The organism is Pseudomonas antarctica, assembly GCF_001647715.1.
GTDB lineage: Bacteria > Pseudomonadota > Gammaproteobacteria > Pseudomonadales > Pseudomonadaceae > Aquipseudomonas > Aquipseudomonas antarctica_A.
Genome location: NZ_CP015600.1, coordinates 6,258,879 through 6,315,355, shown reverse-complemented (window position 1 = coordinate 6,315,355; position 56,477 = coordinate 6,258,879). Strand labels below are relative to the sequence as shown.

Genomic DNA, 56,477 nt, shown 5'->3' with positions numbered 1-56,477 from the left:
TCACGGCTTTGCTGCTGACTTCGCGCAGGCCTTCGATCTGCAATTGCAGGGCAGCGTCATTGCTATCGCCGTACAGGCGCAGCAGTTCGCGCAAGGCGCCGGCGCCCTGGCCTTGCTCGCTCAGCGACAAGTAATTGAGCGACAACTGGCTGATCAGGCGCCAGGCCTTGGCGTCGTGGGCATGGCTGGCGCGCGGGCGGCTTGGGCCGGCCACACAGCGCACAGACAACACAGGCGCGCTGTCGGCCAAGGTGAAGTCGGTCTTGCCGTTACCCGTACTCATGAACAACGGCAAATCGCGGTTGGTGCACAGTGCGGTCACGCCGAGTTGGCGCAGGTCGTGGCGGTACGGCGCTTGCTGGCTGTCGACCAGGCTGACGAAGGTTTCGCTGCCCACATAGGTGGAGCGCGGGCCGTTGCGGCGTTGGTCGCTGGACAGTACGCGTGGTTCACGGCGTACGGTGTAATACGCTTTGTCGCGACCATAGCGCGATGGGTCGCGCACCGCGTAGAACGGCAGAAACGGCTGCTCCGGCCCGGTGCCGTGCCCAGTGATGCCGCTCAGCGAGTGAATCTCGAAATCCATCGGCCGGGTGCGGTCAGCGATTACATGGTGTTCGTTGACGCGCTCAGACAGATGGATACGGTCCACGCGTTTCGGGAACAGGTTGATCGCCGGCGTGCAGAACGGCATGAACTGCGCCGCGCCGACACTGCCTTCCAGGCTCGGTTCGTGGCGGTCGAACAACACGATCAGTTCCAGCTCCTGGCCGTCGCAGCGTTTGACTGCGCGGCCCAGTTCGGCGAACTCGACGAACAGGAAGCGATGGGGCAGGGCGAAATATTCCTGCAACAACCGGTAGCCCTGAAACGCGCGCGCCACCACCGGCATGGCCGCGTCGGCATCGTCAAAACCCCGTGAACGCAGCGCGTCTTGCGGCAGGCGTTCAACCCAGTCACCGCCGGGCTTGCGTGCAAACACCGCGCAGGCGTTGCCGAGCAATTGTTCGTAGAGGCGAAACGGTTGCTCATCGGCGCCGCTGAGGTACAGCGGCAGGCTGTCGAGGTCGAGGCTGTTGAACGGCAACTCGGCGCCGGTGCGCAGGGTCAGGCGCAAGCCGGCCTTGGCTTTCGGCTCGCTGGCAGCCAGGCGCCCGAGTACGGCGGCGGGGTTGCCGAAGTACTCGGCGCCGCTGACCTGCAACGGCCACAACGTCACCGGGTGTGCGGTGCGGTACTCGCAGCAGGTCTGGGTTTCGCGGCCCAGTGCGGCCCGCAAAACCGTGTCGCGGGGCAGCGGGAAGCCGCTGGCCAGCGAGCCTTCGTCGGGGTCGGTCTGCAATTGCACCACGGTCATCGACGGCGTCGGCGCCAGGTAGTGCGGGTAGGCGATTTCCAGCAGGTTATGGGTGAAGGTCGGGTACTCGGCGTCGAGCTTGAGCTGTACGCGGGCCGTGAGGTAGGCAAAACCCTCGAGCAAGCGTTCGACGTACGGGTCGGCGCAGTCCATACCGGACAGGGTCAGCCGACTGGCGATCTTCGGGTATTCCTTGGCGAACTCGGCGGCGCTTTCGCGCACGTGGTGCAGTTCCTGGTTGTACAGCTCCAGCAGGCGCGGGTTCATGGGCGCCTCCGTTGGTCGGCATTCACCACGCGCACATGGCCGGACTCCAGGTCGAGGTCGGTTTGCAGCAACAGGCGCAACGGCACCGGCTGTGCCCACAGGTCGCCTTCGATCTCGAAACTCAGGGCGTTGTGGTTCATCTCGCCATGGCCGACGCGGGCTTTGACGCGCAGGGTGTGGCGCAGAATACGTGGCTCAAAGGTGGCGATTGCCTGGTAGATCAGGGCTTCCAGGGCTTTAATGTCGACGCTGGAAACGCTGTTGCCCGCCAGTGCCGGCAGGCCGTAATTGACCACCGACGTACCGGCCGGGGTGTGCAGCGTGGCATCGGCATCCAGCAACGACGTGGTGTTGAGCAGCCACGCCAGGTCGCGCAGAACCGAGGCTTTCAATTGGGTCAGGGACAGCACGCGTTTGTCGGCGCTTTCCTTGGGATTGGTTGGGTCGTCGTCGGTCAGCCGGTCCAGCAAGGACGGCTGCAGACGGTCGCGGGAAGCGATTTCAGTTACCACCAAAGCAGCTCCACGGACGGGTTGTGAGAGGGACGTATTTGCAGCGGGGCAGGTGCCAGGGGCCGTAGCGCAGGGCCACGGCCTCCAGGGCTATCAGCGTTTGGTGTTGGAACGGATGTTCCAGCCAAACTTGATCGCGCCGCCGTCTTTGGTGCCGTCGGCTTTCTGCGGCTGGTAGTCGACCATCACTTGGGCGAAGTTGAGGGTGACGTTTTCGGTCAGGCGATCATCAGTGCCCGAGCCGCCGGTGCTCAGGGAAGTGACCAGCACTTCTTCCAGGTTGATCACCATGTACTCGACCTGGCTTTCACCACCGGCCTTGCGCACGGTCAGCTTGACCTTGTCGATGTGCTTGCCGCTGGCGCAGTGCATCATCAGGTTCGGCGACGCCTTGTCGACGTACTTGGTCAGCGACAGGTCCTGGATATTCACCTTGCCTGCGCCGCCGCCACCGCCAACATGCATGTTGCCGGACTGGGCCATGCCCCAGCTCCAGTTCAGCACGTCGATTTCGTCCTTGTGGGCCTTGTCCATGGACTCGCCCTTGATGTCGCCGATCTTGATGAAAATATCAACAGCCATGTTTTCTCCCTGTGTGGCGTGCGCCACTCGATTTGGTTACCGCCAATGGGGCAGTGCTTTTCTGTGGGAGCAGGCTTGCCTGCGATCGCATCAACGCGGTCTGACTGACAGACCGCGTCGCCTGAATCGCGGGCAAGCCCGGCTCCCACAGTAGAGCGAGTTCGCTTTTACTTATGCGCTTTTCGCCGAAGGCAGTTTCGATACCAGGCGCAGCGACACGGTCAGCCCTTCAAGCTGATAGTGCGGGCGCAGGTAGAACTTCGAGTTGTAGTAACCCGGGTTGCCTTCGACGTCTTCCACGATCACTTCGGCAGCTGCCAACGGGTGCTGGGCCTTGGTGGTTTCGGTGGAGTGCGCCGGGTCGCCGTCGACGTAGTTGAGGATCCAGTCCTGCAACCAGCGCTGCATCTCGTCCTTCTCTTTGAAGGAACCGATCTTGTCGCGCACGATGCACTTCAAGTAGTGAGCGAAACGGCAGGTGGCGAACAGGTACGGCAGGCGCGCGGCCAGGTTGGCGTTGGCGGTGGCGTCCGGGTCATCGTATTCGGCCGGTTTCTGCAACGACTGGGCGCCGATGAAGGCAGCGAAGTCGGTGTTTTTCTTGTGCAGCAGCGGCATGAAGCCGTTCTTCGCCAGTTCCGCTTCGCGGCGGTCGCTGATGGCGATTTCGGTCGGGCACTTCATGTCCACGCCGCCGTCATCGGTCGGGAACGTGTGAGCAGGCAGGTTTTCCACTTCACCGCCGGACTCCACGCCACGGATGCGCGAGCACCAGCCGTAGTGTTTGAACGAACGGTTGATGTTCACCGCCATCGCGTACGCGGCGTTGGCCCAGGTGTACTTGGAGCTGTCCGCACCGTCGGTGTTTTCTTCGAAGGCGAAGGCTTCCACCGGGTCGGTCTTGGCGCCATACGGCAGGCGTGCCAGGAAGCGCGGCATGGTCAGGCCGATGTAGCGCGAGTCTTCCGATTCACGCAGCGAGCGCCAGCCGGCGTATTCCGGGGTGGTGAAGATTTTGGTCAGGTCGCGCGGGTTCGACAGTTCCTGCCAGGAGCCCATGCCCATCACGGTCGGCGAAGCCGCAGCGATGAATGGGGCGTGCATGGCGGCGCAGACTTTCGACAGCTCGCCCAGCAGCTCCACGTCGGGTGGCGACTGGTCGAAGTAGTAGTCGCCCACCAGGCAACCGTAGGGTTCGCCGCCGAACTGGCCGTATTCTTCTTCGTACATCTTCTTGAAGATTGGGCTCTGGTCCCACGCAGTGCCCTTGAATTTCTTCAGGGTCTTGTGCAGGTCCGGCTTGGAGATGTTGAGCACGCGGATCTTCAGCTGCTCATCGCTCTCGGTGTTGTTGACCAGGTAGTGCAGGCCACGCCAGGCGCTTTCCAGTTGCTGGAAATCCTGGTGATGGATGATCTGGTTAACCTGGGCGGTCAGCTTGGCGTCGATGGCGGCGATGATCGATTCAATCGACTTGATCGCGTCATTGGACACCAGGTCCGTCTGCGCCAGAGCCTGTTCGGCCAGGGTGCGCACGGCGGTTTCCACGGCTTCGCGGGCACGTTCGGTCTTGGGTTTGAATTCTTGCAGCAGCAGGTTCGCGAACTCGCTGGCTTCTTCGGTAGCGCCCAGGATCTGGGAGCCTTCGCGGACGGTATTCTCGGTCATGATTACTGGTCCCCTGCCGGCTTAGGCGCGCTTGCAAGGGCCTGCAGCAATGCCGGGTCCTTGATCGCTTTCATGATGATTTCTTCAGCGCCGGTCTTGCCGTCCATGTAGGTCAGCAGGTTGGCGAGCTGGGTGCGGGCTTCGAGCAGCTGTTTGAGCGAGTCGACCTTGCGCGCCACGGCGGCCGGGCTGAAGTCGTCCATGCTTTCGAAGGTGATGTCCAGGCTCAGGTTGCCTTCGCCGGTCAACTCGTTCGGTACATGGAACGCCACGCGCGGCTGCATGGCCTTGAGGCGCGAGTCGAAGTTATCGACGTCCACTTCAAGGAACTTGCGGTCGGCCACAGGTGCGAGCGGTTTGGCAGGCTTGCCGGCGAGGTCGGCCATCACGCCCATCACGAAGGGCAGCTGGACCTTTTTCTCGGCGCCGTAAAGCTCGACGTCGTACTCGATCTGCACTCGAGGCGCACGGTTGCGCGCGATGAATTTCTGAGAACTTTGCTTCGCCACGTTGCTGCTCCTGGTCGCTTGAGCGACGGTGTTGTTACTGCACAGTCGAGCGGCTTACTCGCCGTCCGGGCCGCGCAGGTTTTCAAATTGGGACATGCCGTCGGGAATCAGATTGCGCACGATGGCCGCAAAATCGGCATGCACCAGATTTTTCGCCCGGTTCAACAGCACCGGCAGCGGGCTCGAAGGCTCGTGCCGGGTGTAGTACGCAAGGATCTTGTCGAGGCTGCGCAGCACGTCATCGCGGCTGGCGATGTCACCCGTTGGGCGCGGTGCGGCGGGGGCAGCGGCGTATTCAACCGAGGGGGCATTGTCGTCACTGACGGCCTCGGGCTCGCTGCTGGTATCGCTATTCGGTACGAATTGGTTGAGGACTTGCAGCGCCTGCTTGAGCGGTTGCTTCAACAGGCTGAGGTCCACGCCCTGGGCCGAACCGACCTGGTCGCTAACCTGTTGTTCGATGGCTTCGCAGGCGGCACGCGCAGCGCTCAGGGCGTCGTGGGTGGCCTGCAGTTGTTCCGGGTCGCTGTCGAGGAACGCGGCGTTCAGTTGCTGGGCGCCGAGTTGTTCATCGGGGAAACTCATCAGGCCGCTGGCGTTCAGCGCGGCGCGCAGGCTCACCGGCCCGAACGTGCGTGAGCGCGTGAGGATGCTTTCGCGCAGCAGACGAATGGTCGCGTCGCTGGTCAAGCCCGAGAGGGCGTTGATGCGCACGGTGGGGTCGTTATCGTCGTCGGCATCCAGGCGCGGGTGCAGGTCGGCCCAGTATTCGCGCAGCAGCGCGTTGATCAGCGTGAGGACTTCGGCCAGCCCGGCCGGACCCTGCAGGGCGAGGGAGCTTTGCAGCAGAAAATGGGTGATACGCAGGTCTTTGCTGCGCTGCAACAAGTCGAGGCTTTGCTGCTGGATGCTGCGCCAGTCCGGCGGTTCAGCGGGCAGGATGGAGTCGCCCATGCTGCGCTCGGGTTGGCCCTTGGCGGCACGCTCCAGGTGGAGAAAGTCCGCGTCATATTCCATGTCTTCGCCACACGGCGAAGTCGCGGAAACGGCGGCGAGCAGCAACGGCACATCCACTTGATTCGATCTCCCTATCGGCCCGTTAGATATCGGGCAATTCATGCAATAGTTGCGTAATGAACTTTGCATGGGTTCTTGGTCATATATGCAGCGGTGCCACTAATGTGCCACTACCGATGTTCAAGAAGTTGTGCATTTTTGGTGTAGTAGTTACGCCTTGTCAAGGTAAGCTATTCGCCCTCTGTGACAGATGTGCGGTGTTTAACACCCTGCGCGACTGACGGGTCTAACGGCGCCCCAAGGCAGGATTTTTGTCATAGAGGCCGAGTAAGATCAGCGATCATGCTGACAAAAGCAGGTTTTCAAGGTCGTTTGCACGACCTGGCGGTGATCTCTCGGGAAGACGGGTCCCTTTGGGTAGCCCCTGGATAGACCGCGCGCGATGTATCAGCAAGGAGGCAAGATGTCGCTGTGTTTGACTATCACTAGTTATCACAAAATTACCCCTGGGCAATGCCCTGAAAAGTCCATGAATCAGGGCGTGATGGCTATTGGCCGTAGTTCCGATAATGACTGGGTATTGCCCGACCCAGAGCGCCTTGTCTCTTCGCAGCACTGCGTTATTCAATACAAAGATGGCCGTTACTATTTAACCGATAACAGTACAAACGGCGTGGAGCTGGTTAACGCCGGTATTCGCATGCGCCGGGGTAACAGCGAGCCGTTGCAAGATGGTGAGCTGATCCGCATCGGCGATTACGAAATCCAGGCGCGTATCGACTTCAACGTGCAAGCGGTTGATAGCCAGTTGTTTGCTGGCGATTCGCCGAACAGCTTTGAGGCGCTGATGGGGGCGGTGGTGAGCTCGCCAGCGCCTGCGCCGACGCCGGCAATTGCGCCGCAGTTCCAGGGCGCCTCGTCGATGGACACGCTGCCGGATCTGTTCGACTTCCTCACCCCGACCACCGTACCGCCGCCGACTGTGGCGGACCACGTACCCTGCGAGCAACACGACTTCCGTCCACCGACGCCGGTGGCCGTGCCGGTGGTCGAGAAGCCGGTCGTATCCGGTTCAGTCATTCCCGAAGACTGGGACCTGTTTGGCGACACGCCAGCGCCTGTCGTCACAGCCCCCCAGCCTGTTGCGCCGCCCGAACCGCCACCTGCGCCGATCCTCCCGCCAGCCGCCCCGGACACCCAGCAGCCCGACCTGCTGCAAGCCTTCCTGCGCGGCGCCGGCCTTGACCAACTGCGCCTCGACAAAGCCGACGCCTGCGCGCAAATGGAAAGCATCGGCCGCAGCTACCGGCTGATGGTCGAAGGCCTGATCGACGTCTTGCGTGCCCGTGCCAGCCTCAAGGGCGAGTTCCGCATGCAGCAGACGATGATCCGGCCAGCCGAAAACAATCCGTTGAAATTCGCGCCGAATGCCGACGAAGCCTTACTGCTGCTGCTTCGCCACGGTAACCAAGCGTTTATGGCGCCGGACATCGCCGTGCGCGACAGTTTCGACGACTTGCGCGCCCACCAACTGGCAGTAATGGCCGGTGTGGAAGCGGCGATCAAACACCTGCTCACGCGTTTTGAGCCGGCACAGCTGGAAGAGCGCATGGGCAAGCCCGGCGGGCTGTCGAGCCTTTTTAACGGCTCGCGCCAGGCCCAGTACTGGCAGCAGTTCACCGAGCTTTACAGCAATATTTCCCGCGAGGCCCAGGAAGATTTCCAGGACCTGTTCGGCCGCGAATTCAGCCGGGCCTACGAAGAACACAGCGCACGACAGCGACGCTAAATCGCGCCGCAGTAATGGATAAAACGGATAGCTAAGTACGTCATTGAGGACGCAGGATGATTCCCAGGTTTTTACTCGCAGCAGCCACCGCGTTGCTGCTGACGGCGTGTGCCAAGGATGCCGCCAAACCCCAGGCGGTTGCCGAGGCCGAGGCGGACACCGCCGCCGTCGAGTTGCACTTTCACGCGATTACCGGGCTCAACCCCGGCGCCAACGGCCTGGCAGCGCCGGTGCGGGTGCGCATCTTCGAACTGAAAAACGCCGCCACCTTCAGCCGCTCCGACTACTTCGCGCTGGCTGACCGCGCGCAATCCACCCTCGGCCTGGACCTGTTGGACCAGGACGAAGTGATGGTCCAACCCGGCCAGCAATTGAGCATTCAACGCGACCTCGACCCCTCCACACGCCAAATCGGTTTGCTGGTGGGCTATCGCGAGTTGGACCGCGCGCAATGGCGCACGGTGCTCAACGTGCCGGCTCGCCAGTACACCGAATACCAGATCAGCCTCGATGTGCGCGCCGTGCGCGCCGACGTCGTGGTTCCCCCATCCAGCCCTGCCCAATAAGAAGCAATCGGAGCCCCCATGTCCTGGAACAATCGCGTGGTCTGGTCGGAAGGCATGTTCATTGGAACGCAGCACTTCCAGCAACATGACCGTTATCTGGAAAACCTGATCGACGCCCGCAGTCGTCCGTTATCCGCTGGCGCGTGGGGCTTTTCCGAGTTGCTGATCGACCAAGGCCTGCTGGCGCAGGGCAAGCTGGCGATCGTTTCGGCGCGCGGCCTGTTGCCTGATGGCACGCCGTTCAATATCCCCCAGGACGACCTGGCGCCGAGCCCGCTGAACATCGACGATAACCTGCGCGATGGCCTGGTGTACCTGGCCTTGCCGCTCAAGCGCGCGGGTGCCCGTGACACGGTCGACGAGGGCGAAGACCTTGGCGCCGCACGTTATGTGAGCCAGGTGCGTGAAGTGCGTGACGACAACGCGCCGTTCGAAAACCGCGCGCCGGTGGCCGTGGGTTCCCGTGCCCTGCGCTTGCTGACCGCGCAAGATGGCATCAGCGATTACGCTGCCATCGGCGTGGTACGCATCAAGGAAAAACGCGCTGACCGCGCGCTGGTCCTCGATGACACCTACATTCCGCCGGTTCTGGACGTGGCCGCGAGCAAACCGCTGAGCGCCTTTCGCAGCGAATTACTGGGCCTGCTGCACCAGCGTGGCGAAGCCCTGGCTGGCCGTGTCGTCGCCTCGGGCGCCGGTGGCGCGTCGGAGATTGCCGATTTCATGCTGCTGCAATTGGTCAACCGCGCGCAGCCGCTGCTCCAGCATTTCAGCCAGTTGAGCCCGCTGCACCCGGAACGCTTTTTCAGCGAGCTGGTGAGCCTGGCCGGGGAGTTTTCCACCTTCTCCACCTCGGGCCGTCGCCCCCAGGAATACCCGCAATACCAGCACGACGACCTGTCCCTGAGTTTCGTCCCGGTGATGGCGGCCCTGCGTGAAGCGCTGTCGATGCTGATCGACAGCAAGGCCACGCCCATCCCGATTGTGGAGAAAGCCTACGGCATCCACGTGGCGATGCTTGCTGATAAAACCCTGCTCGACAGCGCCAGTTTCATCCTGGTGGTGCGCGCTGACGTGCCTGGCGAAACCCTGCGCGCGCGCTTCGGCCAGCAGAGCAAGGTTGGTTCGGTGGAACACATCCGCGACATGGTCAACCTGCAACTGCCGGGCATTGGCCTGCTGCCATTGCCGGTGGCGCCACGGCAGATCCCGTACCACGCAGGCAGCACCTATTACGAGTTGGACCGGGGCAGCGAGCACTGGCAGCAACTGAACAACTCCGGCGGTTTTGCCTTCCATATCGCCGGGCAGTTCCCGGGTTTGAACCTGGCCTTCTGGGCGATCCGAGGATAATCCGCGATGCATCCCAATGATGATGACCGCACCCAGTTCATGCCGCGTCCGGGTGGCCGCGCGCCGGAACCTGCGCGCGCAGAGCCGGCACCGCTTTCGATGCCGGCCGCGCCGATCCTGACCGGTAAAAGCCAAGGCCTCAACCCGCTGGAAAGCGCTGCTGGCCCGTTGCTTGCGCTGCTGACACGCCTGCGCAACACCATCGCGCACCCGGCGCCGGCCAGCTTGCGTGCGCAGTTACTGGACTACTTGCGCCAGTTCGAAGAACGCGCCGAAGCCGCCGGTGTGGCGCGCAACGAAGTGCTGTTGGCGCGTTACGCGCTGTGCACCGCGCTCGATGAGGCCGTGCTGAGTACGCCATGGGGCAGCACCAGTGACTGGGGCAAACAGAGCTTGTTGATCACCGTGCACAACGAAGCCTGGGGCGGCGAAAAAGTCTTTCAGTTGCTCGACCACTGCCTGCAAAGCCCGCGCGAGCGCCTGTATTTGCTGGAGCTGTTGTACCTGTGCATGTGCCTGGGTTTCGAGGGCCGCTACCGCGTGATGAACGACGGTCGCAGCCAGTTGGAAGCCTTGCGTGAGCGCACCGCTGCGGCCATTCGCAGCGCCCGTGGCGAGCACGAGCGTGAACTGTCGCCGCATTGGCGCGGCGTGACCGTGGCGCGTGATCGCCTGGCGCAATTCATGCCGCCATGGATCGCCGTGGCCATCGGCCTGGCGCTGCTGTTGGCGTTGCTGTTCGGTTTGCGCATGAAGCTGGCGTCGGATGCCGAGCCGGTGTTCAAGAATATCCATGCCTTGGGCGAGATCCCGGTGCAGGCCATCGACCGTCCCGTGGTGCAACCGAAAGTGATTGAACGGCCACGCCTGGCGGGCTTCCTGGTGGAAGACATCAAGGCGGGCCGCGTGGCCGTGGAAGACAAGGTCGACCGTTCCGTCGTGACGATTCGGGGTGATGAGCTGTTCGCGTCGGCCAGTTCCAGCATTGTCGATGACTACCAGCCGCTGATGCTGCGCATCGCCGATGCCATCCGCAAGGTCAAGGGCCAGGTGCGCGTCACCGGGCACAGCGATAACCGCCCGATTGCCACACTGCGGTTCCCGTCCAACTGGGCGCTGTCCGAGGCGCGCGCCAAGTCGGTGCTGGAGATTCTGGCGGCCAAGACCGGCCAGGCGGATCGCTTCAGCGCCGAAGGCAGAAGCGACACCACGCCGGTGGCCACCAATGCCACTGCCGAAGGCCGTGCCCGCAATCGTCGGGTTGAAATCACCGTATTGGCGGAGGGCGTCGAGTGAAGGCGTTTTTCAGTTTCATGATTCGCTGGGTGATCCCATTGCTGGGCCTGATCGCCCTCAGCCTGATCATCTGGTTTGTCGGGCCGTTGCTCGACGTCCTGGTGCCGGAAGGGCGCCGTTGGGCGCTGATTATCCTGGTGTTTGCCGTGTGGATCGCTTACCGCGTGTTCCGCATTATCCAGGCCCGGCGTCAGGCCGCCGAAGTGATGCGCAGCCTAGCGGCCGAAACACCGGCCGACCCCAACAGCGTCGCCACTGCCGAAGAGTTATCAACCCTGCGTCAGCGCATGGACGAAGCCCTCACGCTGCTGAAAAAGGCCAAGCTCGGCGGTGACGAGCGCCGCAACCTCTACGAGCTGCCGTGGTACGTGATCATCGGCCCGCCGGGTTCGGGCAAGACCACCGCGCTGGTCAATTCCGGCCTGCATTTTCCGCTGGCCGCGCAATTGGGCGCCGGTGCGGTGCGAGGCGTTGGCGGTACGCGCAATTGCGACTGGTGGTTTACCGATCAAGCGGTTTTGCTCGACACCGCTGGCCGCTACACCACGCAGGACAGCAACTCCACGGTGGATAAAGCCGCGTGGCTGGGCTTCCTTGACCTGCTGAAAAAGCAGCGCTCGCGCCGCCCGATCGATGGCGCCTTTATCGCGATCAGCCTGTCCGATTTGCTACTGGGCAGCGACGCCGAGCGCGCCGCGCATGCCGCTGCGATTCGCCTGCGTATCCAGGAGCTGTATACCCAGTTGGGCGTGCGTTTCCCGATCTACCTGATGCTGACCAAGCTCGACCTGGTGCCGGGCTTCATGGAGTTTTTCGACAACCTGAGCAAGGAAGACCGCGCCCAGGTGTGGGGCATGACCTTTGCCCTGGATGACGGCAAGAACAGCGACAGCCCGTTGGCCCATCTGCAAAGCGAATTTGCAGGCCTGGAGCAGCGCCTTAACGAACGCTTGGTGGAACGCTTGCAACAGGAGCGCGACCCGGCGCGGCGCGACCTGATCTACGGCTTCCCGCAGCAGTTCGGTGCGTTGAAGGATTGCCTGCAAAGCTTCCTTGAAGGCGTGTTCAAGCCCAATGCCTATGAAGAGCGCGTATTGCTGCGCGGCGTGTACTTCACCAGCGGCACCCAGGAAGGCAGCCCGATTGATCGCCTGATCGGCGCCATGGCCCAGAGCATGAACCTGGACCGCCAGCACCTGGCGCGCCAGAGTGGTACCGGGCGCAGTTACTTCATCGAAAAACTGTTCACCGCCGTGGCGTTCGCCGAGCGTGGGCTGGTGGGGGTGAACCCGAAGGTCGAGCGGCGGCGCAAGTGGATCGCACGCGGCGTATTAGCCGCTACCGTGGCCTTGGTGGTGGTGGTGAGCAGTTTGTGGTGGGTGAGTTATCGCGCCAATCAGGCCTACATCACCCAAGTCGATCAGAAGGTCGCGCCGCTGGGCCAGACGGTACAGAACCTCAGCCCGGCGCAGCGCGAAGTCCTCGCCGTGCTGCCGTTGCTCAATGCGGTGAAGAACCTCGCGGGTGATTCGCCGAGTTGGTCCGAAGGGCTGGGTCTGTATCAAGGCGACATGCTCGAAGCCGAGTCCGCCAGTGTCTACCGCAAGCTGTTGATCGCCGTATTCGCCCCCCGTCTGGTGACGCGTATCGAAGAACAACTGCACGGCGGTGGCAATTCCGACTTCCTCTATGAAGGCCTGAAGGCTTACCTGATGCTCGCCGACAACGAGCATTACGACCCGGACTTCATCAAGGCCTGGATCGCCCTCGACTGGGACCGTAGCCTGCCGCGTGACCTGCCGGCCGATCAGCGCCAGGCGTTGACCGGGCATTTGCAGGCGCTGTTCGAGCGCCATCCGCCGAGCGCGCGACTCGACCCACGGCTGATCGACGACCTGCGTCGCCAACTGCAACAACTGCCGGTGGCTCAGCGCGTCTATGACCGCGTTAAACGCCAGAAACTGCCCGACGGCATTCCTGACTTCCGTATCAACGAAGCCGCAGGCCGTGATGCCGCGCTGGTGTTCAGCCGTAAAAGTGGCAAGCCGCTGGGCGAGCCGTTGAGTGGGTTTTTCACCGCCAAGGGCTATCGTCAGGCGTTCCTGCTGAGCAGCTTGAATCAGACGGGCACCCTGGCTGAAGAGCAATGGGTGCTGGGCCGCGAACAGGCAGACCAGCAAAACGTGGCGAGCCTCGCCGCCGACGTGCGCCGCCTGTATTTCCAGGATTACCAGCGCCAGTGGGATGCCTTGCTTGCGGATATCGACTTTGTGCCGATCACCAGCGTGGCCCAGGCGGCCGATGTGCTGCGAGTGATTTCCGGCCCGACGTCGCCGCTGAAAAAACTGCTGGTGGCGGTGGCCAAGGAAACTGATCTGCAAGCCGAAGAGCGCCAATTGGCCGCCAAAGGCGTGCCGGTGGAAGGGGGTGTCGACAAGCTCAAGGAGCGCCTCGGCAGCCTGCTCGGCCAGGAGCAACAGACCACCAGCACTGCGCAAGCGGCGGATGATCCGGTGACCGCGCATTTCGCTGAACTCAACAGCATCGTCAGCAAGAATGAAGGCGAACCGGCCGCCATCGACGGCCTGCTCGCGGATATGAACGCGCTGTATGTGCAGGTCAGCGCCATGGTCGGTGCCAGTGGCGATGCCTTGCTCGGCGAGGCGAAGAACCAGGCGGCGGCAGCAGCCACGCGGGTCAGCCTGAATGCCGAGCGCCAGCCGCCGTTGGTGCAGGGCATGGTCAAGTCGGTGGTCAACTCCACCACCAACAGCATGATGGGCGGCGTGCGCAACCAACTGAACGCAGCGTGGGTCAGCGAAGTGGTCAACGTGTACCGCCAGTCCCTGGCCGGTCGTTATCCGATGTCGCCGGGCAGCGCGCGCGACGCCACGCTGGATGACTTTGGCCAGTTTTTTGGTGTGGGCGGGGTGATGGATAACTACTTCCGCAAATACCTGCAGCCTTATGTGGACACGTCTGCGCCGACCTGGCGCTGGCAGCCGGGGGCGGCGCAGAAGCTCGGGATTGCGCCGGGCGTGCTGCAAACCTTCCAGCGTGCGGCGGCCATTCGTGATGCGTTCTTCCGCGCTGGAGGCACCCAACCGATTGTGCGTTTCGAACTCAAGCCGGTGTCGATGGACCCGACGATCACTCAGTTCCTGCTGGATCTGGACGGCCAGCAATTGAGCTACGACCACGGCCCAAGCCGCCCGGTGGCCATGCAATGGCCGAACCCGGGCAGCATTGGCGTGGTGCGTATTTCTATCATGCCGCCGTCGGCCAGCGGCCGTTCGGGCGTGACCCTGGACGGGCCGTGGGCCTGGTTCCGCCTGCTGGAGCAATCGGATCTCACCGCCGGTAACTCGCCGGACCGCTTCAACCTGCGCCTGCGGGTGGACGGGGCGAGTATCGCCTACGAGTTGCGCGCCAACAGCGCCTTCAACCCGTTCAAGAGCCGTGTACTCAGCGGCTTCAGCCTGCCGGAGCGGTTATGACGACGCTGGGTTTCTACGGCAAGTTGGCCAGCCGCGGTGACTTTGTCAGTCGCGCCTTGCCCCAGAGTTTTATCGGCCCGTGGGACAGCTGGCTGGCGGCCGGTTTGCTCGCCAGCCAGAACCGCCTGGGCGGCGACTGGCTCAACGTGTACCTGGTCAGCCCGTTGTGGCGCTTTGTGCTGGCACCGGGTGTGTGCGGGCCGGACGCTGCGGCGGGCGTGGTGATGCCGAGCATTGACCGGGTCGGGCGGTATTTTCCGTTGGCGGTGGTCGCTTTGCTGGATCACGACACCAATCCGGCGTCGCTGGTCGGCGGCCCGGACACCTGGTTCGAACAGGCTGAAGAGCTGTTGCTCAGCACTCTGGATACTGGCGCGACCTTTGAAGGCTTCAACGACGACCTCGACAAACTCGGCATTCCGGCAAGTGAGCCGCGCGCTGTGGACAGCCGCTTTGCAGGCCTGCAACGGGTTGCCGCCACCGTGCCCCACAGCCGAATGACCGCGCTCGCCGAACAGGCCTGCGAAGGCGCCAGCCTGTGGTGGGGCCGTGGCTCCCAACGTATTTCCCCTGGTTTATTGCGGTGTCAGGGTTTGCCTGCCGCCGGCGATTTTGCGCAGTTTTTGCTCGGACAAGAAGGTGTGGTGTAGATGGGGTCGACGTTCAAATCCGCGAGCAAAAGCCATGTGGGCATGGTGCGCCAGGTCAATGAAGACGCGTGCCTGGACCTGTCGGAAAACCGCCTGTGGGTGGTGGCTGATGGCATGGGCGGGCATGCGGCCGGGGACTACGTCAGCAGCCTGATCGTCGACAGCCTGCGCAGTGTGCCGGTGGGTCGCTCTTTGGATGAGTATTCGGCGGCCTTGCGCAATGACCTGATCCGCATCAACGCGACCGTGCGTGAAGAAACCGCCAACCGTGGCGTGACCATGATGGGCAGCACCGTCGTTGTATTGGCGGCGCGCGGCCTGCGTGGCGTGTGTTTGTGGGCCGGTGACAGTCGCCTGTACCGCCTGCGCGATGGCGTGCTCGAAGGCATCTCCCGCGACCACAGCTACGTGCAAGACCTGCAAGACAGCGGCCTGCTCAGCGAGGCTGATGCCCGCGTTCACCCGCGCGCCAATATCGTCACCCGCGCGGTTGGTGTGGAGGCGCAGCTGGAGTTGGCAGTGGTCGACTTGCTGATCGCCCCCGGTGACAGCTACCTGCTGTGCAGCGATGGCCTGAACAAGACCGTCGAAGACCATGAAATCCGCGAGGTGCTCAGCCATGACGCACCGGATGAAATCGTACGCAGCCTGGTGCACCTGGGACTTAACCGCGGCGCGCCGGACAACATCACCGCTATCGTCGTGAAGGTCTCGCCATGAACATTGTGATTGCGGGTTACGACATCGAAGGCGAGATTGGCGAAGGTGCCATGGCCAGTGTGTACCTGGCGACCCAGCGCTCGCTGGAGCGCAAGGTGGCGTTGAAGGTGATGGCGGCGGCGCTGGCGGCTGACCCAAGTTTTTGCGAGCGTTTCCTGCGCGAGGGCAAGACCCTGGCGCGCCTGTCCCACCCGCACACGGTGACCATCCATGACATCGGCAATGTCGGTGAGCTGTATTACATGGCCATGGAGTACCTGCCCAACGGCACGCTCAAGGAGCGCATCGCCGCCGGGCTGACACCGGAGCAGGGCGTGACCCTGATCCGCCAGATCGCCTCCGCACTGGGCTATGCGCATGCCCAGGGCCTGGTGCACCGCGACGTCAAGCCGGCGAACATTCTGTTCCGCGCCGACGGCACCGCCGTGTTGTCGGACTTCGGTATCGCCAAGTCGCTGGACGACCGCACCCAGTTCACCCAGGCTGGATTTGCCGTGGGCACGCCGAGCTACATGAGTCCGGAACAGGCGCGGGGCCAGGAGATTGATGGCCGCGCTGACCTGTACGCGCTGGGCGTGGTGCTCTATGAAATTCTTGTCGGCAAGTTGCCCTACACCGGCACCGATGCGCTCTCCACCGCGCTGGCTCACCTGACCGAGCCGCTGCCGGAGTTGCCGGTGCACCACGGCCGTTATCAGGATGTGCTGCGTAAGCTGTTGGCCAAGGACCCGGCCGAGCGGTTCCCGGATGCGGCGGCGTTGTTGCGGGCCCTGGATCAACTGCCGGCGGACTCGCCTGAAGCGACGCTGGTGCGGCCGCTGCCGATACCGCTGAGTTTTGATCTGGCGGGCATGACGCCGGTATCCATCGAAATTCCGACTGAAAAGCCTCAGCCGCAACCGATTCGCCAGCCGGTGGTGACGCCGACGCAGCACAACGCCGTGTCCGAACAGCGTCGTGGGCCGGTGCTGGCGTTGGCGGCAGTCGCGGTGGCCGTTGCGCTGGCGATAGGCGGTGCCAGTTACTGGTGGCTGAGCAGCGATGATACGCCTGCGGCACCGCCCGCCGCCGTAGTCCCGAAAACACCGGCGACGCCGACGCCGCCACCTGCGCCAGTAAAACCGGCCGTGGCGGATGTGGATGGCGGTCAGCGGCCTTTGCTGATGGCCGGTAAAAAGACCTTGTTTCAGCGTGTGCTCAGCAAGCCGGGCGCCAAGCTGTCCCATGACGCCGGTGGTGCAGCCGGCGAAGCGCTGCCGGCGTTTTCCGTGCTCTACGTTTACCAGCGCAAAGACGTCGATGGCAGCCCATGGGTGCGTGTCGGTGCCGCCACCGATGGGCGCAGCGATGGTTGGTTGCCGGCTTCCCAGGTCAGCGACTGGAAGCAAAGCCTGGTGCTTAAATTCACCGAGCGCTCGGGCCGGGCGCCAGTGATGTTCCTGCGCCAATCCTCGGAGGTGGAAAAGCTCCTGGCTGATCCCGCTGCCGCCAAGACCGTATTGGCCAAGGCGCAGAAAAACAGCGAAGACAATCAACAAGTGCTGGCGCTTGAGCCGACGGCCAGCGCGGTCCCGCAAAACCAGTTTTACCTGTTGCCGATCTTCGACGCCAAAGAGAGCTTCGATGAAAACGGCCAGCCGGTGCAGTTGCTTAACGTGGCGTCCATCGACCCCGGGAGCGCTGCCGCGGCCAAACCGGCCGCCCGTGTGATCAGCACCAACGCCGATGCGTTCCGCACCGCCGTGGTGTTGGTGGTCGACACCACCGTGTCGATGCAGCCGTATATCGACCAAGTCCGCGACGTCGTACACGAGCTGCAAACGCGCATTGCCGAGCGCGGCGAGTTGGACAGCGTCAGCTTCGGCCTGGTGGGTTTCCGCAACAGCATCAAGAAAACCCCGGGCCTGGAATACGTGGCCAAGACCCTGATCACCCTCGACCAGGGGCGCGATCCGCAACGCTTCCTCGACATGGCGCGCCAGGTCAAGGCGTCCACCGTTTCCAGCCACTCCTTCAACGAGGATGCGTTTGCCGGGGTCATGCAGGCGGTGGATGACATGGATTGGTCCGGCTACGGCGGGCGCATTATCCTGCTGGTCACCGACGCCGGCGCGCTGCGCAAAAACGACCCGTTTGCCGCCACCCAAATGAACGAAGCCGAAGTGCGCCAGGCGGCACTGGGCAAGCAGATCAAGATCTACGCCCTGCACCTGCGCACCGACGCCGGCAAGAAAACCCATGCCGGTGCGGAAAGCCAATATCGCGTGCTCACCGCCGATGCCAACCCGCAGATCGGCGACCTCTATACGCCGGTGCCGGGCGGTGATGTACGCAAGCTGGGTGAGCGTGTCGATGAGATCGGCAGCGTGTTTGCCAACCTCGTTCATCAAGTGCGCAGCAATACGCCGCAACCGGTGCCACTGCTGAGTTCCGCGCCGAGCCTGGCCGATAAGTCCGCCGCTGTCGGCTACGCCATGCACATGGATTTTCTCGGCCGCAAAACCGCGAGCCAGGCCCCGCAATTGGTCAGCGCCTGGACCGCCGACCGTGACCTGACGAACCCGGCGCTGCCGGCGTTCCAGGTGTGCGTGATGCTGACCAAGTTGCAGCTCAATGACCTGCAGCAGTCGTTGAAGCTGATCGTCGATGCCGCGCGCAAAACCCAAACTTCGCCCAAAGACTTCTTCCAGGAAATCGCCAGCGCCTCGGCCTATATGAGCCGCGATCCGCAAGCCCTGCGCAAGGGCGGCAACCTGGCCGATGGCGGCCTTCTCGGTGAATACCTGGAAGGCCTGCCGTACCGCAGCAAGTCGCTGAACATGACGCAGGACTTGTGGTTGTCGTTGAGCGTCGCCGAGCAGGAAGACTTTATTGACGAGCTGGATTCGAAAATCCGTCTCTACGAAACCTTCCACAATGACGTGGCCAATTGGGTCCGTTTCGGCGATGCCGAACCGGGCGATGCGTTGTACCGCGTGCCGTTGTCGACGCTGCCGTGATGTTGAATGTGAGCGCGGTGCACAAGACCCGGGGCCTCGGTAGCCAGCGCTATAGCCTGGTGATTCCGGCGCTGACGCTGGGTGCCGGTGAGCAACTGGCAATTGTCGGGCCGAGTGGCTGTGGCAAAAGCACGTTGCTGGATCTGTTGGCGCTGGTGTTGGCGCCGGATCAGGTTGGCCGGTTTGCCTTCAACCAGGTCGACATTGGCGGCCTGTGGCGTGCCGATCAGCAATCCGCGTTGGCCGAGTTACGCAGCCGGCACCTGGGCTATGTGCTGCAAACCGGTGGACTGCTGGGGTTTCTCGATGTGCGCGGCAATATCGCCCTGTCCCGGCAACTGTTGGGGTTGAAGGACGACGGCAGCGTGGCGCGACTGGCCGAGCAACTGGAAATCAGCGATCAGTTGGCCAAAAAACCGGCCGCGCTGTCGGTGGGCCAACGCCAGCGCGTCAGCTGCGCCCGAGCCCTGGCCCATGCGCCGCAACTGGTGCTGGCGGATGAGCCGACGGCGTCCCTGGACCCGCTTAACGCTGAGCGTGTCATGCAGGCGTTGCTGGCGCAGGCCCTCGAACACCGTGCGGCCTGCGTGATCGCCACGCATGACGAACCCCTGGCCCGTGCCAGCGGCTTGCCGGTGCGGCGCATCACTTGCCGTCGTGACACTGACGGCGGCGTCACCGCTACCCTCGGGGAGGCGTGCTGATGCGCAGTGGTCTGGTTGCCTCACTGGCCTGGCAGGATTACCGCAACGATGCCTGGCTGTCCGCCTGTTCGGTGCTGGCGCTGGTGGCAGTCATGGTGCCGTTGCTGGTGTTATTCGGCCTGAAATTTGGACTGGTTAGCAGTTTGACCGAACGTTTGGAGACCGATCCCGCTACCCGTGAAATCATTCCGTTGGGCGGTGGTCGATTCAGCAGCGGGTTTATCGAGCAGCTCGGCCTGCGCAGCGATGTCGGGTTTGCCGTGCCGCGTACCCGGCAGATTGCGGCGACCGCGCAGGTGGGCACACTCACCTTGGAAATGCTGCCGACGGCGCCGGGCGATCCCTTGCTGGCGGGTTTGCCGATGCCTCGGGGCCTGGACCAGATTGTGCTGAGCCACACCGCCGCTGAAAAGCTCGCGGCGCGGCCTGGCGATTGGCTGGAGACCAGTTTTGCGCGGCAAGTGGCGGGGCGCGTCGAAGCCCAGCGCACACGGTTGCAGGTGCAGGCGGTATTGCCGCTGGAAGACTTTGCCCGCGATGGTTTGTTCGCTGATTTGGGCCTGCTGGAAGCGGCCGAAGATTACCGCGACGGTCGAGCGGTGCCCGCATTGGGTTGGGAAGGTGACGCGGTCGGTGTGAGTGAGCAGCGTGTGTACCCGGCGTTTCGCCTGTACGCACGCACCCTCACCGATGTAGAGCCGTTGCGAGTGTATTTCGCCGGGCAGAATCTGTTGGTCTCGACTCAGGCGCAAACCATCGCCCAAGTGCAGTCGTTGAGCCGCAACCTGTCGATCGTGTTCTGGATTATCGCCGGGCTGGCCTTGGCTGGCGCGTTTGCGGCGATCTTTGCCGGGGCGTTGGCCGCCGTGGCGCGCAAGCGCCGGGAGTTATCCGTGTTGCGCCTGCTGGGGTTTTCCACCGGCGCACTGTTGCTGTTTGTGGTGATGCAGGCGCTCTACAGCGCAAGTTTCGCCGCCGGGCTGAGTGCCGGGCTCTATGGCTTGGCCGAGATGGGTTTGAATCAATTATTTGTGCAGGTGCCGGGCGAATACGCCAGTCACCTGCTGGCGCGTCACTACGGCCTGGCCCTGGTTGCAATCCTTGGCGTCAGCGCCGTGGCGGCGGCCTGTGGTGGTTGGCGAGTGGCGCGTATCCAGGCTTCTGAAGGAATCAGAGATGTATAAGTTACTGGGCGCCTGTGTGGCGCTGAGCTTGGCGTCGATGGCGTGGGCCGATGAGGCCAGCGACAAACTCGACAACCCCAAACCGCTGCCGGACGACGTCAGCCTGCCGCTGCCCTGCGAAGGCAACATGGTGTTCCGCTATGCCTACGTGCTGGCCCAGGGCACCTTGGATGACCGTGAGATCAGCCTCGGCTACCCCTTCGCCGAAGGTGAGGCGGGCTATCAGCAGTCGTTTATTTCCGGCTACCGCCGCGACTTCATCAACGGCCAGTTCACCCTCAAGGATTTGCCCAAAGACTGGAACAAAGTCATCGCGCCCTTGATGCCGAAGACCGACGCGAAAACCCCGCTCAAGCCGATGCTGTACTTCATCGGCAAGTACGAAGTGAGCGCACGCCAGTACGCCCAGGTGATGTCCCAGGCGCAGTCGTTGGCCAGCGGCGAGCCGGCCCCGGCCTGCGATTTGCCCACCGGCATGGCCGCGCGTTTGCCCAAGGTGAAACTGTCGCGCTTTGAAGCCGAGCGCTTCTCGGCGGTGTACAGCGCCTGGCTGATGAAATACCACCGTGACTTGCTGCCGGTCAGCGGCCGCGGCTCCTCGGCGGAAGACGGTGGCCTGGGCTTTGTGCGCCTGCCCACCGAAGTGGAATGGGAATACGCCGCGCGCGGTGGCCAGGCAGTGAGCCGCCAGGACCTGGAAGGGCGCCTGTTCCCACGGCGCGTCGAAGGCAGCGAAAGCGATGGCCCGCTGGCGGATTACGCGGTATTCAACCAGGTTGCCGGCGGCACTGGCCAGGCCGCGCGCCTGATGCCCATCGGCACCAAACTGCCCAACCCGATCGGCATGTTCGACGTGATCGGCAATGCGGCGGAAATGGTCCAGGAATCCTTCCAGCTGGTGCATGCCGGGCGTCGCCAGGGCACCTACGGCGGCTTTGTGGTCAAGGGCGGCAATTACCTGGAAGGCGAGGGCACGCTGTTCACCGGCATGCGCCGCGAGTATCCGCTGTTCGCCGCTGACGGCACCGAGCAAAGCAACGAGACCACCGGTTTTCGCGTGGCGGTGGGGGCGTTGTCGGCGCCGCGCTCGCGTTACAAGGAGCTGTTCGCTCAGTGGCAAAAAGAGGGCCGCCTGGCCTCGTTGACCGACGCGATTGACGACGCCCAGGACCCGACCAAGCGCCTGGACAGCATTATCTCGGCCAGCGTCGATCCCAAGCTGCAAGCCGAACTGGGGCTGGTCAACGAAGAGCTCAAGCGCAACGTCTCGCTGATCGCCCAGCAACGCGAAGAGGCGGCGGGCAACCTGATCCAGTCGGCCGCGTTGGTGGCCGAGACCATCAGCAACTACAACATTCGCCTGACCAACCTGCAGAAGAGTCGCCAGCAGGCCTTGGACAACAAGGACACGGCCAGCGCCCAGCTGTTTGCCACGGCCATCGACAATGGGCGCAGCGCGCTTGATGGCGCGGTGGCGATCTACATCGACAACCTGGCCACCGGCACGCGCTACACCGATGCGGTTATCCAGGCGCAGTTTCAACGTATCAAGGAAGAGTTGGATCGCAAGCCAGTGCTCGGTAAAAGCCTGGTGACGCGCGCGACACTGTTCGTTCGCCATGTCGGCAACTACCGCAAGCAACAGCGGGCCGACCCGGCAACGATATTGAAGGAATTGCTCGCAGCGAGCGGTCAGCGGTCTTGACCGCTGGTTGTATGGCGAGCTTGGAAGGGACTCAGGCGGCGGTGGGCCGTGCTGGGCAAGTCAAACTTAAAAGAGAACACACCTATGCTTTTTTCCCGTAAGGCGGTTTCCAAGCGTCACCTGCTGCTGATCGCAGCCGGTTTTAGCACCGTGTTGACTGGTTGCGCCACGTCGCCGGCCTCCAAGGTCGCGTCAAGCACCAAGGTCGAGTACTACCCGAACTGCTACGAGCCGGTGCAGCACTTGCGCGCAACCGATTCGAACATGACCAAGTCGGTTGTGACCGGTGCGGCCCTCGGCGCGGCCGGCGGTGCTCTGTTGGGTGCCCTGACCGGCGACTCCGAAAAGCGCGGCCGTAACGCCGCTATCGGTGCAGCGGGCGGCGCCCTGGCCGGCGGCGCAGCGGGTTACTACACCGAGCGTCAGAAGCAGATCACGGATGACAACCAGCGCATCGCGTCCTACTCCACGGACTTCAACAAAAGCGCTTCCGACATCGACCGGAGCACCGCCTACGCCAAGGCGTCCCAGCAGTGCTATCAGAGCGCGTTCACCAAGCTGGTGACCGATCGTAAAGCCAAGACCGTCAACGACACCGAAGGCCGCAAGCGCTTGGCGGAAATCGTTGCAGGCTTGAAGGAATCCAATGACCTGATCGTCGCGGTCAACGGTAAAGCCAGCGAAGACCTGAACAACTACACCCAGGCCTACGAGAAAGACCTGCAGCAAGTCGGTGTGCAGCGCAACGACGTGGTAACCGTTGCCCAGGCAGACGTGACGCCGCCAGTGGTGCCGGCCAAGAAGGGCAAGACGCCGGCAAAAGTTGCGAAGAAGCTGGTATTGCCAACCGTGCCGAAAGAAGCGGTGACCACCGAGAAGAGCATCCAGACCGTCCAGGCCAAGCAAGCTGAAAGCAAGCAGGTCGCCAGCGCCGGTAAAGCACAGATCGAAGGCACTTGCCGCGATCCAAACCTCGCCGACTGGGCGCCGGTGCCTTGCCCTAACGTTTAAGTAACATGTTGCTATAAGCGTTAAACGCCAACCGATCTCCTGCTAAAGCACGAGATCGGTGGCGTTCCTTCTGCAAATCGTTACACTGCTGCGGCCACTTAATAAATACACCGAGGCCGTGTGCATGAAATTTCGTCTTCTGCTGTGGGTGCTTGGCCTGATGATGGGCAAAGCCAGCCGCACCAACCCCGCTTTCCAGCAACAACTGGGTGACAAAGACCTGGCGTTCCAGTTGCAGACCCTCGACGGCAAGGTTGCCCGTCACTTCATCGTCAAAGACCAGCGCATCACCAGCCGTTCAGGGGTTCACCCTGCACCGGCATTTGCCATTGCTTTCAAAGATGCGGCCTACGGCTTCGCCACGATGCAGGCGAAGAACAAGCAACTGGCGTTCATGACGGGGATTCAGGACAAGTCGATCCAGATCAAGGGCAACCCGGCGCTGGTGATCTGGTTCCAGGGGCTGACCAAGTATTTGAAACCGAAGAAAAAGAAGAAGGGTTGAAGGGTTTCTTCAGGGGTACCGAGATGAATTCATCGCAGGCAAGCCAGCTCTCACAGTTGACTGCATTCCAGGGTTGGAACTCGGTCAACTGTGGGAGCTGGCTTGCCTGCGATAGCGGTTTATCAGGCGACGGTGTCAGCCCTGGCTGAACTGCGATGCCAGCTCACGCAACAGCACCTCGGCATCCAACACCTTGCCGACCACTTCTTCAGCCTTGTCACGGCTCAAGCCCAGACGCTCAAGCAGCGCATCCGGAATCGCCTCATCCGGCCCGGAGCCAATGCCACGGCTGCGCAACAAGCGCACAGCCAAACACACCAGATTCGGATATTCAGCATATTGCCCGTCATAGGTCGGGTCGTGCTGGAAGCGCAGGGCGGTGGACAGCTCGTCCGGCATGTCCCAATAGCGCATCAACCAGGCGCCGATCTGCTCGCGGCTGATGCCCAGCAAGTGTTGCTCGACATAGCTGTGGCACAGGTGCGGGTTGACCTCGAGGTGGCGGCAGATCAGCGAAAAGTGCGGTGGAAACACATGGGCCAGCAGCAGATAACCGAAGTTGTGCAGCAAGCCGGCCAGGTAAGTCAGGCCGGCTTCCGGGCGCTGGGCGCGGGGCATGGCGCGGGTCAGGCCTTCGATTACGGCGGCGGTGTAGATCGACTGGTGCCAGTACGGCGTGGCCTGGTGCGGGTGGTCTTTCGGCAGGCTCAGGGTTTTGCCCAAGGCCAGGCCCAGTGCCAGGTTGATCACCAGATCAAAGCCGAGCACGCGCACAATGGCGTCTTCCACTGAACGAATCTTGCCTGGCGACGCGTAGTACGGCGACGCCGCCCAGCTCACCACTTGGGCGGCCAAGGCCGGGTCGGTCTCGACTACGCCGGTGATGTCATCGATGGTGGCGTTGGGGTCGACACGTAGCTTGATAATCTTCTGCGCCGTGTCGGCGAGGGGTGGAATCTCGATAGTTGCTTCCAGGCGCTGCTGGATTCGGCGAGCGGTGAAGGCCTGCATCGCCTGGGTGATTTCCTCGCGGTCATCATTGGGGCGGTCGAGGTTGGGGCGGATGTTACTCAACGGTTCGCCGAAGTGCCCGGCGCTGGCCTTGGTGAGCATGGTCTTGAAGTCGCCGCTGGCGATTTCCAGCAGCAGCCCGGCTTCGCCTGAGTGCACCAGCAGGCTTGGCTCGCTGAGCAGGCTGCCTTCGTACAGGCAAGGCGAGCTGGTCAGTGCCGGCAGGCCGGGCAGCAGGTTCAGATCATGCTTGGCCAACATGCGCTCGATGCGGTCCGGCGACACGGCTATGAGGCGGCGGCCGGTCAGTTCGGCGAGACGGTTGAGGTCAAGCAACTGGCTTTGCGGGAACAACACCATGAGCGCGCCGACGGCGTCTTCCAGCAACACTGCCTGGACTTTTTGCGCGGGATTCAGGCCAGGCTGTTCGACAACCTCCGTGTAAGGGATGGCGAGCTTTGCGAGCAGAGCCCGAATGACCGGCGGGGCGGTCAGTGGGGCTGTGGCGAGGGCGACTTCTGACATGGCCTGATCCAATTTCTTACAGTCATCGAAGTATAACCAGCTTGATACAACTGTTGGTTGGATAAGTGAGTCAGGCGTCACACTTGGCCGTATTGCTGCCCATGCCTGAGCCAACGATCGAGCAGCGGGCTGACGTTATCCGGCCAGCGCTCAAGCAGCGCTTGCGCCGCATCACGCACGGCGGGCAAGAGGTCGGCGTCGCGCATCAGGTCGGCGACCTTGAATTGCAGCAGGCCGGTCTGGCGGGTGCCGAGCATTTCGCCGGGGCCGCGCAGTTCAAGGTCTTTTTCGGCGATGATAAAACCGTCGTTGGTTTCGCGCATGATGCCCAGGCGCTGACGGCCGATCTGTGACAGCGGCGGGTGGTAGAGCAGCACGCAGTGGCTGGCGGCGCTGCCCCGGCCAACGCGGCCGCGTAACTGGTGCAGTTGGGCGAGGCCCAGGCGCTCGGGGTTTTCGATAATCATCAGGCTGGCGTTGGGCACGTCCACACCGACCTCGATCACGGTGGTGGCCACCAGCAGTTGCAGGTTGCCGGCCTTGAATTCGGCCATCACGGCGGCTTTTTCCGCAGGCTTCATGCGGCCGTGGATCAGCCCGACCTTGAGCTCGCCCAAGGCACTGGTGAGGTCTTCATAGGTGGTTTCGGCGGCCTGGCAGGTCAGTTCTTCGGACTCTTCAATCAGCGTGCACACCCAGTAGGCCTGACGCCCTTCGGCGCAGGCGCCGCGCACGCGCTCAATCACTTCCACACGCCGCGTGTCGGTGACCAGCACGGTGTTGACTGGTGTGCGGCCCGGCGGCAGCTCATCCAGAATTGATGTGTCGAGATCGGCGTAGGCACTCATGGCCAGCGTGCGCGGGATCGGCGTGGCGGTCATGATCAGTTGGTGCGGGTTCATGCGCCCACCCACACCTTTCTGGCGCAATGCCAGGCGCTGCTGCACGCCGAAACGATGCTGTTCGTCGATAATCACCAGTGCGAGGTTCTTGAACTGCACTTCGTCCTGGAACAACGCGTGGGTGCCCACCACCATCGGTGCACCACCGGCGATCTGTTCCAGTGCCGCCGCGCGGACCTTGCCCTTGAGCTTGCCCGCCAGCCACGCCACTTCCAGGCCCAGCGGTTCGAGCCAGCGCTTGAAGGTGATGAAATGTTGTTCGGCGAGGATCTCGGTGGGCGCCATCAGCGCCACTTGGTAACCGGCTTCCAATGCTTGCAAGGCGGCGAGGGCGGCGACCACGGTCTTGCCCGCGCCCACATCGCCCTGGATCAGCCGCAGCATCGGTTCGTGCTGGCTGAGGTCATAGGCAATTTCATTGCCCACACGTTGCTGGGCGCCCGTTGGCGCAAAGCCGAGGTTGGCCAGGTATTGCGCCGGCAGGCGCGTGGCCTTGGGCATCGCGGGGGCGCGCAGCGAACGCATGCTCTCGCGCAGGCGTTGCTGAGACAGCTGGTGGGTCAGCAGTTCTTCGAAGGCCAGGCGGTGTTGTGCCCAATGATGACCGAGCGCGAGTTCGTCGACATCGGCATCGGCTGGCGGGTTGTGCAGGTAGCGAATCGCATCGTCCAGCGGCGCCAGTTGATAGTCGCGGGCCAGTTCCAGAGGCAGCCAGTCGGGCAGGCTTTTCGGGCCGAGCAGGGTCAGGGTCTGCATGCACAGTTGGCGCAGGCGTTGCTGTGTCAGGCCTTCGGTCAGCGGGTAGATCGGCGTGAGCGTGGTATCGACCGGAGGCGGCTCGTCGCCGGTGATAGCGCGGTACTCCGGGTGATAGATTTCCAGGCCCGAGGCGCCAGGCCGGGCTTCACCGTAACAGCGCACGCGGGTGCCACGCTTGAGGCCTTCCTTTTGTGCATTGCTGAAGTGATAGAAGCGCAGGCTCAGCCCGCCGGTACCGTCCTGCAGCCGTACGACCAGACTGCGGCGCTTGCCCATTACCACATCGGCACCGCTGACGGTGCCTTCAACCACGGCGTCCTGCCCCGGGCGCAACTGGCCGATGGGCACCACACGTGTGCGGTCCTGATAACGCAGGGGCAGGTGAAACAGCACGTCCTGGAGGTTCTCCAGGCCGACCTTGGCCAACTTCTCGGCCATGGCTTCACCGACACCTTTGAGTGCCGTCACCGACACTCGCGACAGCTCAGTCATACGCTTGCTTAGCTCGCAGCAGGCGGCTTGGCCACCGAGCACAGGCGGATCGAGTCGGCGAGGATCTCAATGGCCTTGGGCCGCGGGAAGCTGGCACGCCAGGCAATGGCCACGGTACGGAACGGCACGGGCGGCGTGAGCGGGCGCACAGCGATCACGCCAGGGGCGTAGTGATGGCTGTCCACTGCCGACAGCGGCAGGATCGAGATGCCCAGGCCGGAAGCCACCATGTGCCGAATGGTTTCCAGGGAGCTGGATTCCACGGTGGTGTGCTTGGCGCCGTCGTTGCCCTTGGTCAGGGTCGGGCAGGCTTCCAGTACCTGGTCGCGGAAGCAGTGGCCTTCACCGAGCAGCAGCAAGCTCTTGTCGTTGAGCAGGCCGGCGTCGATGGTGTCTTTCTGTGTCCACGGGTGTGAGGCCGGCATCAATACATAGAACGGCTCGTCGTAGAGCGGCAGGGTCAACACGTCTGCCTCGTTGAACGGCAGGGCGATGATGATCGCGTCCAGCTCGCCGTTGCGCAGTTTGTCGCGCAGTACGTGAGTGAAGTTTTCTTCGATATACAGCGGCATCTGCGGCGCAACGCGGTGCAGTTGCGGGATCAGGTGCGGGAACAGGTACGGGCCGACGGTATAGATGGCGCCGACTTTCAGCGGTGCGGTCAGCTGGTTCTTGCCGGCCTGGGCCAGCTCGCGAATGCTTTGGGCTTGTTCCAGTACCTTCTGGGCCTGGGCAACAATGCCTTCGCCGACTGGCGTGAGGCGCACGGCGCTCTTGCTGCGCTCAAAAATCAGCACACCGAGTTCGTCTTCAAGCTTTTTCACGCCCACCGACAGCGTCGGCTGGCTGACATGGCAACGCTCGGCCGCATGGCCGAAGTGCTGTTCTTGGGCGAGGGTCACGATGTAGCGTAATTCTGTAAGAGTCATAGCGGGCGTCCATGAGGTTGCGGGCCAAGCATACCGGCTGCAATCGATAGACGCACGTTATCAGACACGGTGGTGTTTACGACACCCAGTAATCGAATGTCGTAAGTACGCGTTTAGCTCTGTGGGTACTTGAATGTAAAGGTTTCGGTGAAGGGAGACCACCACTCGGGCACACCGGTTTCTTTGTCGACATGGTGGAAGAAACCCTTGATTTGCGGGCTTTCGTAGCGCAGTACGACGGTGTAGGTGCCAGGGCCGTCCATCTTCACGTTGTTGGCGTAGTGTGCGCCGTCTTTGGCGACCATTGGCAGCAGGGTGCCAATCTCCTTGTAGTCCGGCGCGCCTTGCTTGACCAGGGAGTACGTGATGGTCAGGTACGGTACCCATTCTCCGTTGGCCAGGCCGTACTTGTTGTCGGCGGTGGCGTGGACGTCGGTTTCCAGGTGCACTGAATCCTTGCTCATGACCATACCTGGCGGCATAGGCGCCATCTCAATGCCCACCAGATAAGACGATGCGATTTCCATGTCGTTGGCTTGTACCGGCCCGCCAATCGGGTATTCGCGGGCCTGGGCCAGTGCGGATACGGACGCAGCGCCGACGAGCACCAGCGCGGTGGCCAATGGTTTACTCAGGTATTTCATGTGGCAGCTCCTTTGGAGGGGGAACGTGAATGAATCAATCGATTACCCGTCACCAGGAGTAGCAGCGTGACCACCCAGGCAACCAGCTGAACGCCAAGCGGTCGATCGGTGTAGCCCACCAGCGCTTGCAGCGCTCTGCCGGTGAGGCTGGCATCGGAAACCAGCCAGGAGGTGTCCCAGAGCTGATAGCCCCAGGCAGGAATCAGGTCGATACCGGCCAGTATCGCGGCCGCGCGCCCGGCCATACCGGCGGCGAGCAGGGCGATCATCCAGGCGGTAATCGAGAACAGACGCTTGAGGCTGACGGCGATCAGGCCGCGATACAGCAGCCAGGAAAGCGCTGCACCGGCGATGATGCCGAGCACGCCGCCGGTCAGCATTGTGAGCGGGTCGGTCTGGGTCGAGGCGGCAATGCCATAAAGGAACAGCACGATTTCCGAGCCTTCGCGCAACACCGCCACGGTGATCACGACGGCCAATGCCCAGAGTGATTTTTCGCCACGCAGTACGGCACTGCCAGCGCTGCGCAGTTGAGTCGCCAATTCGCGACCATGGGTGGCCATCCACAGGTTGTGCCAGCCGAGCATGATGACCGCGACAATCAGAATCGCCGCGTTGAAGATTTCCTGACCGAACCCTTCCAGCGCCTGGGTGATTGCTCCGGTGAACAGGGCGAGGAGGCCTGCACCCAGCGCGCCGGCGGCGATCCCGCCGCCGATAAACAGGCCGCGTCGTGCCAGGCCCTGGGTGGCGGCCATGATAATCCCGACCACAATCCCGGCTTCCAGCACTTCACGAAACACAATCAATAAACAAGCGAGCATGGCCTACTCCTTCGGCGCGACGGCGGTGACCGTGCCTTTGGCCTGGTCCGGGTGGTAGTCATCGAAAAAGGTGTAGGTGCCGGGGTGCAGCGGGCCGGCGAAAACGGTGACGGTGTTGCCGGGAACGATGATCTTCTCGAACTTCATGTCATAGCTTTCGAACTCATCGACGCTCTCGTCATGACTGGTGAGCTGGATGCGAAAACGTTCGCCTGCCGGCACTTCGATGCTTGAGGGTGTGAAGGTGTGGTTTTGAATGCCCACTGTGACCAGTCGATCCGCATGGGCGGCGACAGGTAGCGCGAGCAGGGCGAGAGTCAATCGGGCAAGGTCGGGCATGCCGAATATCCACTAATGAGAACCATTCGCGAATAATTGGCTTCGTATTGAAATGTTACAAGTGAAGATCGAGCGCACGCTTAACCTGTTCAATCTCTGTTCAGGTTTGAAGCGATGGGAGGGGGAAAAGCAACCGTGGGCACCTGGAGTGCCCACGGAGAGGGTTATCGGCGACGCTTTTCGATGTTGTAAACAAACGGCGCGACGATTTCGACGCTGCCACCTTTCAACATATCGGCCGGTGGTTTGGGCAGTGGCTGGGCACGACGGATCATGTCCAGGGTCGCTCGGTCCAGGTCAGCGTTGCCGGAGCGGCCGACCAACTCGTAAGACAGCACGTTGCCTTCGGCATCGACTACAAAGCGCAGGCGGTTCAAACCTTCCTTGCCACGCTGTTGGGCGCCTGGCGGGTACTTCTTGTACTTCTGCAAGTGCGCCAGCAGGGTGCCTTCCCAGGAAGCTTTGGCCGCTACCTGTTGTGGCGATGGGCCAGGAGCTGGCTGCGCCGATTTTTCAGCCGGTGTGTTGGTCGGTGGGGTTTCGCTCGGCGGCTCCTCGGAAGGTTTTTCCTTGGGCGGCTCGGGCTTCTTCTCCACTGGCTTGGGTGGCTGAGGCTTCGGTTTGGGCTTGACCGGCTTGGGTACCTGGATTGTTGGCTTGGGCGCCTCGGCCATTTTCGGCAGGGGCAGCTCTTCCACCGGTGCCGGCGGCTGCGGCGGCGTAATCACCTTGGGCGGTGCCGGCGGCGGCGGTGCGGGCATTGGCGCCAAGTCGATGACCATGGCCGCCGGTGGCAGTTGCACCGGATGTGGCGCGGACCATTGGAGCGCGATGATGATCGCGACGGCATGCACGCCCAGCACGACGGCGAGGCTGGTGCCATAACGCGTCAGTTTGTGGCGCGTCGTGATCATTTCTTGGCTGCCGTCTCAAGTCCGACCAGGCCTACCTTGAGGTAGCCGGCTGCCCGCAGGGCATCCATCACGCTCATCAGGTCGCCGTAGTCCACGCCCTTGTCGGCCTGGAAGAATATCGTCGTGTCTTTCTTGCCCTGGGTCTTGGCGTCGAGTACCGGGCCCAGGGTTTCAGTTTTGACTTCTTCTTCGCCCAGGAACAGGCGTTGGTCCGCTTTGACGCTGAGGAAAATCGGTTTTTCCGGCCGCGGCGCAGGTTTTGCGCTGGACGCGGGCAGGTCGACCTTGATGTCCACGGTGGCCAGCGGTGCCGCCACCATGAAGATGATCAGCAGCACCAGCATCACGTCGATAAACGGCGTGACGTTGATTTCGTGGTTCTCGACGAGTTCGTCGTCGCCTTGATTCAAATGCAGGCCCATGGCCGATTACCCCACTTTCACCATGTGCGGTTGCGAGCTGCGCTCGGTAGGCAGGTGATCGAGGTCGCGGCTGACCAGCAGCAGGACTTCTGCCGATGCGTCCGATACCTGGGCCTTGTAGCCGGCAATCGAACGGGCAAAGACGTTGTAGATCACCACCGCAGGAATCGCGGCAACCAGGCCCAGGGCCGTTGCCAGCAGGGCTTCGGCGATGCCGGGGGCAACGACGGCGAGGTTGGTGGTCTGGGTTTTGGCGATGCCGATGAAGCTGTTCATGATACCCCACACGGTACCGAACAGGCCGACGAAAGGCGCGGTGGAGCCAATGGTGGCCAGTACGCCGGTGCCGCTGCTCATGTTACGGCCACAGGCTGCAACCAGCCGCTCCAGGCGGAAGCTGACGCGTTCCTTGATGCCTTCTTTTTCGCGGGTGTTGGCCGACAGGCGCATTTCTTCCAGCGCGTCCTGTACCAGCAGGTTGGCCAGGGTGCCCTTTTTGGTCGCGGTTTCGCTGGCTTGCTTGAGGGTGGTGGCCTTTTTCAGGTGGACGATTTCAGTGCGCAGGCGGCGCTTGGCGCCCAGCAGCTCGAAGCCCTTGGCGATCCAGATGGTCCAGGTAATGATCGAAGCGATGGCCAGGCCGATCATCACGGCTTTCACCACGATGTCGGCGTTTTGGTACATGCCCCATGGCGATAGGTCATGGGCCATGCCCAAGGTGTTGTCTTCTTCGAGTACCACACCGGAGTCGTCGGCAGGCGCTGGGTTTGCAGCCTGGGCAGGATCGGTGGCGACCGGCGCTGCGACAGGCGCAGTTGGGGTTGCAGGCGTGTGCTCGGCAGCAGCCGGAGTGGCTGGGGCGGTGGCATCAGCGAATGCGGCGGTCGGTGCCAGCAGTACGCTGAACAGCAGCGCAGCAATCGCACGCCAGGCGCGGGATGGGCTGTGAAGCTTGGTTGGCGAAGCGGGGTTTGTATTACGTGTCATGCTGGCCGGACCTGAGAGAGAAATGAGTGATCGTCCTGCCAGACCCTTGGAGGCCGAGGACAAATGGGGGGTTATTATTGCAAGTAATTCTTGTTAACAAAAGTAATACAGTTACTTAATTTGTCCTTTTGCTGGCCGCTGGTCATCTCTGGCGGCTAATCTGCGCCTTTAAGAATGGAGTTTTGTGATGTCTGCGCCTTCTGTTGTAATTGCCGGTTGCGGCGATGTGGGTAGTCGGCTGGCTAGCCAATTGCTGGCCTCGGGATGGGAGGTTCATGGTCTGCGACGCGATATCTCGCGGCTTCCCGACGGTGTAATCGGCATTGCCGGCGACCTGTTCAAAAAGGATTGTCCTGACACCTGGCCGATCGGCGGGGTGGATTACCTGGTGTACTGCGCTGCTGCCACGGACCACGATGAAGCCGGCTATCGCGCGGCGTATGTGCAAGGGTTACAGCATGTATTGGAGTGGCTGGGCGACTACGGCCAGGAACCCAAGCACCTGCTGTTTGTGTCCAGCAGCAGTGTGTACGGCCAGCAGAATGGGGAGTGGGTCGACGAAACCTCCGACACCCTGGCGAAGGGATATTCGGGCCAGGTGATGCTGGAGGCCGAGCAAGTGGCCCTCAACAGCGGTATTGCGGCGAGTATCGTGCGGTTGACCGGGATCTATGGTCCCGGCCGCGAATGGCTGTTGACCCAGGTGCGCCAAGGCTATCGCGTGGCGGTTGATCCACCTTTATATGGCAACCGGATTCATGCGGATGACGCCGCTGGCTTGCTCGCCTTTTTGTTGCGGCATGTGGAGCAGGGCGGTTCGCTGGATAAGATCTACATCGGCGTGGACGATGCGCCTGCGCCATTGGCGGAAGTCGTGGGCTGGTTGCGCGAGTACCTGGGCGTGACCGAGTGGGCGGATGACGCGAGTGTACGGCGGGCTGGTAGCAAGCAATGCAGCAATGCCCGAGCCAAGGCGCTGGGCTGGGCGCCGACGTATCCGACCTATCGCGAGGGGTATGCAGCGATCTTGAAAGGCTAAAGCGCGGTCAAAAATGTGGGAGCTGGCTTGCCTGCGATTGCGGTGTATCAGTCACATCGGCGTTGGATGTGACACCGTCATCGCAGGCAAGCCAGCTCCCACACTCAGATCTACGTGATGCTATTTATTACTTTTCAAGCAACCACTGTCGCGGGCCGGGCGTAAACGAAGGTACTTCGTCCGTATGCGCGGTATTCACCGCCTGGAAAATTTCCAGCTGCTTGCCTTTGCGCACGAAGATCCACGGGTTGCCCTGGCCGTTCAGTTGCAGCCAGATACTGTCATAGCCACCGCTCATCGAGGCGCAGTCTCCCGCCAGGCACAGCGAATACCGGTCGACGCCTGGCAGGCCAGCGACCTTGCCGTCGGCCTGGAACTGTACCGTGGCACCGTCGCCGTTGCCGTCGGTAATCTTCCAGTCGCCGCCCATATAGGCCGCATACAGCGCCCGCTCGAAGTTGGCGCCCAATGGCGCACCCTCCGGGGCTGGGTCTTTGGCGCGGGCGAACACTTGTTCTGGCTCGTTATCGTTGGCCACTTGCAGCAGTTGTTTGCCCTTGCGCTTGAGTTCGGTGGCCGAGCTGCCGTAGAACTCGACGCTCCAGGCGCCGGATTTCTCACCCAGCAACTTGCCTTCCGCTACTTCAAAACCGTTGTAGTAGCGCGCCTGCGAAGCCTTGGTGTTGACCTCCCACTCGAGGTTCGGGCCAAAGGATTGCAGGGCTTCACGCAAAGGGCCGCCCTTGGCTGCCGCGTTGATGGCGGCCTGGTTGATCCAGGTGCCGCTCACATCCAGGTCGGCGGGGTTGCTGGCGCAGCCGCCGAGCAACAGGGCGAGCAACGAAGAGGCTACAAGCGCTTTGCGCATTACGAAATCCTTCTGAAACGAAGTCGGCGCAGCCCTTGGGGGCTGCGCCGGGTGTTTTACTCGATGACCAGAATCGCGTCCATCTCAACCTGTGCGCCTTTAGGCAAGGCAGCAACGCCGATTGCGGCGCGGGCTGGGTACGGCTGTTCGAAGTACTTGCCCATGATCTCGTTGACCTTGGCGAAATGGCTCAGGTCGGTGAGGAAGATGTTCAGCTTGACGATGTCCTTGAACGAACCGCCAGCGGCTTCGGCCACGGACTTGAGGTTTTCGAAGACTTGTACGGTTTGTGCTTCGAAGCCTTCAACCAGTTCCATGGTCTTTGGGTCCAGCGGGATCTGGCCGGACATGTAGACGGTGTTGCCCGCCTTGATCGCCTGGGAGTAAGTACCGATGGCGGCCGGGGCCTTGTCGCTGGTGATAACAGTCTTGGTCATGAGTGACTCCTTGTAAGAGAACGGCTATGCACGCATGCGGGTGATGCGGATCACTCCCGTCAGGGCGCGCAGTTTCTTGATCACGCGGGCCAGGTGCACGCGGTCGTGCACGCTGACCACCAGCTGGACCACGCTGATGCGGCCATCGCGCTCATCCATGCTGATTTTCTCGATATTGCCGTCGGCCGCGTTGACGCTGCTGGCCAGCAGGGCGATCAGGCCGCGCTGGTGCTCCAGCTCCACCCGCAGCTCGACGTTGAATTCGCCGGTGACATCCTTGGCCCACGAGAGCTGGATGCATTTTTCGGGGTTGTGACGGATTTCGCTGATATTGCGGCAGTTGTCCAGGTGCACCACCATGCCTTTGCCGGCAGACAAGTGGCCGACAATCGGGTCGCCCGGGATCGGCGTGCAGCACTTGGCGTAGCTGAGCACCAGGCCTTCGGTGCCGCGAATGGCCAGCGGGCCTTCGGGGCTTGGCAACTGCTCGCCTTCGCCGAGCAGGCGGCGGGCGACCACATAGGCCATGCGGTTGCCCAGGCCGATATCTTCCAGCAGGTCTTCGATGGTTTCCTGGCGGTACTCGTGGAGCATCGCTTGCACGCGCTCGGCCGGGATTTTTTCGAGCGCGCTGTCGAATCCGTTGAGCACCTTGTTCAGCAGGCGTTCGCCCAGGCTGATGGATTCGGAGCGGCGTTGCAGTTTGAGCGCGTGGCGGATGTGTGTCCGCGCTTTACCCGTGACCACGAAGTTGAGCCAGGCCGGGTTCGGGCGCGCGCCGGGTGCACTGACGATCTCGACCGTGGAGCCGCTTTGCAGCGGTTCGGACAGCGGCGCGAGACGACGGTTGATCCGACAGGCAATGCAGCTGTTGCCGACGTCGGTGTGCACCGCGTAGGCAAAGTCGACCGCCGTGGAGCCTTTGGGCAGCTCCATGATCCGGCCTTTGGGCGTGAATACGTAGACCTCGTCCGGGAACAGGTCGATCTTCACGCTTTCGATAAATTCCAGGGAGTTGCCGGCACGTTGCTGCATTTCCAGCACGCCTTTGACCCACTGGCGGGCGCGGGCATGAGTGCCTTTGGGTTGCTCGTCGCCGCTGGATTTGTACAGCCAGTGGGCGGCGATCCCGTTGTTGGCCATTTCTTCCATTTCCCGCGTGCGGATCTGGATCTCGATCGGCACCCCGTGCATACCGAACAGCGTGGTATGCAGCGACTGATAGCCGTTGGCCTTGGGAATGGCGATGTAGTCCTTGAAGCGGCCTGGCAGGGGTTTGTACAAATTATGTACAGCGCCCAGCACGCGGTAGCAGGTATCGACCTTGTCGACGATGATCCGGAACGCATACACGTCCATGATCTCGTTGAAGGCCCGGCGCTTGCCGCGCATCTTCTTGTAAATGCCGTAGATGTGTTTCTGCCGGCCGCTGACCTCGCCTTCAATCTCGTCGATCGCCAGGCAATGGCTCAGCGACTCTTCGATCTTGTTGACGATTTCCTTGCGGTTGCCACGGGCGCGCTTGACCGCCTGGTAGATGCGCGCCGAACGCATGGGGTGCATGGCCTTGAAGCCGAGGTCTTCGAATTCGATACGGATGGCATGCATGCCCAGCCGATTGGCGATGGGCGCGTAGATTTCCAGGGTTTCCTTGGCGATGCGCCGGCGTTTTTCACCGGACAGCACTTCCAGCGTGCGCATGTTGTGCAGCCGGTCGGCCAGCTTGACCAGAATGACCCGAATGTCGCGGGCCATGGCCATGGCCATCTTCTGGAAATTTTCTGCCTGGGCTTCGGCCTTGGTCTCGAAGTTCATCTGGGTCAGTTTGCTGACCCCGTCGACCAGTTCGGCCACGGTTTCGCCAAATTGCGCGCTGAGCGCTTCCTTGGCGATGCCGGTGTCTTCAATCACGTCATGCAGCATCGCAGCCATCAGGCTCTGATGGTCCATGTGCATGTCGGCCAGAATATTTGCCACCGCAAGAGGATGCGTGACATACGCCTCGCCGCTACGGCGGCGTTGGCCGTCGTGGGCTTGTTCGGCGTAGAAATACGCTCGGCGGACCAGGTTGACCTGGTCTGGGCCGAGGTAGGCCGATAAGCGATCGGCGAGGGCGTCTATGCTCGGCAAAGTGTTAACTCCTGCCGTTGGCTGTGACCCCGCGCCGTGCTACGTCGACCAGGCATAGGCTTAGACGGCCTCGTTGGACTCGTCCTCGAACGCTGCAAACAGCGGTTCGTCTTCAACGATTTCGGCGTTGGCGATGAACTCGTAGCTCATCAGGCCTTCAGCGATTTCACGCAGGGCTACAACGGTAGGCTTGTCGTTTTCCCATTGGACCAGGGGCTCTTTGCCGCCAGTGGCCAATTGACGGGCACGCTTGGTAGAGAGCATGACCAGCTCAAAGCGGTTATCCACGTGTTCTAGGCAGTCTTCAACGGTTACGCGGGCCATGGTATTCCTCGGAGCGAATGCAAGATGCGCGCTGCCCGGTTGGGCGAGCGGACTAAACAGTTTAAAAAATCACCAGCGTTTAGGGAAGCGCTGATTTTTCGCAGGCCCTCGCAAAACCGCTACAAGTGCCAATGTAAAGCCCTTGCAGCGGTTTTGGGAAGAGCCAATCAACCGAGCAGTTCGGCCAGTAATTTACCGAAACGCTGTTGTTGGCGCTTTTGCTGGAGCTGATTGGTGCGGAAAATCGCCTTCAAATCGTCCAGGGCGTGCGCAAAATCGTCGTTGATGATCAGGTAGTCGTAGTCGACGTAGTGGCTCATTTCGCTGACGGCTTCACGCATGCGGCCTTCGATGATCTCGTCGCTGTCCTGGCCACGGTTGGTCAGACGCTGGTGCAACGCTTCCAGCGACGGCGGCAGGATGAAGATCGAGCGCGCCTTGGGCATCAACTGACGCACTTGCTCAGCGCCTTGCCAGTCGATTTCCAGGATCAGGTCGTGGCCTTCGTCCAGGGTCTGCTGCAAATGGCTTTGCGAAGTGCCGTAGAGGTTGCCGAAGACTTCGGCACGCTCAAGGAAGTCGCCGTGTTCGATCATCTTCACGAACTCGGTGCGCTCGACGAAGTGATAGTGCACGCCGTTTACTTCACCCGGGCGCATGGCGCGGGTGGTGTGCGAGACCGAGATGCGGATTTGCTCGTCAGCGTCGGTCAGGGCCTTGACCAGGCTGCTCTTGCCCGCGCCCGAAGGGGCGGAAATGATGTAAAGGGTGCCGGTGCTGTGGGTCATGGAGGTTGCCTTACTCAATATTCTGTACTTGTTCGCGCATCTGCTCGATCAACACCTTGAGGTTGACCGCTGCCGTGGTGCTGCGCGGATCAAACGCCTTGGAGCCCAGTGTATTGGCTTCGCGGTTGAGTTCCTGCATCAGGAAGTCCAGGCGCCGACCGGCGGCACCGGCGGACTTGAGCACGCGGCGCACTTCGAGGATGTGGGTGCTCAGCCGGTCGAGCTCTTCGGCCACGTCACTCTTCTGTGCCAGCAAGACCATTTCCTGCTCCAGGCGCACCGGGTCGAGGTCGGCCTTCATGTCAGTAAAGCGGTCGAGGACCTTCTGGCGTTGGGTGGCGAGCATCTGCGGCACCAGCTCGCGCAGGGTGACTACGTCGGCTTCGATCGAAGTCAGGCGCTCATTGATCAGGCGGGCCAGTTCGGCGCCTTCACGCTCGCGACCGGCCTTGAGCTCCTTCAAACCCTGCGTGAACAGGGCGAGGGCTTCGGCGTTGAGGGCTTGCGGGTCGGCGGCGTCGGCCACGAGTACACCGGGCCAGGCCAGCACTTCCAGAGGGTTGAGTGCGGCGGGCTGCTTGATCAGGCCGGCGATGGTTTCGGCGGCGGCAACCAGTTGCGCGGCGCGGTCGCGGTCAACTTGCAGTGGCTTGCCGGTGGTTTCCTCGGTAAAGCGCAGGGTGCATTCCAGCTTGCCACGGGAGATGCCCTGGCGCAGCGCTTCACGCACGGCGCCTTCGAGGTCACGGAAGGACTCCGGCAGGCGCAGGTGCGGCTCCAGGTAACGGCTGTTGACCGAGCGCAGTTCCCAGCTCAGGGTGCCTTGGACGCCGGCTTTTTCGACGCGGGCGAAGGCGGTCATGCTGTGCACCATGGAGGTACCTCGCGATGCAGTCCCACAAATGCGGACTGATGGGTAAATTGAAGCCGACAGGCTGCGAAGGCGCAGGATTGTAGCGCAGTGGGGCGAGCGCGCCCAAACAATGGGCAATAGGCTAGCCATTCGTAACCGAATTTTTTAGAAGTGCCCCGAATCGGTTCGCGGCTCTATAATGCTCGGCAGTTTTTCGTCCTCCGTACAGGTATCCCCTATGAAACGTCCAAGTGGTCGCGCTGCCGATCAGCTCCGCTCGATCCGCATCACCCGCAACTACACCAAACACGCCGAGGGATCTGTACTGGTCGAGTTTGGCGATACCAAGGTTATCTGCACCGTCAGCGTCGAAAACGGCGTGCCGCGTTTCCTCAAGGGCCAGGGCCAGGGTTGGTTGACTGCCGAGTACGGCATGCTGCCGCGCGCCACCGGCGAGCGTAACCAGCGTGAAGCCAGCCGCGGCAAGCAAGGCGGCCGTACTCTGGAAATCCAGCGTCTGATCGGCCGCTCCCTGCGTGCCGCCCTGGACATGTCCAAGCTGGGCGACGTCACCCTGTACGTCGATTGCGACGTGATCCAGGCTGACGGCGGCACCCGCACCGCTTCCATCACCGGTGCCATGGTGGCCCTGGTCGATGCACTGAAAGTGATCAAGAAGCGCGGCGGCCTTAAGGGCGGCGACCCACTCAAGCAGATGATTGCTGCAGTGTCGGTCGGCATGTACCAGGGCGAGCCTGTGCTGGACCTGGACTACCTGGAAGACTCGGCTGCCGAGACCGACCTGAACGTGGTGATGACCAGCACCGGTGGTTTCATCGAAGTGCAGGGCACCGCCGAAGGCGCACCATTCCAGCCGGCCGACCTGAACGCCATGCTGGCCCTGGCCCAGAAAGGCATGACCGAAATTTTCGAGCTGCAGAACGCCGCACTGGCTGACTGAGTCGGCTTCAAGGAGAAACGCCATGAATGACAGCCAACTACCCGTGCCTACGCCTTCCTACGAAGTTCGTCAGGGAGCCATGTTGTGTCATTTGGCGGCGTTTCTGGGGTTTGTGTTCCCCTTCGGCAGCGTCGTAGGGCCGCTGATCCTGTGGCAGATGAAAAAGGAAGTGGACCCGTTCATTGATGATCAGGGCAAGGAAGCCTTGAATTTCCAGATCACTGTGGCCATCGCCTGGATGGCTTGCATCGTGCTGGCTTTCGCGGTCATCGGTTTTTTCCTGATGTTTGCGCTGGCAATCGCCACCATCGTGCTGACAATCATCGGTGCGATCAAAGCCAATAAAGGGATCGCCTATCGCTATCCCTTGACCTGGCGCGTGGTCAAATAACGCGGGTTCAGCCGACAGGCATCCACAAAAAAACCGACAGCGATGTCGGTTTTTTTGTGCCTGGGAAAAGACCTCAGATGGTCAGTGTCCAGTCGTAGTCCACGATCAGTGGTGCGTGCTGCGAAAAGCGTGGCTGGCGCGGCAGACGTGCGCTGCGAACAAACCGGCGCAGACCTGGGGTCAGCAACTGGTAGTCGAAACGCCAACCCAGGTTGAGCATCTCAGCCTGTTCGTTATCTGGCCACCAGCTGTACTGGTCGCCTTCACGGCTGACTTCGCGCAGGGCATCAACATAGCCCATGTTGCCGACAATCTCGTCCATCCAGGCACGTTCTGGTGCCAGGAAACCCGGGGATTGCTGGCTGTCGCGCCAGTTCTTGATATCCAGCTTCTGTTGCGCCACGTACAGCGAGCCACAGTAAATGTACTCGCGACGTTTGCGTCGCTGTTTATCCAGATAACGGGCGAAATCGTCCATTAGCTTGAACTTCTGGTTCAAGTCTTCATCGCCGTTCTGCCCCGAAGGGAGCAGCAAGGTCGCGATGCTGACCTTGTCGAAATCGGCTTGCAGGTAGCGCCCGTAGCGGTCGGCTGTCTCGAAGCCGAGGCCGCTGATGACCGCCTTGGGTTGCAACCGCGAGTACAAAGCCACACCACCTTGGGTGGGCACTTCGGCATCGCAGGCATAAAGGAAGTAGCCATCCAGTTGGAAGGCTGGGTCGTCCAGTTCAAAGGCGGAGGCGCGGGTGTCCTGCAGGCAGATGACGTCGGCATTCTGTGCTTGCAGCCAACTGAGCAAACCACGCTCGACTGCAGCCTGAATACCATTGACGTTCACACTGATGATCCGCATAAATGGCCCCAAAAATCGCGTGCGTGTATGATACACGCCGTCTACCTAATTAGCTAAATCCGTGGTATCTGAGGCTTTTTTCATGCAGGCGTATCAACGCGATTTCATTCGTTTTGCCATCGATCGCGGCGTTTTGCGCTTCGGTGAGTTCACTCTGAAGTCCGGGCGCACCAGCCCCTACTTCTTCAATGCCGGCTTGTTCAACTCGGGTTCGGCCCTGGCTCAGCTGGGTCGTTTCTACGCGGCGGCCATCGTTGAAAGCGGTATTTCCTTCGACGTATTGTTTGGTCCGGCCTACAAGGGCATCCCGCTGGCGGCCGCGACTGCCGTGGCGTTGGCTGAACATCATGGGCTTGATCTGCCGTGGTGCTTCAACCGCAAAGAGGCCAAGGCCCATGGCGAAGGCGGCAGCCTGGTAGGGGCTCCGCTTAAAGGCGACGTGCTGATTATCGACGACGTGATCACTGCCGGCACCGCGATCCGTGAAGTGATGCAGATCATCGCTTCCCAGGAGGGCGCCAAGGCGGCTGGCGTGCTGATCGCCCTGAATCGCCAGGAGCGCGGCAACGGTGAGTTGTCGGCAATCCAGGAAGTGGAGCGTGATTTCGGCATTCCGGTGGTGAGCATCGTATCGTTGAACCAGGTGTTGCAGTTCCTGGAAGATGACCCGCAGCTCAAGCAGCATTTGCCGGCGGTCAAGGCGTACCGCGAGCAGTTCGGCGTCTGAGACGGCGGCCCATGCAGGCTAGTGTGGGAGCTGGCTTGCCTGCGATAGCATCACCTCGGTACTACTGAATCACCGAGGTGCCTGCATCGCAGGCATGCCAGCTCCCACAAAAAAGGCCCCGCTCAATCTGATTGAGCGGGGCCTTTTCGTTTGCAGCGTTTAAGGGCGCTTGCGATTGCTGATCAGCGTACCCACACCGGTATCTGTGAAGATTTCCAGCAGGATCGCATTCGGCACCCGGCCATCCAGGATCAGCGAGCTGCCGACGCCGCCTTGCACTGCTTCCAGCGCGCAACGGATCTTCGGCAGCATGCCGCCGTAGATCGTGCCGTCGGCGATCAGCTCGTCCACCTGTTGGGTTGTCAGGCCGGTCAACACCTTGCCTTCCTTGTCCATCAGGCCGGCGATGTTGGTCAGCAGCATCAGCTTTTCAGCTTTCAGCGCCTCGGCCACCTTGCCGGCCACCAGGTCGGCGTTGATGTTGTAGGACTCACCGTTGGCACCCACGCCGATCGGCGCGATCACCGGGATGAAGTCGCCTCTGACCAGCAGGTTCAGCAGGTCGGTGTTGATCCCGATGACTTCGCCTACCTGGCCGATGTCGATGATTTCCGGCTGGGTCATTTCCGGCGTCTGACGGGTAACGGTCAGTTTTTTCGCGCGAATCAGCTCCGCGTCCTTGCCGGTCAGGCCGATGGCGCTGCCGCCATGACGGTTGATCAGGTTGACGATGTCCTTGTTCACCTGGCCGCCGAGGACCATCTCCACCACGTCCATGGTCTGCGCGTCCGTGACGCGCATGCCATCAATGAAGTGACTCTCGATCGACAAGCGCTTGAGCAAATCGCCGATTTGCGGGCCGCCGCCGTGCACAACTACCGGGTTGATCCCGACAGCTTTCATCAACACGATGTCGCGGGCAAAGCCGGTTTTCAGCTCCTCGCTTTCCATGGCATTGCCGCCGTACTTGATCACCAGCGTCTTGCCGACGTAGCGTCGAATGTAAGGCAACGCTTCGGACAGGACCTTGGCAGTATTGGCAGCGGCTTCGCGTTCGAGGGTCATTCAGGGCTCCGGTAAAAAATCAGAACGGTAATTGGAGATCAGGGGCAACACGTTTCAACTGGGCGTGGAACACGTCCTTGATGCGCTGCAACTCAGCCTCGGTATCCGCCTCGAAGCGCAGGACCAGCACCGGTGTGGTGTTGGACGCGCGAACCAGGCCCCAGCCTTTGGCGTAATCGACTCGCACACCATCAATGGTGGTCAGGTTGGCGCCTTCACCCCATTGCGCATCGTGCAGTGCGTCAATGATGCTGAATTTGCTCTCCTCGGTCACATGGATATTGATCTCTGGCGTAGAAATATCATTCGGGAAGGTCTGAAACAGCTCCTGCGCCGTGGATTTTTCCTTGCTGAGGATCTCCAGCAGACGGGCGGCGCTGTAAATGCCGTCGTCAAACCCGAACCAGCGCTCCTTGAAGAACACGTGGCCGCTCATTTCGCCGGCCAATAGCGCACCGGTTTCCTTCATTTTCTTTTTGATCAACGAGTGACCGGTCTTCCACATTAGTGGGCGGCCCCCGTATTTCTTGATCAGCGGGGTGAGGCGGCGGGTGCATTTCACGTCGAAGATGATTTCGGCATTCGGATTGCGCGCCACCACGTCACGGGCGAACAGCATCAGCAGGCGGTCTGCGAAGACGTTCTCGCCGGTGTTGGTCACCACCCCGACGCGATCGCCGTCACCGTCGAAGGCCAGGCCTACGTCGGCACCGGTTTCCTTGACCTTGGCGATCAGGTCCACCAGGTTTTCAGGTTTGCCCGGGTCCGGGTGGTGGTTGGGGAAGTTGCCGTCAACGTCGCAGAACAGCGGGATGATTTCGCAGTTCAGGGCTTCGAGCAGCTGCGGGGCGATCACGCCGGCTGCGCCGTTGCCACAGTCCACTACCACTTTCAGGCGGCGTGCGAGTTTGACGTCGCCGGTGATTTGGTCGGAGTAGCGTTGAAGGATGTCGACTTGGGTAATGCTGCCTTTACCGCTGGTCAGGTCGTTGTTCTTCAGGCGGTTGTGCAGGGCCTGGATCTGTTCGTTGGCCAGGGTGTCGCCGGCGATGACGATCTTGAAGCCGTTGTAGTCCGACGGGTTATGGCTGCCGGTGAGCATCACCCCGGATTTGCCGGCCAGTACGTTGGCGGCGTAGTACAGCGCAGGCGTTGGCACCAGGCCGACGTCGCTGACGTGGCAGCCGCTGTCGGCCAGGCCCTGGATCAGCTGTTCCACCAGCTCCGGGCCGGACAAGCGGCCGTCACGGCCTACCGAAACATTGGGCTCGCCCTGGGCCAGGCTCTGGGAGCCAATGGCGCGACCGATCCAGTAGGCGGTTTCGGCGGTCAGGGTCTTGGGCACCACGCCACGAATGTCGTAGGCGCGAAAGATGCTGTCGGGGAATGTCGGGGCTACTCGGGCTGCGGTACTCATCGCGGGGGGAAACTCCATCTGAAGGGGGCAAGGCTGGCCTTAAAGTGGCTGACCGGCAGGCTCAAACTGAAGGGTAAGACGGCGTTTTCGGCAGAGAGTTCGTGGTGTAAAAGTGCCATCGGAGTGCTGGCTCCGTTTGGTCTGTCGCGTAAACTTTTGATTTTGTTGTAGAAATCTCGCTGAATAAATCCGCGCATTCTTCATCCTGAATAGCCATGCGGTGGCGTCTTGCCGGACAACTGCGTCCGGCAAGATTCAGCTTAGTCAGTGGCTGCCGGAATGCCCAAAACCACCTGCGCCGCGTTGAGTCTCGTCGAACGCCTGTACCAGTTCGAAGTGCGCCTGTACCACCGGCACCAGCACCAATTGGGCGATGCGCTCGCCGACGGCGATGTTGAACGAGGTGTTGCCACGGTTCCAGCACGACACCATCAGTTCGCCCTGGTAATCCGAGTCGATCAGGCCCACAAGGTTGCCCAGCACGATGCCGTGTTTGTGGCCCAGGCCGGAGCGCGGCAGGATCAACGCCGCCAGGCCAGGGTCGCCGACGTAGATCGACAGGCCGGTAGGGATGAGGAGCGTCTGGCCCGGCTCAAGGACCGTGTCCTGCTTGAGCATGGCGCGCAGGTCCAGGCCGGCGGAGCCCGGTGTGGCGTAGGCCGGCAGCGGGAATTCGTTGCCGATGCGTGGGTCGAGGATCTTGGCTTGCAAAGCGTGCATGTAAATTAAACCTGGTTCAGCCGTTGGGCGATAAATGAGATCAGTTGGCGGGCAATCTTGCCTTTGCTGGTCTGGGCGAAAACGGTGGCGTGCAACTCGCGGTCGATCACGCTGATAGCATTTTCCTCACTGTTGAAGCCGATGCTCGGGTTTGCGACATCATTGGCAACGATCAGGTCGAGGTTTTTGTCTTTCAATTTGCGTGCGGCATAGTCGAGCAGGTGCTCGGTCTCGGCCGCGAAGCCGACACTGAATGGCCGGTCCGGGCGGGTGGCGATGGTCGCCAGAATGTCCGGGTTGCGCACCATTTGCAGGAGCAGGCCGTCGCCGCTTGTAGGGTCTTTCTTAAGCTTTTGCGGGGCGACGACTTCCGGGCGGTAGTCTGCAACCGCTGCCGAGGCGATAAACAGGTCGCAGGGAATGGCTGCTTCACAGGCCGCCAACATGTCCCTGGCGCTGACTACGTCGATTCGCGTGACGCGATCGGGGGTTGGCAAGTGCACCGGACCGGTGATGAGGGTGACGCGTGCGCCTGCCTCAACCGCGGCTTCGGCCAAGGCAAAACCCATTTTTCCTGAGCTATGGTTGGTGATGTAACGCACCGGGTCGATGTTTTCCTGGGTCGGGCCAGCGGTGATCAGTACATGTTTGCCGGTGAGTGCCAGGTGCTGGAAGCACTCTGCGGCGCACTGCGCCAGGTCGGTGGCTTCGAGCATGCGGCCCATGCCCACATCGCCGCAGGCCTGGCTGCCGGAGGCCGGGCCGAACACTTTGAGGCCACGGCTTTGCAGGAGCTGGGTGTTGGCCTGGGTGGCCGGGTCGCGCCACATGGCCTGGTTCATGGCCGGAGCGATGGCGACGGTAGCGTCGGTGGCCAGTACCAGTGTGGTCAGCAGGTCATCGGCAATGCCTTGGGCCAGGCGCGCGATCAGGTCGGCAGTGGCTGGGGCGATCAGCACCAGGTCAGCCCATTTGGCCAGCTCGATATGGCCCATGGCGGCTTCGGCCGCCGGGTCCAGCAGGTCCAGGTGAACCGGGTGGCCGGACAGGGCTTGCATGGTCAGTGGGGTGATGAACTCACTGCCACCGCGTGTCATGACCACGCGCACTTCGGCGCCTTGGTCCAGGAGCCTGCGAACCAGCTCTGCGCTCTTGTAGGCGGCAATGCCGCCGCCGACGCCGAGAACGATGCGTTTCCGATACAGACGCTGCATTGGTTTGCCTTTCCAGTTCAGTGATGCCAGTTCAGTGACGCCTGCGATGCCCCCTCCCCAGGTGAAATCGCACGCAAAAAAGAGGGCTTAAGATAACACAGCGACCGTCGGGCAACAGCGGCGCACATGCACACGGAGGTGGGATGAGTATTCGCGATTGGCCTGTGGCTGAACGTCCACGGGAGAAACTTTTGGAGTGGGGCGCGGCGAGTCTGTCCGATGCCGAGTTGTTGGCAATCTTCCTGCGCACTGGGGTTTCGGGCAGAAGTGCGGTGGATCTGGCGCGCCATCTCTTGGCGCAATTCGGCGGCCTTCGACCGTTGTTGGAGGCCAGCCAGACGCTGTTCATCCAGCATTTGGGGTTGGGGCCGGCGAAGTTTGCACAGTTGCAGGCGGTGCTGGAAATGTCTCGGCGCCACCTGGCCGAGCGCCTGCGTAGCGATTCGGTATTGGAGAGTCCGCTGGCCGTGCGTGACTACCTCAAGGCGCTCTTACGTCATGAGCCCCACGAGATCTTCGGCTGCCTGTTTCTCGACTCAAAACATCGGGTGCTGGGCTTCGAGGCGTTGTTTGAGGGCACCATCGACACCGCCATCGTTTACCCCCGCCAGGTGGTCAAGCGTGCGCTTGCATACAACGCGGCAGCGTTGATCCTGTGCCATAACCACCCATCAGGGAGTGTCGAGCCGAGTGCGGCTGATCGAAAATTAACCAAGTTGCTGCAAAAGGCGTTGGAAGTCGTGGATGTGCGGGTGCTGGATCACATCATTGTGGGCGACGGTGACCCGCTGTCGATGGCGGAATATGGATGGATGTAGCCCCGCCCCATTAGGGCGGGGCAGGTTTTCAAGGCTTGACGCTGACCTTGGAGAAGTCCTGGCGTCCAAACGGGCTCACCTGGTATCCCTCGACATTCTTGCGCGCCAGAGCGAACGCCGTAGGGTGCGCAAGCGGTAGCCATAAAGCCTGCTGCTGGATCTGTGCCTGGGCCTGTTGATACAGCTTGCTGCGCACACCTTGCTCGCTGGTGGTCTTGCCGGCGCTGATCAGTTTGTCCAGGGTTGGGTCGCAGTAGCGGGCGAAGTTGGTGCCGGATTTCACTGCCGCGCAGGAGAATTGCGGGGTCAGGAAGTTATCCGGGTCGCCGTTATCGCCGGCCCAACCCATGAACAGCAGGTCATGCTCACCGGCTTTGGCGCGGCGAATCAGCTCGCCCCACTCGATCACACGGATCTCTGCCTGGATGCCGATTTTGGCGAGGTCCGCCTGCAACAGCTGTGCGCCCAGGTTAGGGTTGGGGTTCAGCAGGCTTCCGGTGGGTCGAGTCCAGAGGGTGGTCTTGAAACCATTCTTGAGGCCGGCCCGGTCCAACAGCGCCTTGGCTTTGGCGATGTCCTGTGGATAACCCGGCAAGTCCTTGGCATAGCTCCAGGTATTTGGTGGGTAAATGCCATTGGCTGCTTCGGCGGTGCCTTCAAATACGGCTTTCAGGTAGCTGTTCTTGTCGAAGGCCAGGTTGATCGCCTGCCGCACTTCGGGCTTGTCCAGCGGCGGGTGCTGGCTATTGATCGCAACGAATGCGGTCATGAAGGCTGGTGTTTTTTCTACTTTGAGCGCGGGATCTTTCTCTGCTTCACCCACATCCAGCGGCTTGGGCGACAGCGCGATCTGGCACTCATCACGGTGCAGTTTCTGCAGGCGCACGTTGGCATCCGGCGTAATGGCGAAGAGCAAGTTATCCACAGCCGGTTTGCCGGCGAAGTAATCCGGGTTGGCTTTGTAACGCACGACAGCATCTTTCTGGAAACGCACAAAAACGAACGGTCCGGTGCCGATCGGTTGGCTGTTGAGCTTTTCGGGCGTACCGGCCTTGAGCAGTTTATCGGCGTACTCGGCCGGGTAGATCGAGGCAAAGCCCATGCTGAGAGTGGCGAGGAAGGTCGAGTCGGCGTGATCGAGGGTGAAGCGCACGGTCAGCGGGTCGAGGGCGTCGATCTTCTTGACCAGCGTCGGCAGTTGCAGAGACTGCGCATGCGGGAAGCCGCTCTGGGCGATCTTGTGCCACGGGTTGGCGGGGTCGAGCATGCGTTCAAAGCTGAAGCGCACGTCTTCGGCGGTCAGGGTGCGGCTCGGGGTGAAATAGTCGGTACGGTGGAATTTAACCCCCGGGTGCAGCTTGAAGGTATAGGTCAGGCCATCCGGCGACACTTCCCAGCTGTCTGCGAGGCTCGGCACCAGCTTGCCGCTGACGGCGTCGTAGTCCACCAGGCGATTCATCAGTACATCGGCCGAGGCATTGGTGGTGGTCAGGGAGTTGTACTGCACCACATCGAACCCTTCGGGGCTGGCCTCGGTGCAAACGCTCAAACTGGTGGCGGCTTGGGCCAGCGGCGCGATAAATAGAGGGGCTAGCAATAGCGGTAGGGCAGCGAGGCGCATATTCGGTTTCCTTTGCAGATCGAAGGCCCATCTGCGAGTGCAGTCTGGAAAAAGCCTACCGTAGTGGTCTGTTTGATAAATGACTAGCCCATTTTTGCCTGTGCTTTTGGCGCAAATGCTGTTTTGATGGCGCCTCAGCGCGTTTCGCCGTGCACTTCATTGTGCCTGCGGGGCGCTGTAAATCATTCTGTGCGACGAGCGGTCGGCTGTTACAGCGGCCCCTCCTGGCAACGGTTCAGGCGTCTGTCGCCAAGATTTATGCCGGTAAAAACACACGGGCTGTTGTTGCACTAGGGTCTTTCTGGTATAAAGCAGCGCTCTTTTCTAGGGGCCCGGTTCCTTCGCTAGTAGGTGTAGCCGGTAAGACCCTAAAGAAACGCGGCGCCTGGCGCCAAATGACTGAGAGATTAAGCGGCCAACCCATGCCGGGTTGGGCATGTGGTTTTAGAGGGCTGAGGCATGTCGAGAGTCTGTCAAGTTACCGGTAAGGGTCCGGTGACTGGGAATAACATTTCCCACGCAAATAACAAAACCCGTCGTCGTTTCCTGCCGAACCTGCAGCATCACCGCTTCTGGGTTGAAGAAGAGAAACGTTTTGTTCGCCTGCGTGTATCTGCCAAAGGCATGCGTATCATCGACAAGCGTGGCATCACTGTCGTGCTGGCCGAAATCCGCGCCGCTGGCAAGATCTAAGGAGCTTTATCATGCGTGAATTGATTCGAATGATCTCTAGCGCCGGTACTGGTCACTTCTACACTACCGACAAGAACAAGCGTACTACCCCGGACAAGCTCGAAAAGAAAATGTTCGACCCGCGCGTTCGCAAGCACGTGATCTACAAAGAAGGCAAAATCAAGTAATTGATTTTCTTCCTTGTGAAAAAAAGCCCGTATCTCACGATGCGGGCTTTTTTTTGCCTGTGATTTCTTGATCAGGCTTTCTGTTCGAACACCACGTAGATCTTGCGGCACGGCTCCAGCACTTCCCAGGTGCCGCTGAACCCGGCGGGGATCACGAAGCGGTCGCCGGCGCGCAAAGTCTTGGCGTTGCCGTCGGCATCCCGCAACACGGAAACACCCTGCACAATCTCGCAGTACTCATGCTCCGTGTAATTGACCTTCCACTGTCCGATTTCACCTTCCCACACGCCCGCGCTCATCTGGCCGCACGGACTGTTGTAGTGGTTGTAGATGGTTTGTTCGGGATCGCCCTTGAGGATTTTCTCGGCGGCCGGACGGTAGCGGTCTGGGGCGGTGTTGGCTTGGCTGAAGTCGACGATGTCCTGGATGCTCATGTGCGTGTCCCGTCTGGCCTGGGGTTGGTGAGCTCAAAGTCTATGTTTATTAAAATGAACATCGCAAGGGCGTTTACCGCCGTTATGTCAAATATATTGAAACATCCCCAGCCGCTGGTTTAGGGTGGCAGCTGCCTTGAGCCGAACAGCAGGCTGGCCGGGCAAGAATTCTTTGAGGCTGCCGGGGGACATCACCTGGCCCTTGTATTCAATAAGAGGAGGACACTCGCATGACCACCCTGACCCGTGCCGACTGGGAACAACGCGCCAAGGACCTGAAAATCGAAGGCCGCGCCTATATCAATGGCGAGTACACCGCCGCTGTTTCCGGTGACACGTTCGAATGCATCAGCCCGGTCGATGGCCGCCTGCTGGCCACCGTTGCGAGCTGTGACGTCGCCGACGCCCAGCGTGCCGTCGAGAATGCCCGCGCCACGTTCAACTCCGGTGTCTGGTCGCGCCTGGCGCCAGCCAAACGCAAATCCACCATGATCCGTTTCGCCGCGTTGCTCAAGGCCAATGCCGAAGAGCTCGCGCTGCTTGAAACCCTGGACATGGGCAAGCCGATCACCGACTCCCTGGAAATTGACGTGCCTGGCGCAGCCAATGCGCTGAGCTGGAGCGGCGAGGCTATCGACAAGATCTACGACGAAGTTGCCGCCACCCCGCATGATCAACTGGGTCTGGTGACTCGCGAGCCGGTCGGTGTTGTCGGCGCGATCGTGCCGTGGAACTTCCCGTTGATGATGGCCTGCTGGAAACTCGGCCCGGCGCTGTCCACCGGTAACTCGGTGATCCTCAAGCCGTCTGAAAAATCCCCGCTGACCGCGATCCGAATCGCGGCTTTGGCCGTTGAGGCCGGTATTCCAAAAGGCGTGCTCAACGTGCTGCCGGGTTACGGCCACACCGTGGGCAACGCGTTGGCGCTGCACATGGACGTCGACACCCTGGTGTTCACCGGTTCCACCAAGATTGCCAAGCAACTGTTGATTCGCTCCGGCGAGTCGAACATGAAGCGCGTGTGGCTGGAAGCCGGCGGCAAGAGCCCGAACATCGTGTTTGCCGATGCGCCGGATTTGCAAGCCGCTGCCGAATCCGCCGCTGGCGCCATCGCCTTCAACCAGGGCGAAGTGTGCACCGCCGGTTCGCGCCTGCTGGTGGAGCGTTCGATCAAGGACACCTTCCTGCCGCTGGTGATTGAGGCCCTCAAGGGCTGGAAGCCGGGCAACCCGCTGGACCCGGCGACTAACGTCGGCGCACTGGTGGACACCCAGCAGATGAACACCGTGCTGTCGTACATCGAAGCCGGCCACGCCGACGGCGCCAAACTGGTCGCGGGCGGCAAGCGCACGCTGGAAGAAACCGGCGGTACTTACGTGGAACCGACGATTTTTGACGGTGTGACCAACGCCATGAAGATCGCTCAGGAAGAGATTTTTGGCCCCGTCCTGTCGGTAATCACCTTCGACAGTGCCGAAGAAGCCATCGCCATCGCCAACGACACCCAATACGGCCTGGCCGCAGCGGTATGGACGGCGGACATCTCCAAGGCGCACCTGACCGCCAAGGCCCTGCGCGCCGGTAGCGTGTGGGTCAACCAATACGATGGTGGTGACATGACCGCGCCGTTTGGTGGCTTCAAGCAGTCGGGTAACGGTCGCGACAAGTCGCTGCATGCGTTCGACAAGTACACCGAGTTGAAGTCGACCTGGATCAAGCTGTAAGCAACACCGCTGATCCCCTGTAGGAGCAAGCTTGTGAGTGAGCTGGCTGCCTGCGATAGCAGCGCCAAGGTGTGACGGACACACCGAAGCATCTGCTATCGCGGGCAAGCCCGGCTCCCACATAAGCTCGCTCCTACAGTTCGTTTGCAACCTCGGAAATTATCCACAGGAGCGTGGAAATGCGTTGGGCGACTTATTTCGCCGTCCTGGCTTCGGTACTCAGCGTCGGCCTGGCCCTGGGCGTCAGCATGCCGCTGGTGTCCCTGCGCCTCGAAGGCTGGGGCTACGGCAGTTTCGCCATTGGTGTGATGGCAGCCATGCCGGCCTTCGGCGTGCTGCTGGGGGCGAAGGTCTCCAGTCGCATGGCCTCATGGCTCGGCACCGCCAACCTGATGCGTCTGTGCTTGTGGGCCGGCGCGGTGTCCATCGGGTTGCTGGCGGTCCTGCCCAGCTATCCGGTGTGGCTGGTGCTGCGACTGATGATCGGGGTGATCCTGACCATCGTGTTTATCCTCGGCGAAAGCTGGATCAACCAGTTGGTGGTGGAGCAGTGGCGTGGCCGATTGGTGGCGCTGTATGGCTGCAGCTATGCCTTGAGTCAACTGTCAGGCCCGCTGCTGTTGGGCGTGCTGGGCACCGACCATGACTACGGTTTCTGGGTGGGCGTGGGCCTGCTGATGGTCGCGCCGCTGCTGTTGCTGGGGCGTTCCGGCGCGCCAACGGCCGATTCCTTCAGTGTCACCTTCGGCGATCTATGGCGTTTTTGCCTGAGCCTGCCCGCGATTGCCTGGGCGGTGGCGTTATTCGCTGCGTTCGAGGCGATGATTCTGACGCTGCTGCCAGTGTATTGCCTGCAACAAGGCTTTACCGCCGAGATCGCCTTGGCCATGGTCAGTACGGTGGTGGTTGGCGATGCGCTGCTGCAATTGCCCATTGGCGCGTTGGCTGACTACCTGCCGAGACGCACGCTGTTCTTGAGTTGTGCGGTGCTGTTGCTGGTCTCGAGCCTGGCGATTCCGCTGCTGTTGCACACGCCGCTGATCTGGCCGGTGTGGGTGATCTTCGGCGCCAGCGCCGGCGGGTTGTTCACGTTGTCGCTGATCCTGATTGGCGAGCGCTATCGCGACGACGCGCTGGTGCGCGCCAACGCTCACGTGGCGCAGTTGTGGGGCATCGGTTGCCTGATCGGGCCGCTGGTGGCCGGTGCGGGCAGCCAGTGGATCAATGGGCATGCATTGCCGTTGTTGATGGCTGCCGGCGCGCTGGGGCTGGTGGTTTTGTTGCTGCGTCAGGGCGCATTTGGCGTTGCGCAGCCCGCCTGATTTTAAACGGGATCAAATGTGTACGGGCTTGCTCGCGAATACGGTGTGTCAGTTAACGGAAATATTGACTGACCCACCGCATTCGCGAGCAAGCCCGCTCCCACACGGGATCTTCATTGTTCCTAGAGCATGCGTTCCAATCCGACTGAGGTGGCGAACCAGGCATTAAACCTGCGCCACCAGCTGCCGGGTTCACGGCTCAGCGTGTGCAATTGGCCATTGTCCTCGGTCACCCATACCACCTGGCCGTCCTGCAATTTCGCCTGGTAGCTCAAGGCTGGCGACATGCCTTGCAGCGCTAGGTTGCGTACGTGCTCCGCCAGCTCGGGGCTGTCCACCAGCACGCCGACCTCGGTGTTCCACAGCACCGAGCGCGGGTCGAAGTTGAACGAGCCAATAAACGACTTCTCCCGATCAAAGATCATCGCCTTGCTGTGCAGGCTCGAGTCCGAGCCGTGGAAGGCGCCCCGGCGAAACAGGTGCGGGCCGCTGACGCCGCTTGGGTCGCCGGGCTGGCGGCGCAGCTCGTAGAGTTTCACGCCGTGTTCCAGCAAAGCCTTGCGATAAGGCGCGTAGCCGCCATGCACGGCCGGCACGTCCGTGGCCTCCAGAGAATTGGTCAGCAGGCTTACCGACACGCCTGCATCGGCACGGCCGGTGAGGTACACCAGCCCGGGCTGCCCGGGTACGAAATACGCCGAGATCATTATCAGCTCACGGCTGACGCCGTTCAGCTCCGGCGCCAGTTGGGTAGTGAGCAGCAAGCGGGGGTCTGGGTCAGCTTCGGCCAACACCTTGCTCGGCGCATCCCACAATGCCTGGTTCCACGCCCAGATCAGCTCGCGGCGCCAGATGTCCATGCGCGGCTGGGTCTGGTAGGTGCGCAAGCGGTTGTACAGCGCGTGGTTCTGCTGGCGAGATTCGGCCAGCGAGTCTTGCAGGCGCACGCGTGCGGCGGCCAGTTCGCCTTTGGACGGGCTGTTTGAAACAAAGTCATCAATCGGATTGCTCAGCGCGCTGTTCCAGTACTGATCAAAACTGTGTCCGAGCTGCTCAGCCACCGGGCCGACGCTGAGCATGTCGATATCGGTGAAGTTCAGGTTCGGCTCGGCGTCGAAATACTCGTCACCCAGGTTGCGCCCGCCAACAATGGCCACACTGTTATCCGCCAGCCACAGCTTGTTGTGCATGCGCCGGTGTTGGAGCGACAGGTTGAACAACCGCCCCATGGCCCGCGTCACGCCGGTACTGCGGCCAAGGTGCAATGGGTTGAACAGGCGAACCTGGATCTGTGGGTGGGCGGCGAGGGTCGCGATGACGTGGTCGAGGCCGTCGCTGGTGGTGTCGTCCAGCAGGATGCGGATGCGCACGCCACGGTCGGCGGCTTTGAGCAGTTCATCCACCAGCATGCGGGTGCTGATGCCGTCGTGCACGATGTAGTACTGCAGGTCGAGGCTGCTTTGGGCATTGCGGATCAATTCGGCGCGGGCCATGAAGGCTTCGCTGCTATTGGGCAGCAGGCGAAAGCCTGAGCGTCCCTGATATGGCGCGGCCTGGGCCTGGATCGAGCGGCCGAATGACGATTGCGCAGCGGGCAGCGCATCGCTGGGCGTGCGCGGTGCATTGACCGTCGCGCAGCCGCTCAGGGCCAAGGCGCCCAGCAGGAAAAACGGTAAAAGCCGTCGAATCATCAAGGGCGCTGCTTCCACGTCAGGGCAATTGTCGGCATATGACGGCTAATTCCTGCGAAAGGTCAGTCTGCAGTCTCGGCGAGCATTTTTATCGCCGCAGCGCCGACCTTGCGCACCGCTTCTTCGATCTGCGGGGTTGGCTTGGCAGCGTAATTCATGCGCAGGCAGTTCCGGTACTTGCCGGAAGCGGAAAAGATACTTCCCACGGCCACCTGTACGCCTTGTTCCACCAGCATGCGATTGAGCTTGAGGGTGTCGAAACCTTCAGGCAGCTCGACCCACAGCATGAAACTGCCCTGTGGCCGGCTCGCCCGTGTACCCGCAGGGAAATAGCGACTGACCCAATCGAACATTAAGTCGCGATTGCGCTGGTATTGTGCGCGCATCCGCCGCAAATGCGGTTCGAAGTGGCCGTTTTTGAGGAATTCGGCAATGGCGATCTGCGGCTGTGTCGCCGTGGAGCCAGTGCTGATGTATTTCATGTGCAGCACCCGCTCCAGGTAACGGCCGGGTGCAACCCAGCCGATGCGCAAACCGGGCGCCAGGGTTTTCGAGAACGAGCTGCAAAGGAGTACGCGGCCATCTTCGTCAAAGGACTTGATCGTGCGCGGGCGCGGGTAGCTGTAGGCCAGTTCGCCATACACGTCGTCTTCGATGATCGCCACATCAAAGCGTTGGGCCAGGGTCAGCAGCGCGCGTTTGCGGGCTTCCGGCATGATGTAGCCCAAGGGGTTGTTGCAGTTTGGTGTCAGCTGGATGACCTTGATCGGCCACTGTTCCAGGGCCAATTCCAGTGCTTCGAGGCTGATGCCGGTGAGCGGGTCTGTTGGTATTTCCAGGGCCTTCATACCCAGGCCCTTAAGGGTTTGCATGGCACCGTGGAAGCTTGGCGAGTCGACTGCGACGATATCCCCAGGTTCGCAAATGGCATGAATACTGGCGGACAGCGCTTCATGGCAGCCCGTAGTGATGACGATATCTTCGGCGTTGAGTTGGCAGCCGGAATCCAGAGACAGACGGGCGATCTGCTCGCGCAATTCCATACAGCCAAAGATGTTGTCGTAATACAGTCCGGGCATATCCTGGCGACGACTGATCCTTGCAAGACTGCGCAGCAGGGGTTTCAGGGTAGGCGACAATACATCCGGCATGCCTCTGCCCATCTGTATGACATCTTTGCGGGGGACTGCGCGAATCAGTTCCAGTACCTGGTCCCACTGGGAGATTTCTACCGGTCGCTGCGCCGGGCGGCCGACTTCGGGCAGGGCCGGCAGCTCGCGCCCGACGGGCACAAAGTAGCCGGATTTGGGCTTGGGCATTGCCAGGCCGTTATCTTCCAGCAGGCGATAGGCCTGTTGAACGGTACTCAGGCTGACCCCGTGTTCCACACTCAAGGCCCTTACGGAAGGCAAGCGATCGCCGGGGCGATAGAAGCCCTGCTCTATGCGAGTGCCCAGCACTTCGGCGAGATTGACGTAGAGAGTCATGGCGGTCGCTCCCGGGGGACCATTACAGATACACAGAAAATACAGGATTCAGCCACCTGAAGGCAGCATCTGTATTGATTTAATAAGAGTGGGT

At 61.6% G+C, this 56,477-nt stretch carries 51 protein-coding genes and 1 pseudogene (1 of these 52 only partly in view); 22 read left to right on the top strand and 30 right to left on the bottom strand.

The annotated features are described in order from the left end of the window. The 6 genes from tssF to tssA all read right to left on the bottom strand — a co-directional run. Positions 1-1,624 carry the 5' portion of a type VI secretion system baseplate subunit TssF gene (tssF, locus tag A7J50_RS28795; protein ID WP_064454749.1) on the bottom strand. Its footprint begins 236 nt before the window's first position, so 1,624 of the gene's 1,860 nt are visible here — the first part of the coding sequence; it begins with the start codon at positions 1,622-1,624; the stop codon falls past the left edge of the window. Beyond that, a complete protein-coding gene (gene tssE / locus A7J50_RS28790) occupies positions 1,621-2,136 on the bottom strand; it encodes a type VI secretion system baseplate subunit TssE (RefSeq protein ID WP_005792513.1) in 516 nt (171 codons plus the stop codon). The genes tssF and tssE overlap by 4 nt, the downstream gene beginning before the upstream one ends. A gap of 93 nt (positions 2,137-2,229) precedes the next feature. Continuing rightward, the gene (locus A7J50_RS28785; protein ID WP_005792512.1) at positions 2,230-2,718 is read right to left on the bottom strand and encodes an Hcp family type VI secretion system effector; all 489 of its coding nucleotides are present in this window, start codon (positions 2,716-2,718) and stop codon (positions 2,230-2,232) included. A 171-nt stretch (positions 2,719-2,889) separates the two neighbouring features. After that, a complete protein-coding gene (gene tssC, locus A7J50_RS28780; RefSeq protein WP_064454748.1) occupies positions 2,890-4,386 on the bottom strand; it encodes a type VI secretion system contractile sheath large subunit in 1,497 nt (498 codons plus the stop codon). Positions 4,387-4,388: 2 nt separating this feature from the next. Then, complete coding sequence (gene tssB / locus A7J50_RS28775; protein ID WP_064454747.1) at positions 4,389-4,895, bottom strand: type VI secretion system contractile sheath small subunit; 507 nt, start codon at positions 4,893-4,895, stop codon at positions 4,389-4,391. Between the two features lie 54 nt (positions 4,896-4,949). Further along, positions 4,950-5,969 carry a type VI secretion system protein TssA gene (tssA, locus tag A7J50_RS28770; protein ID WP_064454746.1) on the bottom strand — a complete coding sequence of 340 codons (1,020 nt, stop codon included), beginning with the start codon at positions 5,967-5,969 and terminating at the stop codon, positions 4,950-4,952. Between the two features lie 406 nt (positions 5,970-6,375). Between tssA and tagH the strand changes: the two genes are divergently transcribed. The 13 genes from tagH to A7J50_RS28705 all read left to right on the top strand — a co-directional run bounded on the left by tagH (position 6,376) and on the right by A7J50_RS28705 (position 23,891). Continuing rightward, positions 6,376-7,701, top strand: coding sequence for a type VI secretion system-associated FHA domain protein TagH (tagH, locus tag A7J50_RS28765; protein ID WP_064454745.1), 1,326 nt, complete (start codon positions 6,376-6,378; stop codon positions 7,699-7,701). A gap of 56 nt (positions 7,702-7,757) precedes the next feature. Further along, positions 7,758-8,267, top strand: a complete 510-nt coding sequence (gene tssJ / locus A7J50_RS28760; RefSeq protein ID WP_064454744.1) for a type VI secretion system lipoprotein TssJ — start codon at positions 7,758-7,760, stop codon at positions 8,265-8,267. Positions 8,268-8,285: 18 nt separating this feature from the next. Next, positions 8,286-9,620 carry a type VI secretion system baseplate subunit TssK gene (gene tssK / locus A7J50_RS28755; RefSeq protein ID WP_064454743.1) on the top strand — a complete coding sequence of 445 codons (1,335 nt, stop codon included), beginning with the start codon at positions 8,286-8,288 and terminating at the stop codon, positions 9,618-9,620. A 6-nt stretch (positions 9,621-9,626) separates the two neighbouring features. Next, on the top strand, positions 9,627-10,916 hold the full coding sequence (locus A7J50_RS28750) for a DotU family type VI secretion system protein (protein WP_064454742.1): 1,290 nt from the start codon (positions 9,627-9,629) through the stop codon (positions 10,914-10,916). Further along, positions 10,913-14,413: a type VI secretion system membrane subunit TssM gene (tssM, locus tag A7J50_RS28745; protein WP_064454741.1), complete on the top strand. Its 3,501-nt coding sequence runs from the start codon at positions 10,913-10,915 to the stop codon at positions 14,411-14,413. The genes A7J50_RS28750 and tssM overlap by 4 nt, the downstream gene beginning before the upstream one ends. Then, positions 14,410-15,063, top strand: a complete 654-nt coding sequence (tagF, locus tag A7J50_RS28740) for a type VI secretion system-associated protein TagF (RefSeq protein WP_064454740.1) — start codon at positions 14,410-14,412, stop codon at positions 15,061-15,063. Before tssM ends, tagF begins: the two co-directional genes overlap by 4 nt. Continuing rightward, positions 15,064-15,783: a PP2C family protein-serine/threonine phosphatase gene (locus tag A7J50_RS28735; protein ID WP_064454739.1), complete on the top strand. Its 720-nt coding sequence runs from the start codon at positions 15,064-15,066 to the stop codon at positions 15,781-15,783. Then, positions 15,780-18,782, top strand: a complete 3,003-nt coding sequence (locus A7J50_RS28730; RefSeq protein WP_064454738.1) for a serine/threonine-protein kinase — start codon at positions 15,780-15,782, stop codon at positions 18,780-18,782. Before A7J50_RS28735 ends, A7J50_RS28730 begins: the two co-directional genes overlap by 4 nt. Then, the gene (locus A7J50_RS28725) at positions 18,782-19,486 is read left to right on the top strand and encodes an ABC transporter ATP-binding protein (RefSeq protein ID WP_064454737.1); all 705 of its coding nucleotides are present in this window, start codon (positions 18,782-18,784) and stop codon (positions 19,484-19,486) included. The genes A7J50_RS28730 and A7J50_RS28725 overlap by 1 nt, the downstream gene beginning before the upstream one ends. Further along, the gene (locus A7J50_RS28720; RefSeq protein WP_064454736.1) at positions 19,486-20,670 is read left to right on the top strand and encodes an ABC transporter permease; all 1,185 of its coding nucleotides are present in this window, start codon (positions 19,486-19,488) and stop codon (positions 20,668-20,670) included. The genes A7J50_RS28725 and A7J50_RS28720 overlap by 1 nt, the downstream gene beginning before the upstream one ends. Next, positions 20,663-22,375, top strand: a complete 1,713-nt coding sequence (locus A7J50_RS28715; protein WP_064454735.1) for a formylglycine-generating enzyme family protein — start codon at positions 20,663-20,665, stop codon at positions 22,373-22,375. Before A7J50_RS28720 ends, A7J50_RS28715 begins: the two co-directional genes overlap by 8 nt. Positions 22,376-22,459: 84 nt before the next feature. Next, positions 22,460-23,386 carry a type VI secretion system-associated lipoprotein TagQ gene (gene tagQ, locus A7J50_RS28710; RefSeq protein ID WP_064454734.1) on the top strand — a complete coding sequence of 309 codons (927 nt, stop codon included), beginning with the start codon at positions 22,460-22,462 and terminating at the stop codon, positions 23,384-23,386. Positions 23,387-23,510: 124 nt separating this feature from the next. Next, positions 23,511-23,891 carry a hypothetical protein gene (locus A7J50_RS28705; RefSeq protein ID WP_064455030.1) on the top strand — a complete coding sequence of 127 codons (381 nt, stop codon included), beginning with the start codon at positions 23,511-23,513 and terminating at the stop codon, positions 23,889-23,891. 135 nt (positions 23,892-24,026) lie between these two features. On the opposite strand, the gene A7J50_RS28700 is transcribed toward A7J50_RS28705, so the two are convergent. The 9 genes from A7J50_RS28700 to exbB form a co-directional block, all read right to left on the bottom strand. Next, positions 24,027-25,427 (bottom strand): aminoacyl-tRNA deacylase and HDOD domain-containing protein, encoded by a 1,401-nt coding sequence (locus A7J50_RS28700; protein ID WP_064454733.1) that lies wholly within the window; start codon positions 25,425-25,427, stop codon positions 24,027-24,029. A gap of 77 nt (positions 25,428-25,504) precedes the next feature. Next, a complete protein-coding gene (recG, locus tag A7J50_RS28695) occupies positions 25,505-27,580 on the bottom strand; it encodes an ATP-dependent DNA helicase RecG (protein ID WP_064455029.1) in 2,076 nt (691 codons plus the stop codon). 8 nt (positions 27,581-27,588) lie between these two features. Beyond that, complete coding sequence (locus A7J50_RS28690; protein ID WP_003213305.1) at positions 27,589-28,509, bottom strand: hydrogen peroxide-inducible genes activator; 921 nt, start codon at positions 28,507-28,509, stop codon at positions 27,589-27,591. A 113-nt stretch (positions 28,510-28,622) separates the two neighbouring features. Further along, complete coding sequence (locus A7J50_RS28685; protein ID WP_064454732.1) at positions 28,623-29,153, bottom strand: iron transporter; 531 nt, start codon at positions 29,151-29,153, stop codon at positions 28,623-28,625. Then, complete coding sequence (locus A7J50_RS28680) at positions 29,150-29,977, bottom strand: FTR1 family iron permease (RefSeq protein ID WP_064454731.1); 828 nt, start codon at positions 29,975-29,977, stop codon at positions 29,150-29,152. Before A7J50_RS28680 ends, A7J50_RS28685 begins: the two co-directional genes overlap by 4 nt. A gap of 3 nt (positions 29,978-29,980) precedes the next feature. Beyond that, positions 29,981-30,316, bottom strand: coding sequence for a cupredoxin domain-containing protein (locus A7J50_RS28675; protein ID WP_064454730.1), 336 nt, complete (start codon positions 30,314-30,316; stop codon positions 29,981-29,983). Positions 30,317-30,480: 164 nt separating this feature from the next. Further along, positions 30,481-31,230: an energy transducer TonB family protein gene (locus A7J50_RS28670; RefSeq protein WP_064454729.1), complete on the bottom strand. Its 750-nt coding sequence runs from the start codon at positions 31,228-31,230 to the stop codon at positions 30,481-30,483. After that, complete coding sequence (exbD, locus tag A7J50_RS28665; RefSeq protein ID WP_017526806.1) at positions 31,227-31,652, bottom strand: TonB system transport protein ExbD; 426 nt, start codon at positions 31,650-31,652, stop codon at positions 31,227-31,229. Before exbD ends, A7J50_RS28670 begins: the two co-directional genes overlap by 4 nt. 6 nt (positions 31,653-31,658) lie before the next feature. Continuing rightward, positions 31,659-32,639, bottom strand: coding sequence for a tonB-system energizer ExbB (gene exbB / locus A7J50_RS28660; protein WP_064454728.1), 981 nt, complete (start codon positions 32,637-32,639; stop codon positions 31,659-31,661). 187 nt (positions 32,640-32,826) lie between these two features. On the opposite strand from exbB, the gene A7J50_RS28655 reads away from it, so the two are divergent. Next, positions 32,827-33,678, top strand: a complete 852-nt coding sequence (locus A7J50_RS28655) for an SDR family oxidoreductase (protein WP_064454727.1) — start codon at positions 32,827-32,829, stop codon at positions 33,676-33,678. A 127-nt stretch (positions 33,679-33,805) separates the two neighbouring features. On the opposite strand, the gene A7J50_RS28650 is transcribed toward A7J50_RS28655, so the two are convergent. The 6 genes from A7J50_RS28650 to A7J50_RS28625 form a co-directional block, all read right to left on the bottom strand. Further along, entirely contained in the window at positions 33,806-34,546 is a 741-nt protein-coding gene (locus A7J50_RS28650; RefSeq protein WP_064454726.1) for a hypothetical protein, read from the bottom strand. A gap of 56 nt (positions 34,547-34,602) precedes the next feature. Continuing rightward, a complete protein-coding gene (locus tag A7J50_RS28645; RefSeq protein ID WP_003176922.1) occupies positions 34,603-34,983 on the bottom strand; it encodes a RidA family protein in 381 nt (126 codons plus the stop codon). 24 nt (positions 34,984-35,007) lie between these two features. Next, positions 35,008-37,113 carry a bifunctional GTP diphosphokinase/guanosine-3',5'-bis pyrophosphate 3'-pyrophosphohydrolase gene (spoT, locus tag A7J50_RS28640; protein WP_053258667.1) on the bottom strand — a complete coding sequence of 702 codons (2,106 nt, stop codon included), beginning with the start codon at positions 37,111-37,113 and terminating at the stop codon, positions 35,008-35,010. A gap of 60 nt (positions 37,114-37,173) precedes the next feature. Beyond that, on the bottom strand, positions 37,174-37,437 hold the full coding sequence (rpoZ, locus tag A7J50_RS28635) for a DNA-directed RNA polymerase subunit omega (protein ID WP_003176920.1): 264 nt from the start codon (positions 37,435-37,437) through the stop codon (positions 37,174-37,176). A gap of 167 nt (positions 37,438-37,604) precedes the next feature. Beyond that, on the bottom strand, positions 37,605-38,225 hold the full coding sequence (gene gmk / locus A7J50_RS28630; RefSeq protein ID WP_010168203.1) for a guanylate kinase: 621 nt from the start codon (positions 38,223-38,225) through the stop codon (positions 37,605-37,607). A 10-nt stretch (positions 38,226-38,235) separates the two neighbouring features. After that, positions 38,236-39,099 (bottom strand): YicC/YloC family endoribonuclease, encoded by an 864-nt coding sequence (locus A7J50_RS28625; protein WP_064454725.1) that lies wholly within the window; start codon positions 39,097-39,099, stop codon positions 38,236-38,238. A 217-nt stretch (positions 39,100-39,316) separates the two neighbouring features. Here A7J50_RS28625 and rph point away from each other — a divergent pair, with 217 nt between their 5' ends. Then, complete coding sequence (gene rph / locus A7J50_RS28620) at positions 39,317-40,039, top strand: ribonuclease PH (protein ID WP_003213280.1); 723 nt, start codon at positions 39,317-39,319, stop codon at positions 40,037-40,039. Positions 40,040-40,061: 22 nt separating this feature from the next. Then, positions 40,062-40,430, top strand: a complete 369-nt coding sequence (locus A7J50_RS28615) for a DUF4870 domain-containing protein (protein WP_064454724.1) — start codon at positions 40,062-40,064, stop codon at positions 40,428-40,430. 73 nt (positions 40,431-40,503) lie between these two features. Here A7J50_RS28615 and A7J50_RS28610 read toward each other — a convergent pair whose 3' ends face one another. Continuing rightward, positions 40,504-41,283, bottom strand: coding sequence for an exodeoxyribonuclease III (locus A7J50_RS28610; protein ID WP_003195493.1), 780 nt, complete (start codon positions 41,281-41,283; stop codon positions 40,504-40,506). A gap of 82 nt (positions 41,284-41,365) precedes the next feature. Between A7J50_RS28610 and pyrE the strand changes: the two genes are divergently transcribed. Next, positions 41,366-42,010, top strand: a complete 645-nt coding sequence (gene pyrE, locus A7J50_RS28605) for an orotate phosphoribosyltransferase (RefSeq protein ID WP_053258663.1) — start codon at positions 41,366-41,368, stop codon at positions 42,008-42,010. 159 nt (positions 42,011-42,169) lie between these two features. On the opposite strand, the gene argB is transcribed toward pyrE, so the two are convergent. The 4 genes and pseudogenes from argB to coaBC form a co-directional block, all read right to left on the bottom strand. Then, complete coding sequence (argB, locus tag A7J50_RS28600; protein WP_064454723.1) at positions 42,170-43,075, bottom strand: acetylglutamate kinase; 906 nt, start codon at positions 43,073-43,075, stop codon at positions 42,170-42,172. A 19-nt stretch (positions 43,076-43,094) separates the two neighbouring features. Continuing rightward, positions 43,095-44,516: pseudogene (locus A7J50_RS28595) on the bottom strand (phosphomannomutase/phosphoglucomutase); the annotation flags it as partial. Positions 44,517-44,756: 240 nt separating this feature from the next. Further along, on the bottom strand, positions 44,757-45,212 hold the full coding sequence (gene dut / locus A7J50_RS28590; protein WP_064454721.1) for a dUTP diphosphatase: 456 nt from the start codon (positions 45,210-45,212) through the stop codon (positions 44,757-44,759). A 5-nt stretch (positions 45,213-45,217) separates the two neighbouring features. Then, positions 45,218-46,426: a bifunctional phosphopantothenoylcysteine decarboxylase/phosphopantothenate--cysteine ligase CoaBC gene (gene coaBC, locus A7J50_RS28585; protein ID WP_064454720.1), complete on the bottom strand. Its 1,209-nt coding sequence runs from the start codon at positions 46,424-46,426 to the stop codon at positions 45,218-45,220. 143 nt (positions 46,427-46,569) lie between these two features. Here coaBC and radC point away from each other — a divergent pair, with 143 nt between their 5' ends. Further along, positions 46,570-47,244 (top strand): RadC family protein, encoded by a 675-nt coding sequence (radC, locus tag A7J50_RS28580; protein ID WP_064454719.1) that lies wholly within the window; start codon positions 46,570-46,572, stop codon positions 47,242-47,244. 28 nt (positions 47,245-47,272) lie between these two features. On the opposite strand, the gene A7J50_RS28575 is transcribed toward radC, so the two are convergent. Then, positions 47,273-48,865: an ABC transporter substrate-binding protein gene (locus A7J50_RS28575; RefSeq protein WP_064454718.1), complete on the bottom strand. Its 1,593-nt coding sequence runs from the start codon at positions 48,863-48,865 to the stop codon at positions 47,273-47,275. A gap of 459 nt (positions 48,866-49,324) precedes the next feature. On the opposite strand from A7J50_RS28575, the gene rpmB reads away from it, so the two are divergent. Both rpmB and rpmG read left to right on the top strand, forming a co-directional pair. After that, complete coding sequence (gene rpmB, locus A7J50_RS28570; protein WP_003176907.1) at positions 49,325-49,558, top strand: 50S ribosomal protein L28; 234 nt, start codon at positions 49,325-49,327, stop codon at positions 49,556-49,558. 11 nt (positions 49,559-49,569) lie between these two features. Then, entirely contained in the window at positions 49,570-49,725 is a 156-nt protein-coding gene (gene rpmG / locus A7J50_RS28565) for a 50S ribosomal protein L33 (protein WP_003176906.1), read from the top strand. A 71-nt stretch (positions 49,726-49,796) separates the two neighbouring features. Here the strand turns inward: rpmG and A7J50_RS28560 are convergent, their stop codons facing one another. Continuing rightward, complete coding sequence (locus A7J50_RS28560; protein WP_064454717.1) at positions 49,797-50,159, bottom strand: cupin domain-containing protein; 363 nt, start codon at positions 50,157-50,159, stop codon at positions 49,797-49,799. A gap of 230 nt (positions 50,160-50,389) precedes the next feature. On the opposite strand from A7J50_RS28560, the gene A7J50_RS28555 reads away from it, so the two are divergent. Both A7J50_RS28555 and A7J50_RS28550 read left to right on the top strand, forming a co-directional pair. Beyond that, positions 50,390-51,883, top strand: a complete 1,494-nt coding sequence (locus tag A7J50_RS28555) for an aldehyde dehydrogenase (RefSeq protein ID WP_064454716.1) — start codon at positions 50,390-50,392, stop codon at positions 51,881-51,883. A gap of 179 nt (positions 51,884-52,062) precedes the next feature. Further along, a complete protein-coding gene (locus A7J50_RS28550) occupies positions 52,063-53,205 on the top strand; it encodes an MFS transporter (protein WP_064454715.1) in 1,143 nt (380 codons plus the stop codon). 122 nt (positions 53,206-53,327) lie between these two features. On the opposite strand, the gene A7J50_RS28545 is transcribed toward A7J50_RS28550, so the two are convergent. Beyond that, entirely contained in the window at positions 53,328-54,896 is a 1,569-nt protein-coding gene (locus tag A7J50_RS28545) for a phospholipase D family protein (protein ID WP_064455028.1), read from the bottom strand. A gap of 62 nt (positions 54,897-54,958) precedes the next feature. Further along, positions 54,959-56,383, bottom strand: a complete 1,425-nt coding sequence (locus tag A7J50_RS28540; RefSeq protein ID WP_064454714.1) for a PLP-dependent aminotransferase family protein — start codon at positions 56,381-56,383, stop codon at positions 54,959-54,961. Between the last annotated feature and the right edge of the window lie 94 nt (positions 56,384-56,477).

Excerpts from the sequence above, each read along its gene's own strand:
- A7J50_RS28785 (WP_005792512.1), bottom strand. The coding sequence starts at position 2,718 with ATGGCTGTTGATATTTTCATCAAGATCGGCGACATCAAGGGCGAGTCC.
- tssC (WP_064454748.1), bottom strand. The coding sequence starts at position 4,386 with ATGACCGAGAATACCGTCCGCGAAGGCTCCCAGATCCTGGGCGCTACC.
- tagH (WP_064454745.1), top strand. The coding sequence starts at position 6,376 with ATGTCGCTGTGTTTGACTATCACTAGTTATCACAAAATTACCCCTGGG.
- tssJ (WP_064454744.1), top strand. The coding sequence starts at position 7,758 with ATGATTCCCAGGTTTTTACTCGCAGCAGCCACCGCGTTGCTGCTGACG.
- tssK (WP_064454743.1), top strand. The coding sequence starts at position 8,286 with ATGTCCTGGAACAATCGCGTGGTCTGGTCGGAAGGCATGTTCATTGGA.
- A7J50_RS28750 (WP_064454742.1), top strand. The coding sequence starts at position 9,627 with ATGCATCCCAATGATGATGACCGCACCCAGTTCATGCCGCGTCCGGGT.
- tagF (WP_064454740.1), top strand. The coding sequence starts at position 14,410 with ATGACGACGCTGGGTTTCTACGGCAAGTTGGCCAGCCGCGGTGACTTT.
- A7J50_RS28735 (WP_064454739.1), top strand. The coding sequence starts at position 15,064 with ATGGGGTCGACGTTCAAATCCGCGAGCAAAAGCCATGTGGGCATGGTG.
- A7J50_RS28730 (WP_064454738.1), top strand. The coding sequence starts at position 15,780 with ATGAACATTGTGATTGCGGGTTACGACATCGAAGGCGAGATTGGCGAA.
- A7J50_RS28725 (WP_064454737.1), top strand. The coding sequence starts at position 18,782 with ATGTTGAATGTGAGCGCGGTGCACAAGACCCGGGGCCTCGGTAGCCAG.
- A7J50_RS28720 (WP_064454736.1), top strand. The coding sequence starts at position 19,486 with ATGCGCAGTGGTCTGGTTGCCTCACTGGCCTGGCAGGATTACCGCAAC.
- A7J50_RS28715 (WP_064454735.1), top strand. The coding sequence starts at position 20,663 with ATGTATAAGTTACTGGGCGCCTGTGTGGCGCTGAGCTTGGCGTCGATG.
- tagQ (WP_064454734.1), top strand. The coding sequence starts at position 22,460 with ATGCTTTTTTCCCGTAAGGCGGTTTCCAAGCGTCACCTGCTGCTGATC.
- A7J50_RS28705 (WP_064455030.1), top strand. The coding sequence starts at position 23,511 with ATGAAATTTCGTCTTCTGCTGTGGGTGCTTGGCCTGATGATGGGCAAA.
- A7J50_RS28700 (WP_064454733.1), bottom strand. The coding sequence starts at position 25,427 with ATGTCAGAAGTCGCCCTCGCCACAGCCCCACTGACCGCCCCGCCGGTC.
- recG (WP_064455029.1), bottom strand. The coding sequence starts at position 27,580 with ATGACTGAGCTGTCGCGAGTGTCGGTGACGGCACTCAAAGGTGTCGGT.
- A7J50_RS28690 (WP_003213305.1), bottom strand. The coding sequence starts at position 28,509 with ATGACTCTTACAGAATTACGCTACATCGTGACCCTCGCCCAAGAACAG.
- A7J50_RS28685 (WP_064454732.1), bottom strand. The coding sequence starts at position 29,153 with ATGAAATACCTGAGTAAACCATTGGCCACCGCGCTGGTGCTCGTCGGC.
- A7J50_RS28680 (WP_064454731.1), bottom strand. The coding sequence starts at position 29,977 with ATGCTCGCTTGTTTATTGATTGTGTTTCGTGAAGTGCTGGAAGCCGGG.
- A7J50_RS28675 (WP_064454730.1), bottom strand. The coding sequence starts at position 30,316 with ATGCCCGACCTTGCCCGATTGACTCTCGCCCTGCTCGCGCTACCTGTC.
- A7J50_RS28670 (WP_064454729.1), bottom strand. The coding sequence starts at position 31,230 with ATGATCACGACGCGCCACAAACTGACGCGTTATGGCACCAGCCTCGCC.
- exbD (WP_017526806.1), bottom strand. The coding sequence starts at position 31,652 with ATGGGCCTGCATTTGAATCAAGGCGACGACGAACTCGTCGAGAACCAC.
- exbB (WP_064454728.1), bottom strand. The coding sequence starts at position 32,639 with ATGACACGTAATACAAACCCCGCTTCGCCAACCAAGCTTCACAGCCCA.
- A7J50_RS28655 (WP_064454727.1), top strand. The coding sequence starts at position 32,827 with ATGTCTGCGCCTTCTGTTGTAATTGCCGGTTGCGGCGATGTGGGTAGT.
- A7J50_RS28650 (WP_064454726.1), bottom strand. The coding sequence starts at position 34,546 with ATGCGCAAAGCGCTTGTAGCCTCTTCGTTGCTCGCCCTGTTGCTCGGC.
- A7J50_RS28645 (WP_003176922.1), bottom strand. The coding sequence starts at position 34,983 with ATGACCAAGACTGTTATCACCAGCGACAAGGCCCCGGCCGCCATCGGT.
- rpoZ (WP_003176920.1), bottom strand. The coding sequence starts at position 37,437 with ATGGCCCGCGTAACCGTTGAAGACTGCCTAGAACACGTGGATAACCGC.
- gmk (WP_010168203.1), bottom strand. The coding sequence starts at position 38,225 with ATGACCCACAGCACCGGCACCCTTTACATCATTTCCGCCCCTTCGGGC.
- A7J50_RS28625 (WP_064454725.1), bottom strand. The coding sequence starts at position 39,099 with ATGGTGCACAGCATGACCGCCTTCGCCCGCGTCGAAAAAGCCGGCGTC.
- rph (WP_003213280.1), top strand. The coding sequence starts at position 39,317 with ATGAAACGTCCAAGTGGTCGCGCTGCCGATCAGCTCCGCTCGATCCGC.
- A7J50_RS28615 (WP_064454724.1), top strand. The coding sequence starts at position 40,062 with ATGAATGACAGCCAACTACCCGTGCCTACGCCTTCCTACGAAGTTCGT.
- A7J50_RS28610 (WP_003195493.1), bottom strand. The coding sequence starts at position 41,283 with ATGCGGATCATCAGTGTGAACGTCAATGGTATTCAGGCTGCAGTCGAG.
- pyrE (WP_053258663.1), top strand. The coding sequence starts at position 41,366 with ATGCAGGCGTATCAACGCGATTTCATTCGTTTTGCCATCGATCGCGGC.
- argB (WP_064454723.1), bottom strand. The coding sequence starts at position 43,075 with ATGACCCTCGAACGCGAAGCCGCTGCCAATACTGCCAAGGTCCTGTCC.
- dut (WP_064454721.1), bottom strand. The coding sequence starts at position 45,212 with ATGCACGCTTTGCAAGCCAAGATCCTCGACCCACGCATCGGCAACGAA.
- coaBC (WP_064454720.1), bottom strand. The coding sequence starts at position 46,426 with ATGCAGCGTCTGTATCGGAAACGCATCGTTCTCGGCGTCGGCGGCGGC.
- radC (WP_064454719.1), top strand. The coding sequence starts at position 46,570 with ATGAGTATTCGCGATTGGCCTGTGGCTGAACGTCCACGGGAGAAACTT.
- A7J50_RS28575 (WP_064454718.1), bottom strand. The coding sequence starts at position 48,865 with ATGCGCCTCGCTGCCCTACCGCTATTGCTAGCCCCTCTATTTATCGCG.
- rpmB (WP_003176907.1), top strand. The coding sequence starts at position 49,325 with ATGTCGAGAGTCTGTCAAGTTACCGGTAAGGGTCCGGTGACTGGGAAT.
- rpmG (WP_003176906.1), top strand. The coding sequence starts at position 49,570 with ATGCGTGAATTGATTCGAATGATCTCTAGCGCCGGTACTGGTCACTTC.
- A7J50_RS28560 (WP_064454717.1), bottom strand. The coding sequence starts at position 50,159 with ATGAGCATCCAGGACATCGTCGACTTCAGCCAAGCCAACACCGCCCCA.
- A7J50_RS28555 (WP_064454716.1), top strand. The coding sequence starts at position 50,390 with ATGACCACCCTGACCCGTGCCGACTGGGAACAACGCGCCAAGGACCTG.
- A7J50_RS28550 (WP_064454715.1), top strand. The coding sequence starts at position 52,063 with ATGCGTTGGGCGACTTATTTCGCCGTCCTGGCTTCGGTACTCAGCGTC.
- A7J50_RS28545 (WP_064455028.1), bottom strand. The coding sequence starts at position 54,896 with ATGATTCGACGGCTTTTACCGTTTTTCCTGCTGGGCGCCTTGGCCCTG.
- A7J50_RS28540 (WP_064454714.1), bottom strand. The coding sequence starts at position 56,383 with ATGACTCTCTACGTCAATCTCGCCGAAGTGCTGGGCACTCGCATAGAG.